Annotated in this window: 53 protein-coding genes; 41 read left to right on the top strand and 12 right to left on the bottom strand. The window is 34.1% G+C overall.

The window, feature by feature from the left end:
- Nucleotides 1–253: 253 nt before the first annotated feature.
- The 9 genes from EKG35_RS11335 (at nucleotide 254) to EKG35_RS11295 (ending at nucleotide 7,130) form a co-directional block, all read left to right on the top strand.
- Nucleotides 254–655: a hypothetical protein gene (locus EKG35_RS11335; RefSeq protein ID WP_126294563.1), complete on the top strand. Its 402-nt coding sequence runs from the start codon at nucleotides 254–256 to the stop codon at nucleotides 653–655.
- Nucleotides 656–842: 187 nt separating this feature from the next.
- Complete coding sequence (locus tag EKG35_RS11330) at nucleotides 843–1,988, top strand: diguanylate cyclase domain-containing protein (RefSeq protein ID WP_126294562.1); 1,146 nt, start codon at nucleotides 843–845, stop codon at nucleotides 1,986–1,988.
- Between the two features lie 98 nt (nucleotides 1,989–2,086).
- Nucleotides 2,087–2,854, top strand: coding sequence for an SDR family oxidoreductase (locus EKG35_RS11325; protein WP_126294561.1), 768 nt, complete (start codon nucleotides 2,087–2,089; stop codon nucleotides 2,852–2,854).
- A gap of 58 nt (nucleotides 2,855–2,912) precedes the next feature.
- Entirely contained in the window at nucleotides 2,913–3,251 is a 339-nt protein-coding gene (locus EKG35_RS20935) for a hypothetical protein (RefSeq protein ID WP_126294560.1), read from the top strand.
- Between the two features lie 255 nt (nucleotides 3,252–3,506).
- A complete protein-coding gene (locus EKG35_RS11315; RefSeq protein WP_126294559.1) occupies nucleotides 3,507–4,469 on the top strand; it encodes a bile acid:sodium symporter family protein in 963 nt (320 codons plus the stop codon).
- A gap of 121 nt (nucleotides 4,470–4,590) precedes the next feature.
- Nucleotides 4,591–5,778, top strand: a complete 1,188-nt coding sequence (locus tag EKG35_RS11310) for an MDR family MFS transporter (protein ID WP_185807727.1) — start codon at nucleotides 4,591–4,593, stop codon at nucleotides 5,776–5,778.
- A gap of 258 nt (nucleotides 5,779–6,036) precedes the next feature.
- A complete protein-coding gene (locus tag EKG35_RS11305) occupies nucleotides 6,037–6,273 on the top strand; it encodes a hypothetical protein (protein WP_126294558.1) in 237 nt (78 codons plus the stop codon).
- 93 nt (nucleotides 6,274–6,366) lie between these two features.
- Nucleotides 6,367–6,795, top strand: coding sequence for an SRPBCC family protein (locus tag EKG35_RS11300; RefSeq protein ID WP_126294557.1), 429 nt, complete (start codon nucleotides 6,367–6,369; stop codon nucleotides 6,793–6,795).
- Nucleotides 6,795–7,130 (top strand): ArsR/SmtB family transcription factor, encoded by a 336-nt coding sequence (locus EKG35_RS11295; RefSeq protein ID WP_126294556.1) that lies wholly within the window; start codon nucleotides 6,795–6,797, stop codon nucleotides 7,128–7,130. Before EKG35_RS11300 ends, EKG35_RS11295 begins: the two co-directional genes overlap by 1 nt.
- Before the next feature lie 172 nt (nucleotides 7,131–7,302).
- Here EKG35_RS11295 and EKG35_RS11290 read toward each other — a convergent pair whose 3' ends face one another.
- Nucleotides 7,303–7,554 (bottom strand): LSm family protein, encoded by a 252-nt coding sequence (locus EKG35_RS11290; RefSeq protein WP_126294555.1) that lies wholly within the window; start codon nucleotides 7,552–7,554, stop codon nucleotides 7,303–7,305.
- Between the two features lie 105 nt (nucleotides 7,555–7,659).
- On the opposite strand from EKG35_RS11290, the gene EKG35_RS11285 reads away from it, so the two are divergent.
- A complete protein-coding gene (locus tag EKG35_RS11285) occupies nucleotides 7,660–8,502 on the top strand; it encodes a DUF2268 domain-containing putative Zn-dependent protease (RefSeq protein WP_126294554.1) in 843 nt (280 codons plus the stop codon).
- Between the two features lie 227 nt (nucleotides 8,503–8,729).
- On the opposite strand, the gene EKG35_RS11280 is transcribed toward EKG35_RS11285, so the two are convergent.
- Nucleotides 8,730–9,188, bottom strand: coding sequence for a DinB family protein (locus tag EKG35_RS11280; protein WP_126294553.1), 459 nt, complete (start codon nucleotides 9,186–9,188; stop codon nucleotides 8,730–8,732).
- A gap of 234 nt (nucleotides 9,189–9,422) precedes the next feature.
- Here EKG35_RS11280 and EKG35_RS11275 point away from each other — a divergent pair, with 234 nt between their 5' ends.
- From EKG35_RS11275 to EKG35_RS11255, 5 genes are all read left to right on the top strand, one after another.
- The gene (locus EKG35_RS11275) at nucleotides 9,423–10,400 is read left to right on the top strand and encodes an aromatic ring-hydroxylating oxygenase subunit alpha (RefSeq protein ID WP_126294567.1); all 978 of its coding nucleotides are present in this window, start codon (nucleotides 9,423–9,425) and stop codon (nucleotides 10,398–10,400) included.
- 348 nt (nucleotides 10,401–10,748) lie between these two features.
- Nucleotides 10,749–11,906, top strand: a complete 1,158-nt coding sequence (locus tag EKG35_RS11270) for a betaine/proline/choline family ABC transporter ATP-binding protein (RefSeq protein WP_126294552.1) — start codon at nucleotides 10,749–10,751, stop codon at nucleotides 11,904–11,906.
- Entirely contained in the window at nucleotides 11,903–12,550 is a 648-nt protein-coding gene (locus EKG35_RS11265; protein ID WP_126294551.1) for an ABC transporter permease, read from the top strand. The genes EKG35_RS11270 and EKG35_RS11265 overlap by 4 nt, the downstream gene beginning before the upstream one ends.
- A complete protein-coding gene (locus EKG35_RS11260) occupies nucleotides 12,547–13,464 on the top strand; it encodes an osmoprotectant ABC transporter substrate-binding protein (protein ID WP_126294550.1) in 918 nt (305 codons plus the stop codon). Before EKG35_RS11265 ends, EKG35_RS11260 begins: the two co-directional genes overlap by 4 nt.
- Entirely contained in the window at nucleotides 13,464–14,153 is a 690-nt protein-coding gene (locus tag EKG35_RS11255; protein WP_126294549.1) for an ABC transporter permease, read from the top strand. Before EKG35_RS11260 ends, EKG35_RS11255 begins: the two co-directional genes overlap by 1 nt.
- A 52-nt stretch (nucleotides 14,154–14,205) precedes the next feature.
- On the opposite strand, the gene EKG35_RS11250 is transcribed toward EKG35_RS11255, so the two are convergent.
- Nucleotides 14,206–15,060 carry a manganese catalase family protein gene (locus tag EKG35_RS11250; RefSeq protein WP_126294548.1) on the bottom strand — a complete coding sequence of 285 codons (855 nt, stop codon included), beginning with the start codon at nucleotides 15,058–15,060 and terminating at the stop codon, nucleotides 14,206–14,208.
- A 160-nt stretch (nucleotides 15,061–15,220) separates the two neighbouring features.
- On the opposite strand from EKG35_RS11250, the gene EKG35_RS11245 reads away from it, so the two are divergent.
- The 3 genes from EKG35_RS11245 to corA are packed head-to-tail and all read left to right on the top strand — an operon-like array spanning nucleotide 15,221 to nucleotide 18,410.
- On the top strand, nucleotides 15,221–16,591 hold the full coding sequence (locus tag EKG35_RS11245; protein WP_246020323.1) for a hydroxysqualene dehydroxylase: 1,371 nt from the start codon (nucleotides 15,221–15,223) through the stop codon (nucleotides 16,589–16,591).
- A 37-nt stretch (nucleotides 16,592–16,628) separates the two neighbouring features.
- Complete coding sequence (locus EKG35_RS11240; protein ID WP_126294547.1) at nucleotides 16,629–17,420, top strand: alpha/beta fold hydrolase; 792 nt, start codon at nucleotides 16,629–16,631, stop codon at nucleotides 17,418–17,420.
- A gap of 30 nt (nucleotides 17,421–17,450) precedes the next feature.
- Nucleotides 17,451–18,410, top strand: coding sequence for a magnesium/cobalt transporter CorA (gene corA, locus EKG35_RS11235; protein WP_126294546.1), 960 nt, complete (start codon nucleotides 17,451–17,453; stop codon nucleotides 18,408–18,410).
- An 18-nt stretch (nucleotides 18,411–18,428) separates the two neighbouring features.
- On the opposite strand, the gene EKG35_RS11230 is transcribed toward corA, so the two are convergent.
- On the bottom strand, nucleotides 18,429–18,695 hold the full coding sequence (locus EKG35_RS11230; RefSeq protein WP_126294545.1) for a YqhV family protein: 267 nt from the start codon (nucleotides 18,693–18,695) through the stop codon (nucleotides 18,429–18,431).
- Nucleotides 18,696–18,804: 109 nt separating this feature from the next.
- On the bottom strand, nucleotides 18,805–19,032 hold the full coding sequence (locus EKG35_RS11225) for a phosphate-starvation-inducible protein PsiE (RefSeq protein ID WP_126294544.1): 228 nt from the start codon (nucleotides 19,030–19,032) through the stop codon (nucleotides 18,805–18,807).
- 183 nt (nucleotides 19,033–19,215) lie between these two features.
- Here EKG35_RS11225 and EKG35_RS11220 point away from each other — a divergent pair, with 183 nt between their 5' ends.
- Nucleotides 19,216–19,716, top strand: coding sequence for a pyridoxamine 5'-phosphate oxidase family protein (locus EKG35_RS11220; RefSeq protein WP_126294543.1), 501 nt, complete (start codon nucleotides 19,216–19,218; stop codon nucleotides 19,714–19,716).
- Between the two features lie 53 nt (nucleotides 19,717–19,769).
- Here the strand turns inward: EKG35_RS11220 and EKG35_RS11215 are convergent, their stop codons facing one another.
- Entirely contained in the window at nucleotides 19,770–20,072 is a 303-nt protein-coding gene (locus EKG35_RS11215; protein ID WP_126294542.1) for a YunC family protein, read from the bottom strand.
- Nucleotides 20,073–20,218: 146 nt separating this feature from the next.
- Between EKG35_RS11215 and EKG35_RS11210 the strand changes: the two genes are divergently transcribed.
- From EKG35_RS11210 to EKG35_RS11195, 4 genes are all read left to right on the top strand, one after another.
- Nucleotides 20,219–20,953: an urease accessory protein UreH domain-containing protein gene (locus EKG35_RS11210; RefSeq protein ID WP_126294541.1), complete on the top strand. Its 735-nt coding sequence runs from the start codon at nucleotides 20,219–20,221 to the stop codon at nucleotides 20,951–20,953.
- Nucleotides 20,954–21,062: 109 nt separating this feature from the next.
- Nucleotides 21,063–21,197 carry a YpzG family protein gene (locus EKG35_RS11205; RefSeq protein WP_185807730.1) on the top strand — a complete coding sequence of 45 codons (135 nt, stop codon included), beginning with the start codon at nucleotides 21,063–21,065 and terminating at the stop codon, nucleotides 21,195–21,197.
- Nucleotides 21,198–21,348: 151 nt separating this feature from the next.
- Nucleotides 21,349–22,557, top strand: a complete 1,209-nt coding sequence (locus tag EKG35_RS11200) for an MFS transporter (protein ID WP_126294539.1) — start codon at nucleotides 21,349–21,351, stop codon at nucleotides 22,555–22,557.
- A gap of 133 nt (nucleotides 22,558–22,690) precedes the next feature.
- Nucleotides 22,691–24,274 (top strand): BCCT family transporter, encoded by a 1,584-nt coding sequence (locus tag EKG35_RS11195; protein ID WP_126294538.1) that lies wholly within the window; start codon nucleotides 22,691–22,693, stop codon nucleotides 24,272–24,274.
- Nucleotides 24,275–24,555: 281 nt separating this feature from the next.
- Here EKG35_RS11195 and EKG35_RS11190 read toward each other — a convergent pair whose 3' ends face one another.
- The gene (locus EKG35_RS11190; protein WP_126294537.1) at nucleotides 24,556–24,918 is read right to left on the bottom strand and encodes a hypothetical protein; all 363 of its coding nucleotides are present in this window, start codon (nucleotides 24,916–24,918) and stop codon (nucleotides 24,556–24,558) included.
- A 284-nt stretch (nucleotides 24,919–25,202) separates the two neighbouring features.
- Between EKG35_RS11190 and EKG35_RS11185 the strand changes: the two genes are divergently transcribed.
- From EKG35_RS11185 to EKG35_RS11145, 9 genes are all read left to right on the top strand, one after another.
- The gene (locus tag EKG35_RS11185) at nucleotides 25,203–25,760 is read left to right on the top strand and encodes a hypothetical protein (RefSeq protein WP_126294536.1); all 558 of its coding nucleotides are present in this window, start codon (nucleotides 25,203–25,205) and stop codon (nucleotides 25,758–25,760) included.
- Nucleotides 25,761–25,896: 136 nt separating this feature from the next.
- Nucleotides 25,897–27,159: a CYP152 family fatty-acid peroxygenase CypC gene (gene cypC, locus EKG35_RS11180; protein ID WP_126294535.1), complete on the top strand. Its 1,263-nt coding sequence runs from the start codon at nucleotides 25,897–25,899 to the stop codon at nucleotides 27,157–27,159.
- A 246-nt stretch (nucleotides 27,160–27,405) separates the two neighbouring features.
- Nucleotides 27,406–27,927, top strand: a complete 522-nt coding sequence (locus tag EKG35_RS11175) for a YfiT family bacillithiol transferase (protein ID WP_126294534.1) — start codon at nucleotides 27,406–27,408, stop codon at nucleotides 27,925–27,927.
- Nucleotides 27,928–28,302: 375 nt separating this feature from the next.
- Nucleotides 28,303–29,940 (top strand): ribosomal protection-like ABC-F family protein, encoded by a 1,638-nt coding sequence (abc-f, locus tag EKG35_RS11170; protein ID WP_126294533.1) that lies wholly within the window; start codon nucleotides 28,303–28,305, stop codon nucleotides 29,938–29,940.
- Nucleotides 29,941–30,158: 218 nt separating this feature from the next.
- Complete coding sequence (locus EKG35_RS11165) at nucleotides 30,159–31,769, top strand: spore germination protein (protein WP_342774113.1); 1,611 nt, start codon at nucleotides 30,159–30,161, stop codon at nucleotides 31,767–31,769.
- The gene (locus EKG35_RS11160) at nucleotides 31,759–32,859 is read left to right on the top strand and encodes a GerAB/ArcD/ProY family transporter (protein ID WP_126294532.1); all 1,101 of its coding nucleotides are present in this window, start codon (nucleotides 31,759–31,761) and stop codon (nucleotides 32,857–32,859) included. The genes EKG35_RS11165 and EKG35_RS11160 overlap by 11 nt, the downstream gene beginning before the upstream one ends.
- Nucleotides 32,856–34,058: a Ger(x)C family spore germination protein gene (locus EKG35_RS11155; protein WP_126294531.1), complete on the top strand. Its 1,203-nt coding sequence runs from the start codon at nucleotides 32,856–32,858 to the stop codon at nucleotides 34,056–34,058. Before EKG35_RS11160 ends, EKG35_RS11155 begins: the two co-directional genes overlap by 4 nt.
- 302 nt (nucleotides 34,059–34,360) lie before the next feature.
- Nucleotides 34,361–34,624, top strand: a complete 264-nt coding sequence (locus EKG35_RS11150) for a CD3324 family protein (protein ID WP_126294530.1) — start codon at nucleotides 34,361–34,363, stop codon at nucleotides 34,622–34,624.
- Between the two features lie 152 nt (nucleotides 34,625–34,776).
- Entirely contained in the window at nucleotides 34,777–35,409 is a 633-nt protein-coding gene (locus EKG35_RS11145) for a FusB/FusC family EF-G-binding protein (protein WP_126294529.1), read from the top strand.
- 107 nt (nucleotides 35,410–35,516) lie between these two features.
- On the opposite strand, the gene EKG35_RS11140 is transcribed toward EKG35_RS11145, so the two are convergent.
- Together EKG35_RS11140 and EKG35_RS11135 are read right to left on the bottom strand one after the other, a co-directional pair.
- Complete coding sequence (locus EKG35_RS11140; protein WP_126294528.1) at nucleotides 35,517–36,287, bottom strand: TSUP family transporter; 771 nt, start codon at nucleotides 36,285–36,287, stop codon at nucleotides 35,517–35,519.
- A gap of 98 nt (nucleotides 36,288–36,385) precedes the next feature.
- Nucleotides 36,386–37,576, bottom strand: a complete 1,191-nt coding sequence (locus tag EKG35_RS11135) for an MFS transporter (RefSeq protein WP_126294527.1) — start codon at nucleotides 37,574–37,576, stop codon at nucleotides 36,386–36,388.
- Between the two features lie 447 nt (nucleotides 37,577–38,023).
- Here EKG35_RS11135 and EKG35_RS11130 point away from each other — a divergent pair, with 447 nt between their 5' ends.
- From EKG35_RS11130 to EKG35_RS11095, 8 genes are all read left to right on the top strand, one after another.
- Nucleotides 38,024–39,676, top strand: coding sequence for a peptide ABC transporter substrate-binding protein (locus EKG35_RS11130; protein ID WP_126294526.1), 1,653 nt, complete (start codon nucleotides 38,024–38,026; stop codon nucleotides 39,674–39,676).
- Between the two features lie 123 nt (nucleotides 39,677–39,799).
- The gene (locus EKG35_RS11125) at nucleotides 39,800–40,729 is read left to right on the top strand and encodes an ABC transporter permease (RefSeq protein WP_126294525.1); all 930 of its coding nucleotides are present in this window, start codon (nucleotides 39,800–39,802) and stop codon (nucleotides 40,727–40,729) included.
- Nucleotides 40,729–41,664 carry an ABC transporter permease gene (locus EKG35_RS11120; protein ID WP_126294524.1) on the top strand — a complete coding sequence of 312 codons (936 nt, stop codon included), beginning with the start codon at nucleotides 40,729–40,731 and terminating at the stop codon, nucleotides 41,662–41,664. Before EKG35_RS11125 ends, EKG35_RS11120 begins: the two co-directional genes overlap by 1 nt.
- 15 nt (nucleotides 41,665–41,679) lie before the next feature.
- Nucleotides 41,680–42,732 carry an ABC transporter ATP-binding protein gene (locus tag EKG35_RS11115; protein WP_126294523.1) on the top strand — a complete coding sequence of 351 codons (1,053 nt, stop codon included), beginning with the start codon at nucleotides 41,680–41,682 and terminating at the stop codon, nucleotides 42,730–42,732.
- On the top strand, nucleotides 42,725–43,633 hold the full coding sequence (locus EKG35_RS11110; protein WP_126294522.1) for an ABC transporter ATP-binding protein: 909 nt from the start codon (nucleotides 42,725–42,727) through the stop codon (nucleotides 43,631–43,633). Before EKG35_RS11115 ends, EKG35_RS11110 begins: the two co-directional genes overlap by 8 nt.
- Nucleotides 43,634–43,949: 316 nt before the next feature.
- The gene (locus EKG35_RS11105) at nucleotides 43,950–45,560 is read left to right on the top strand and encodes a peptide ABC transporter substrate-binding protein (protein WP_126294521.1); all 1,611 of its coding nucleotides are present in this window, start codon (nucleotides 43,950–43,952) and stop codon (nucleotides 45,558–45,560) included.
- 313 nt (nucleotides 45,561–45,873) lie between these two features.
- Nucleotides 45,874–46,944 (top strand): ribosome small subunit-dependent GTPase A, encoded by a 1,071-nt coding sequence (rsgA, locus tag EKG35_RS11100; protein ID WP_126294520.1) that lies wholly within the window; start codon nucleotides 45,874–45,876, stop codon nucleotides 46,942–46,944.
- Nucleotides 46,945–47,313: 369 nt separating this feature from the next.
- Nucleotides 47,314–47,928 carry a DedA family protein gene (locus tag EKG35_RS11095; RefSeq protein ID WP_126294519.1) on the top strand — a complete coding sequence of 205 codons (615 nt, stop codon included), beginning with the start codon at nucleotides 47,314–47,316 and terminating at the stop codon, nucleotides 47,926–47,928.
- A gap of 49 nt (nucleotides 47,929–47,977) precedes the next feature.
- On the opposite strand, the gene EKG35_RS11090 is transcribed toward EKG35_RS11095, so the two are convergent.
- Complete coding sequence (locus EKG35_RS11090; protein ID WP_126294518.1) at nucleotides 47,978–48,760, bottom strand: CPBP family intramembrane glutamic endopeptidase; 783 nt, start codon at nucleotides 48,758–48,760, stop codon at nucleotides 47,978–47,980.
- Between the two features lie 67 nt (nucleotides 48,761–48,827).
- Complete coding sequence (locus EKG35_RS11085) at nucleotides 48,828–50,036, bottom strand: MFS transporter (RefSeq protein ID WP_126294517.1); 1,209 nt, start codon at nucleotides 50,034–50,036, stop codon at nucleotides 48,828–48,830.
- 541 nt (nucleotides 50,037–50,577) lie between these two features.
- Here EKG35_RS11085 and EKG35_RS11080 point away from each other — a divergent pair.
- Nucleotides 50,578–51,825: an MFS transporter gene (locus tag EKG35_RS11080; RefSeq protein ID WP_246020322.1), complete on the top strand. Its 1,248-nt coding sequence runs from the start codon at nucleotides 50,578–50,580 to the stop codon at nucleotides 51,823–51,825.
- 73 nt (nucleotides 51,826–51,898) lie between these two features.
- On the opposite strand, the gene EKG35_RS21145 is transcribed toward EKG35_RS11080, so the two are convergent.
- Nucleotides 51,899–52,103, bottom strand: a 205-nt coding sequence (locus tag EKG35_RS21145) for a hypothetical protein (RefSeq protein WP_246020320.1), incomplete at its 5' end; no start/stop codon positions are given.

Here is a 52,103-nt window from a genome sequence, read left to right as displayed (position 1 = left end):
TTGAGGTTATTCATATGAACAACGAAAGTCACCGATTAAAACATCAACAAAAGATTTTCAACTAATCAAAAGTGTTCATCGTAAATGAGCAAAAAATGTTCATTTGGGGTTGACGTTTACAGCAATTGTGTAATTGTGAAAATAATAGGAAAATAACTTGAAAAATTATAAATAGGATTCTTAATTTTTTCGTTAATGTACACAATAATAAGAATTAGAAAATAAGCTTTAGAATATTAAAAGGATGTTGTTCATGACTATTTTTCGTGGAGACGCACATAAAATATATCGTCGTTTAAAAAAAGAGCCTAAAAAAATTAGAGACATCAAGTTCTTAAATGAAATTCAAGAAATTCGTGATTTCTATCAATCAGTTGACAGCGATTTATTAAAGTTAATTTACTACCGAATGATTAAAGAGAAAAGCGGTACTGGTATGATTCCTGTTTATGTCGCTGCCGTTCCATGGCTGCTCTTTTTATTTTCCAGCCAATTAGAACATTTTCTATTTGCAAACGGAAGTTTGAAGTGGATCTTTTTTTGTTGTATATATTTAGTTTTTTTAACTATAGGCTTAATTCTTCATTTTAGAGAAAAGGCTTGGGCTGATTTTCATATTGAAATTATTCAAGATATATTAAAGGAAAGAAAATAGCTGTATGAGAAAGTCTGTCTCAGGTTGAGACGGACTTTCTGTTTTTAATGTAGTAAATATTTATTTTCGAAAAACAACAAAGAATTTTGTTTTTACTATTGCTGAAAATGGGAAGCATGGGTAATAGCAAAATAAATCTATTGGTAAATTTCAGATTAGCAGCCTTTACATAAGTAAGGAGAAATCGATGAAACAGATAAAGTCTAAAATAAATGTAACATTTTCGATTTTATTTTTCCTTATATTACTTATTTCGTCTTTTGAGGTATACAACATTTTTCAAACATATGAAAATAACCGAAACTTACAATCTAAATCTGTAAAAATTGTTAATACAGTATACCAATTAGAGACTTTAACCTTTAAATTAAATTTCTTAGGGCACAAGCATATTTTGACAAATAATTATAACGAAATGGATTATTTCAATAAAGAAATAGAGTCCACACATTTAGCCCTTGATAATTTAATTAATGACATCTCTTTAAATTTGGAAAAGGGAGAACGGGATGCGTTCATTGAAAAATGGAAAAGTTATTGGATTATTTTTAATAGGGCCATGCAGCTAAGCAGGGAAAACAATGATATTGAATCACAGAATTGGTTAATGAGAGCAAATAGCGAATTTGAGGATTTAAATTTACATTACTTACAACCCCTGGAAGATGATTATTACAATTCATTTTCAAAGATACTAAATAATCAAAATAGAAATTTTGAAAGACTGATACTTGATGGAATTATAATGCTTATTCTATCTGTTTTAAGTTTTATTTTTGCTTTCTTTTATTTGCAAAAAGTAATCAAAGAATCTCTAGCTTTAAAGAAGCGGTTAGAATTTTTAGCTTATCATGATGAACTGACTGGAATAGCGAATAGAAGAATGTTTCAGCAACAAGTGATAAATGAAATAGAAGGATCGGATGGAAAATTTGCTTTGATGTATATGGATATGGATAAGTTTAAATATATAAATGATAACTTTGGACATGATATTGGAGATATGGTATTAATAGCATTTTCAAAAAGGATTGAAAGATGTATTCGTAATACAGATGTTATTGGGAGGCAAGGAGGAGATGAATTTACAGTTCTTCTTAAAGATATAAGTGAAGAAAAGGTTGTTGATATAGCGAACCGTATTCTTCATGCCTTTAAGAAGCCTATTAGTATAGGAGGGCAGTATTTCCATATTACGACCAGTATTGGGATTGCTATTTATCCGACAAATGGTAAAGATTATTTAACACTTTTAAAGCATTCTGATGATGCTTTGTATGAAGCAAAAAAGAAACGCAATACTTTTGTGATTAGTAATTTGACAATACGATAAATTATAAATCCATTCTTTTGTTTAAAATTACTTGGATTTGCTATGATGGTAAAAACTATTTAAGTATATGCTTACTAATTTAACTTGGAGTGAAAATAATGAAATTATCAGGAAACACAATATTAATAACAGGCGGAGCGTCTGGAATAGGTCTAGCCTTTGCTGAGAACTTCTTAAAGTCAGGAAATAAGGTCATTGTTGTAGGACGTCAGGAAAACAAGTTAGCTGCGGCAAAAGAAAAATTTCCTGAATTACATACAAGAGTTTGTGATGTATCCAAGGAAGAAGAACGTATTCAGCTTTATGAGTGGGTGACAAAAAGCTTCCCGGATTTAAACGTCTTAGTAAATAATGCGGGCATTCAACAAAGAGTTAATTTACTCGATGCAAAAAATGAGTGGCACTATTATCAAAATGAAATTGCTATTAATGTAGAGGGCCCAATCCATTTATCCATGTTATTTATTCCTCACCTAAGAAAACAAAAACAAGCAACTATTCTTAATGTAACATCCGGCTTGGCAATCCAGCCTGGGGTTTGGGTGCCTATCTATAGTGCAACAAAAGCTGCTATGCACTCATTCACAGTAACTTTACGCCAACAACTAGAAAACACAAATGTTGAAGTGATAGAGGTTTTACCTCCAGCTGTTAACACGGATTTGGGAGGTGTTGGAGTCCATACATTTGGTGCACCATTAAATGACTTTATCCATGCGATATTTGAAGGGTTAAAGAATGGGCAAATTGAAATTGGTTATGGGGGAACGGAAAAACGGCTTACTGCTTCAAGGGATGAGCTGGATCAAGGAATGAAAAAAGCTTGGCATAACTTTTTGAATAATAATCCTGATTTTTTTAAATAATTACATTCTATGCTGGTAAAGGAAAGCGGAGGACGAAGAGGTTCTGGGCCCGCTCTGGATGAGCTTCCTTGGAACGGAAATCAATTTTGTTCTTGTCAATAAAGAGGCTGGGACAAAACTAAAAGACGCCATTTTTCTTGAAGAGAAAAATGACGTTTTTTTGCTAAGTGGAAAACTGATTTCCGTTCCGGGGACGCTTTCCGCGGGCCCGGCTCGAGCCTCCTCGTCGCTACGCTCCTGCGGGGTCTCGAGTCACGGGCTGTTCCCGCAGGAGTCGCCCCTTCACTCCAATCAATTTTCAAAAAATATCAAATTATTATTAATGATAAAAGCGAATTCTTACAAAAAATCCACTTATGTCCTAGCCCCTTTTTCGCTTTTCTCTCGAAAAGAGTAATATATAGCCTGCGATTTCACCAACAGTTGGTAATTTTTTTGCGCTACGGCTGTATCGCCCTATATTCATAGTTCGGGATTGATTAACTTTAATTGTAAGTGTCACTCTTCTTTCGCAGGGGTGGCGCCTTTTTATGTAACTAAAAAGTATATAAGGTTTCAATGAATGTTGAATGTTCAGACGAAAGGTTCATTAACAACCTAAAAAATAAGGTGTATAGTGAGTTTAGGATTTTATTAAGGAAGGGGGGCTTCTATGTTAGCCACTCTAAACAAGAATCTCCAAAAATTAATGCCAATCTTAACACCTCTTAGCTTAATAATCGGTGTGTTGCTGGATGATATTGGGGGATATTTGTTATTTTTAGTTCCTTGGTTATTTGCCCTAATGACATTTATAGGTAGCTTAAGCATGAATTTTCAAGGACTGCGCAGCTTTACAAAATATCCAGTTGTCATTCTAATAACCATTGCGTTTTTACATATCTTGATGCCGATTTGGGCGTATTTCGTAGCAACAGTAATATTTAATGATCATCTACTTACAATTGGCTTCGTATTGTCTGTTGCAGTACCAACTGGGGTTACAAGCTTTATCTGGGTTAGCATTTGTAGAGGCCATCTTGCCCTTTGCTTATCAATTATTTTAATAGATACAATGTTATCGCCTATTATCTTGCCATTATTAGTGCATGTTGTTGTTGGGCAAAATATTGAAATTGATACAATGTCTATTATGCTTGATTTATTATGGATGATCTTGCTGCCATCTGTTGCAGGGGTATTACTGAATGAATGGACAAAAGGAAATGTTGTAGAGACTGTTGGGAAGACACTTGCACCATTTCAGAAAATTAGTTTATTTTTGATTGTGATGATTAATAGTAGTGTTATTGGACCTTATATAAGAAACATTACGTGGGAGACGATTGGTATTATTATTGTCGTCTTGCTTTTATCAATTTCGGGCTATGTAATTTGTTTAATACTTGGTCATTACCTATTTAAAGATCCGAGTGTTATCACGGCAGTTGTTTTTACTGGAGGTATGCGCAATATCGCAGTGGGCGTTGTAATCGCAAGCACCTACTTCCCAGCAAAAGTAGTTATGCCTGTAGTTTTCGGTATGTTATTCCAACAAGTACTGGCATCACAATTTAATAGAATTATGGAAAAATATAAGGTGAAGTATGCTTTCAATTTAAAGGAATCGTCATAATGATCAGTAAGGTCAAGTAAGTAGTAGGGCTGAAGATCCTTTGACGCCCCTTATGCATATTTTTATGTAATTTTTTCATTTAAGTATTATAAAGTAGTGGGATAAATATAGAGGTGTTGTTTTGGGTATAATTAATTATTTTCATCCACTCGTTTGGAATATATTGTTTGGTACAATTTTTACTCGAGTCGCTAGTTTTATGACGATCCCGTTCCTTGCACTGTATTTGCAAAGGGAATTAGGTGCATCTCCATTAATCATTGGAATAACGCTTGGTGCTGCACAGCTTTTTGCTACTATTGGAGGAATATTCGGAGGTTTTCTTACAGATAAACTAGGAAGAAAACTTATTATACTATTTACTATTTTCATATGGAGTGCTGTCTTTGTTGGGTTTGCAACGGTTCATAGTGTAATGCTTTTCGTATTTTTAAGCGCTTTGAATGGACTATGTCGTTCATTTTTTGAGCCTTCGACACAAGCATTAATGATTGATTTTACCGAACAGGAAAAACGAAGAAGACTTTTTTCTGTACGGTATACAGCAATCAACATCGCCGCAGTTATTGGACCTATTTGTGGGGTTTGGCTTTTAAGTCTATCAAGCCCAACATTGCCATTTCTCATTACAGGAGGGATGTATGCATTATATGGCGTAGTCTTAGTAATCGCTTTAAACAATGTTGAAATGCGCCAGCAGATTAATAAAGAGAGACAAACTCTTCTTCAAATGTTCAAGGTTGTTGGTTCAGATACTAAGCTGCTTCTGTTATTAGCAGGGGGTATGCTAATTAATCTTGGTTATTCCCAATATGATTCAACATTGCCACAGTTTATTAATTTAACTGTAGAGAATGGCGTGAAATTGTATTCAATATTACTTGTAACAAATGCTGTTGTAGTACTGCTTTTACAACTGCCGATTAGCATTTATAGTGAGCGTATTTCTACCTTGAAGAGCTTAGTGATTGGAATTTGTTTTTTTGCAGCAGGATTTGTTCTTTTCAACCTAGCAACAAGCTGGATTGTTTTTATTGGGGCAATGGTTGTATTTACCATTGGTGAGATTTTTGCATTCCCAATGATGAATGCAATGATTGAAGAGATTGCTCCAGAAACAAAAAAAGCTACATATTTAGGAGCCTCTCAATTGAAAAATGCTGGAGGATTCATTGGACCGATCTTAGGAGGCTGGTTACTAATTCATTTTCAGGGAGAAGTTTATTTTGTTATAGCAATATTCATGTTATTAAGTATTGTGTTTTACAAAAATGCATTAACGAAACGCAATAATCTGGATAACGCATAAAAATGTAACTGCCATATATAAAGCGATGTACGAAAAAGCAGCGATAAATGGTTGGAAAAGTATGAGTGTCTGCTCCTAAAAAAGGAGTCGACACTTTTTTATTTTTCTTATAAGTTGGAATTTCATATCGATTATAAAGCAAGTTCACTTTTTATGGTTTGGATATAAAGATATATTTTCGTTGAAACTAAGGGGAAAGAATCTTTTGGGAAATGAGTGCGTCTTGAATTAAATACGTCATAATAAAGGGAGGTACACATGATATTAAAAATTTATAGGATTATTCATCTTGTATGGACAGGGATATTTGCCTTTTACATTTCTATACCAATACTAGAACAAGGCAGCATGGAAAGAAAGTTTATAGATGAGGCTTTATTTATTGTACTTTGGATTATAGGGGTATTTTTATTATTTAATAAAAAACTTGCAAAATATGGCTTTTTATTAACTATATTGCCCTTTATTTTTGCAATATTTATTTATATTTTCTAATTCTATTTTGACATAACACCTTTAAGTTATATATACTTTGAAAGTAACACCGAATGGTTATGTATAGATGTTGCAGTAAAGGAGCAATTGAAAATGACAAATGATCAAAAGAAATTACCTGACATTATTCAAACAGTAACTGTACAAGCACCAATACAAAAAGTATGGGATTATATATCCACTGCTGAAGGGATTGCAGAATGGTTTATGCCAAGCGATTTTCAACCGGAGGAAGGGTTTGCATTTACAATCCAATCTCCATTCGGACCATCTCCTTGTAAGGTAATAGAAGTTGATAAACCATATAAAATATCTTTCGAATGGGATACAGATGGCTGGATTGTGACGTTTTTATTAAAAGAAATTGACAATGAAACAGAATTCACAGTTATTCACGGTGGGTGGAAAGACGAAGGTGCAATCGTACCGAAAGCTCAAAGACCAAATACTGAAATTCGAAATACGATGAATCAAGGTTGGGCAGGAATTGTTCTTAAGTTTAAAAAAGTGGTGGAAGTTTAATGTGCGCTGCCACACAAAAGTATGATGTTTTTCAAGCAATTGCTGATCCAACAAGAAGAAGAGTTCTTCATTTACTTTCCGAAAATAATCAATCTATAGCTGAAATTTCTTCGCATTTTGATATAAGTAGAACTGCAGTGGTCAAGCATTTAAATATATTATCTGAAGCAGGTCTGGTTCGAGGAGAAAAAAGCGGCCGTGAAAAAATATATTTTTTACAGCCAGAGCCTTTTGAAGAATTAAGCGGTTGGCTTAAATATTACGAACAGTTTTGGAATAATAAATTAACAAAATTTAAGTTTGTAGTGGAAAATGATACATTAAAAAATCGGTGAAATAGACTTCCGAAAAGGACATAGATGGTTAACTCAACGCCGCTTGCAGAGGACTGCATAAACACAAACTGAAGGGCAGTTCAGAAAATTGCTTCTGGACTGCCCCCTTTTAAGAACTATTTTGGACTATACTACCTTAAGCGGATTTTTATAGAATAAAAGTGTTCGCAATCTACCACCAGAAAGCGTTGGCAAGAGCAATACCAGCGATTGCCCCAATTGCAATACCAATTCCGAATCCGCTTCCGCCAAAGCCCCAGTAGCCAATTCCATATCCACCAAAGCCGCCATCAGGCATAATCCATACCATATGTCGATCTACTCTAGTAATTCTTCCAACATGTTTTCTGCCATTTTTTTCAGTAATACAAACTCTTTTACCTAAATAGCGGCAGCATAGATTGTATACTTTATGAGGATGCATAGTTTTCCCCCCTTTTAATATTACTGTTAATTAATATATGTTCCTATTTTTAGTCGACACGAGTTAGGAGTCTAAAACATATCTTAAATAAAAAGGAGGAAATAGATGCCAGTAGTATATAATCTGCCACAACTTTATAAATTGTGTGAAAAGTCTAGTCAAAGCGCAAAAGATAATTTAATAAAAGTTCACCGAGAATTGCTATGCAACCCTCTTAAAACTATTTTTCCAAAAAGGACAATTGAAGAAATTCATTTCGAGCTTTTAAGGAATGGGCTGTTTGATCCGTATGAAGGATTAGATATAGCTGCCACTATAAAAGAATTGGAACAGCAAAATGTATGGGGTATAGTTCAAAAAGAATTTGAGAAACTGCGAAGCTTATGGAGGGGGCCTGATATACCTATTTACATTTTTCCCCTAACAAAACATAGACCGATGATTGATGGGATGGAAGTAAAAAAGAATGGCGTAGCATATAATGATGCAATATTTTTATTTATTTCAAAAGAACTAGTAGAAATTGAATTAAAAGCTTTGCTTGCCCATGAGTATCATCATATTTGTAGACTTTCTCATATAAAAAAAGCACCCCAGGAAATAGAATTAATAGAGTCATTAATTATAGAGGGAATGGCAGAGTGGGAAGTTGAGAAATTGTATGGGGAGGCAGGGCTATCTCCATGGACGAAACAATCTTCTTTTGAAGAACTAAAAGAACAATGGCAAAAGTACTATGCTCCGAATATGTATTTACTTGGTGTAGAAAATCATTACTCGTTTTTATATGGAGATGAAAGTTTAGGTTTACCGAGTTGGATAGGCTATTGTATAGGATACCGAATTATCGAATCCTACGTAAAAAATGTTGGTTCTGTAGAATCTAGCGTGTTTTATCGAATTTCTTCAGAAAAAATTATCCAGGGGTCTGATTTTAAACCATCATAATTAGAGGAAAAGGGAGAGTTTATACAAATCTTTCACATGTACAAAAGCCAATGAGAATAATCATCTGTTAAGTGGATAAATAGTGTCCTAAAATAGCAAAGGCTGTTTGAACTTTTGGATTTAAATATTGCCTTCTCCCTTTTATATAGGTCGTATGTGCACCATCAAAATTCATTAAGATTCCCATTGTAGTATTAAAAAAGGAATCCATCGATTAAATAAAATATTTATATAAACTTTTTTATATCCAAAATTGCTTGTAAATGCATCCCCTCATGGAAAATGGTTCGAATTAAAACTTGTTCTATCGTGTACATTCCCATTTCAACTGTTGGAAATTCTTCTTCTAATCGATTACTATAGGCCTCTCTTATTTTTGCAGGCTGTATTTTTAATAATTCCTTTAGTTCATGGAAAGATGGAGTATCAGCATTGAAATTAGCTGGTGAAGTGCCAAATCCAAACCAATAATTAAACTGCTCAGGTACCTCGCTTTTTTCCTTTGTTAGTGCTTCAATCCATAAGTATTGATCTAGCAAAATATGCCCCATATTCCATCGAATATTATTATTAAATCCCTTAGGCACTATTTCCGACTGTTCTTCAGTTATATTTTCGAGAACATTGATTATATTTCCGCGATAGCTCTCTAATTGCTGAAATAACACTTTATGACGTTGCTTCATTTATTTCCTCCTTTCTTTTATTAATTTATTTTGACAACATACTTATTTTTCCTCTAAATCAACTCTAAGTTTATCTATTTTAATTTTGATGTCAGGCCAGATTCATAAGAATGTTCTAAAATATCTGTAATTATGGTTTGAATATTCAGAATATATTGACTTTAGATTGGTTAGTACATAAACTAAGAATTATATGAAAACTATATTGAAAAAATAGGGAAGGAAGTGACTGAGTTGTTAATTGAAGATAGAATTTTACGAAATCAATGGATTGTTGCATGCAGGGAAGTCGATTTGGGAGAAGAGCCAATTCAAGTCACAATACTAGGAGAAAGAGTTGTTATTTTCAAAAATGACGAAGGTACCTATGCATTTAAAGATTTATGTATTCATCGAGGTGCAGCATTGTCGCTTGGACAAGTAAAGGACGGCTGTTTAGTTTGTCCATATCATGGCTGGATATATAATTCAAATGGGCAATGTGTAAAAATCCCCCAATTGCCAGAAGGAGCCCCTATTACCTCAAAGGCAAAAGCAATTCCTTACGGTTGTAAAGTTGCATATGGTTTTATTTGGGTGAACTTAAACAATAATGAACCTGAATTATTCAATTACCCTGAATACATAGACTTACATCACCGAAATGTTATTTGGGGTCCACAAAATGTAAAAGCAAACCCGCCTCGCATCATAGAAAACTTTTTAGATGTTAGCCACTTAGCATTTGTCCACGAAGGATTTCTAGGTATTCAAGATAAACCTCTTATTAATGATTACAAAGTGCATACAGTAGATAATCGGATATTTACAGATGAAATAATCGTATATCAACCAGATTCCGATGGGACAGGCATTGCAAAGGATGTGCTTTATACATATGAAGTATTAAATCCTTTAACTGCTCGATTTACGAAATGTGATCCAATAACAAACAATCGATTTTCGATGTTTATGACAGTTCTTCCAGTTGGAGAACGTGATTGCATTGTATTCGGTGTTGAGTCATTTAACTATGACATTGCACAAACCGATGAAGAAGTAATTGAATTTCAAAATATAATTTTTGCTCAAGATAAACCTATAGTAGAAAATCAAAAACCTGAAGAATTGCCCTTGGATTTACAGGTAGAATTATCATTAAAATTCGATCGTTTAAGTATTGCGTATCGTAAATATTTAAAACAACAGGGTGTTAAATTAGGTGTTGAATAACAGACTTTCAGTAGCACAGACTTAAGTTGTAGTTTGTGCTGCTTTCTCGTTTCGTTAAGATTTTTTAGCGAAAATGGCAGTTTTATCTGTCAACCCATTATAAGTTCAAATATTCTGAAAATAAAACAATAACTTTCTAATATTAACTTTTTCCAAAACTCTCCTAAAGTTTATTATACCAGTATTCTATACAGTCTTTTTTTGCTTTAATTAAAAGTAGAAATAGTCACATAAAATATATAAAAAGTTCACAAATTTGTAACATTTATATATTGCAAAATGGTTTTTTCTTTATATCAAGGGGGAAACCCATGTAACATAATAGTAGTGAAAGGAGGAATTTTATTGATGTTACAGATTGAAAATTTAACAAAAGTATATCGTGGAGGTAAGGTTGCTGTAGATAAACTAAACCTTACGATAGAACAAGGAGAATTTATTGCATTTATAGGAACTAGTGGGAGTGGGAAAACAACAGCACTTCGGATGATTAATAGAATGGTAGAGCCTACAAGTGGCAAGCTTACACTTAATGGAAAAGATATTACTAAAATGAACGCCGTAACATTACGAAGGAGTATAGGCTACGTTATTCAACAAATTGGTTTAATGCCGCATATGACAATAAGGGATAATATTACACTCGTCCCACACTTATTAAAATGGCCACAGGAAAAGAAAGATGCAACAGCTCGCCGTTTAATTGAACTTGTAAATTTACCCCCATCCTATTTAGACTACTACCCAACACAACTTTCAGGTGGTCAACAGCAGCGTATTGGTGTTTTACGCGCACTTGCTGCAAATCAAGATATTATCTTAATGGATGAACCATTCGGTGCACTTGACCCCATTACACGCGATACACTTCAAGATCTCATCAAAGATATTCAGCAACGTTTAAATAAAACGATTATTTTCGTTACGCATGATATGGATGAAGCGATTAAACTTGCTGACCGCATTGCAATAATGCATGATGGAAAACTAATTCAATTTGATACACCAGATAATATTTTAGCAAATCCGGCTAATGATTTTGTTAAAGAATTTATCGGTTCACACCGACTTATTCAACAAAAACCCAATATTAAAACAGTTGATGAAGTTATGATTAAACCTATATCAATTACAATTGAAAAAAGTCTCGATGAGGCCATTCGTTTAATGGTGGAAAAGCGAGTAGACACGTTATTTGTAACAGATGGCGACAATCGACTACAAGGCTATTTAGATGTAGAAAGCTTTACGGGTGCACGTAAGACAAAGAAAAGTGTTTCAGAAGTTTATGAAAAAGAAGTCTTTTACGTAAAAACCGGTTCTAAATTACAGGATTCTGTCCGCAGAATTTTAAAGCGTAACTTAAAAAATATCCCTGTCGTCGATGAGGAGCACCGATTAGTCGGTTTAGTTACTCGTGCGAACATTGTTGATATCGTTTATGACACTATTTGGGGAGATGCAGAAACAGAAGTGGAAGAAAAGAAGGAGTTGATTCGTGAATGATTTCCTTTTTCACTGAAAACAGCTCTGAAATTTTATTAAAGACATGGGAACATTTTTATATTTCGATGATAGCTCTATTTCTTGGAGTTGTTGTTGCAGTTCCTGTTGGCATTCTTTTATCGAAATCAAAATATACAGCAAAAATTGTTTTAAGTATAACAAGCGTATTGCAAACCGTTCCTTCACTAGCATTACTCGCAGTCATGATTCCTTTTTTGGGTGTTGGAAAAGTACCTGCCATAATAGCGCTGTGTATTTATTCTTTACTGCCGATATTGAACAATACTTTTATAGGAATGCAATCGGTTAATGAAAATACAAAAGGTGCGGGCATAGCGATGGGGATGACAAGTTTCCAGTCTATTTTACTTGTAGAACTGCCACTAGCAATACCGGTAATTATGTCAGGTATACGACTTTCAGCGGTATATGTGATCTCATGGGCAACTCTTGCATCCTATATTGGAGCGGGTGGTTTAGGAGACTTCATTTTTAACGGATTAAACTTATACCAAACTGAGTTGATTGTAGGTGGGGCAATTATTGTAACATTGCTTGCGCTACTGGCAGATTTTCTATTATCGAAGCTCGAAAAATGGGTAACACCAAAAGGACTGAAAATTGAAGGAGGGCGTACATCATGAAAAACAAACTCCTGCTTCTAATTGTGTCAGTTGCAGCAATCTTAATAATAAGCTTCTTTTCGTTAACAATGAATCGACAAAATGACTCTATCAAGATTGCATCGGTCGTTACAACAGAAGGGCAAATTTTAGCCTATATGATGAAAGATATGATTGAACATTATACGGATGAAAAAGTGGAGCTTATTAATAATCTAGGTTCAAGTACTGTTCTACATCAAGCGATGCTGAATGGCGATGCAAATATATCAGCAGTTCGGTATACGGGGACGGATTTAACAGGGGCTCTGCAATCAGAGCCGATAAAAGATCCCGAAGAGGCTTTGGCCTATGTTCAAAAAACATTTGATGAACGTTTTAACCAAACATTCTTTGATTCCTATGGATTTGAAAATACGTATGCCTTTATGGTGACTAAAGAAACAGCAGAAAAATATAATTTACAAAAAGTGAGTGATTTAGCTAATGTTGCCGGTGAACTGGAGGCAGGAGTTGATACATCATGGATGAATCGTGAGGGGGATGGCTATAAAGCGTTTGTTGAAGCATATGGCTTTGATTTTGCAAGAACATACCCAATGCAAATAGGGTTAGTCTATGATGCAGTTGATTCTGGTGAGCTCGATGTTGTTCTTGGTTATACAACTGATGGGCGCATTGCTTCTTACGATTTAGTAGTTTTAGAGGATGATTTGAATTTCTTCCCCCCATATGATGCAAGTCCATTCGCTGATACGGCTTTATTAGAGGAAAAACCTGAAGTGAAAAAAGCAATTGAACGATTAATTGGTAAAATTTCTACGGAAACGATGCAAGAATTAAACTACTTAGCAGATAATAATTTAATAGAACCAGCAGTTGTAGCAGAACAATTTTTAATTGAACATAACTACTTTTCAGGGGGTGATGAGTAATGCAAGATATGACCCAGATGTCTAAAGTAGAGCAATTTTTCTTTTATATGCAGGAAAATGGCTTTTACGTGTTTAGTCAATTTATTGATCATTTTTTAATTTCAATATATGGAGTATTACTTGCAGCAGTCATCGGCATCCCGCTTGGAATTCTTATTGCAAAGTATGCGAAAGTATCAAGTGTCGTTATTACACTGGCAAATATTATTCAAACAATCCCGGCACTTGCCTTAATGGCAATTCTCATGCTTGTTCTCGGATTGGGAAAAACAACGGTTATTGTTACGGTGTTTTTCTATTCATTATTACCAATTATTAAAAATACTTATGTTGGTATTACTACGATTAATAAAAGTGTCACCGATGCAGGTCGAGGCATGGGCATGACAAAGGCTCAAGTATTATATATGGTTGAACTGCCGTTATCACTTTCGGTAATTATTACAGGAATTCGGATTGCGCTAGTCGTAGCCATCGGTGTTACTGCTATCGGTGCATTTATCGGTGCCGGTGGTCTAGGAGATATTATTATACGTGGTACTAACGCAACAGATGGAACTGCAATTATTTTAGCAGGTGCATTGCCAACGGCGTTAATGGCAATCCTATCTGATATTATATTGGGAATGATTGAAAGAAGATTAGATCCAGTAAAACGACAGCAAAAGAAAACCATTCAAACGATTTAATCGAGGATAAAGAAATAAGTGCTAGTCTCATCGATAGAGGCTAGCACTTATTTTAGTTCATTAAATCTTTAAGGCCAGGGCTATGTTCATTTGGCATTTCGGGTAAATCTGGAACAGGGTGCGGTGTGGGCGGATCGACAATTTGCAGTTCACTGTTATTTCGACTCGGTGTTTCCCCTTTAAATATTTCACCAACTCTGTGATCATCTAACCTGAAATTAAAGAATGCATTATGAAAGCCCATATCAATATATTTTCGACATTCAGGATATTTCGTAATGTCGTAGTTCGGAATTGGCAATAATTTTCCCCATTCTACTCCAAGGGTTTCGAGCGCTTTAGCAAATGCGTTTTGATGGGCATTATCTCGAACAATTAAAAAAGCCAATGTTTCCCGTAAAGTTTTGTTGGAACTCATTTCATAAATTCTTGTTTTTTGAAGCACACCAGTGGATTCAAGTACGAGGTTGTCAAGTAAATCTGCTATTAAATTCCCATGGGAGTAAACATAATTACCCATCCAAGGATTTCCTGCTGCATCTACAGGCAAGGAGCTTTGCGCACCCATGATAAAGTGGTGAGGATTAGCGTGTTTAATCGCTTCATCTAACGGTGCTTGATCGACTCCTGCATTACCAACTCCGGATTCTCCAGCACCGTTTAATAATTGGTTAATAGTTGTTTGGACTAGCTCAACATGACTAAGTTCTTCTAAAAAAATACCGCGGATTAGATCTCGATATTGCTTTGCATTACCACGAAAATTGGCACTTTGAAACGAAAACTGCATCATTGTTCGCATTTCCCCGAAGCGCCCACCAAGAGTTTCTTGCAGTACCTTTGCTGCTGCTGGATCTGGTTTATCCGGAACAATCATGTTAATTAAATCTTCTTTATAAAAATACATAGATTTTCCTCCCTTTTAAGTATGTTTTCGATGAAAGTATGGGTTTGTACAATTTTTTTATTCACATACAGGAGTATTAAAACTTTTTAATCGACTAGAAACATGACTTTATCGATTGTCGCTTAAAAAAGAAGAGAAATGATAAAACTTTATGTAGTGTATGAAAACATTTGAAGGTTGGGAATGGTACAGGATGGAACATTACGATGTAATCATAGTAGGCTCAGGATTAGCGGGTTTAACTGCGGCTTTAGAGTTAACCACTAATGGAAAGAAGGTGCTTATACTTGAAAAGGAAAAAGTAATTGGAGGAAGAACATCTTCGTGGGATGAAGATGGAATGGTAGTTGAATCGGGATTTCATCGTCACATCGGGTATTATAAAGCGTTGCCACAAGTCTTAAAAAAGGTAGGGGTAAATATAGATGCTATTGTTCAATGGGAGGAGAATATTGATGTTCGTATTAAAGGGAAAAAGGATGCTATAACGTTTGGGGTATCTCCTATCTTTGGACCGTTGGACATGATTAAAGGAATTCTAGGGAATAATGATATTCTTTCATGGAAAGACAAATTGTCATTATTGAGGTTTTTTACAAGTGGTTTTTTGCAATATCTAAAGAATCCAGATGCATTAGATCAATTTAATATAAGAGACTATGCAACTAAACATAATGTTAGTGAAAATGCATTACATTATGCTGTTATTCCATTAAGCGCGGGTATTTTCTTTTTACCACCTGAAAGATACTCTGCAAAAGTATTTTTCGGTTTATTCTTTCCAGCTATACCACGTTTTTATCGAATGAGAGTTGGCGCTTACTTAGGGGGAATGACTGAGCTTTTAGCAAGACCGATTGCTCAATTTGTTGAATTCCAGAATGGTGTTATTAAAACAGGTACGAAGGTACTAAGCCTAGTATTTGAAAACGAGGCTGTAATAGGAGTGATTTTAGAAGAAGGCTCCAAAATTTATGCGAAGGATATAATATTAGCCACTCATTTAGGGGGAACGAAGGAAATATTAAAAAAACATTTTATTGATCATCCTTCATTGGAAAATCTGTTTAAGTTGCCTACTATGCCAGCTGTAACAATACAAATGGAATTTACAAAACCTGTACTTCCTTATGATCGTACGACATTTGGACCATTAACTTCACTTGCAAGTTTTGCGGAACAATCCCGCTCAACGTTTACACATGTTCAAGGAAGGCTCTCTATCATTTTAACTCCCCCAGAAGCATTTTTAAATATGGAGAGCAAGGATATTTTAAAGCATGTACAAAAGGAAGCAAGAGAGTTAGGGCTGGATTTAGAGACAAATTTGATAGACTACCGGATCGTCAGCCGCTCGGATGACTTTTATAGTTTGGAACCAAACCTTGATCATTTAAGGCCAAATCAGAAAACGGAAATTAAAGGTTTAACCTTAGCTGGAGATTATACGCGGCAGCCTTATTATGCAACGATGGAAGGTGCTGTTGTGTCAGGATTGAAGGCTGCGAACCTAATATTAAAAAAGAACTAATTATCCTAAAAGTATAGAATATGAGAGGTGTAGTACATTGCCGCATATAAAAATCAACGGGGGTAATTTGTATTATGAAACAAGGGGAGAGGGAATTCCTATTGTTTTTATTCACCCTCCGTTACTAACTGGTATAAATTTTATGTATCAATTTGAGCATTTATCGAATAAGTATAAAATCATTACATTTGATATACGCGGTCATGGGCAAAGTGGATACTCAAGCCGGGTAATCGACTATTCTCTTATTGTTGAAGATATAATTTTACTTTTAAATGAGTTAAAAATAAAGAAGGCATTTCTTTGTGGTTATTCAACAGGAGGATCAATTGTTCTAGAATTTTTGCAAATGCATTCTGAACGGGCTTTTGGAGGAATAGTGATTAGTGGAATGTCTGAAGTAAACGATTATTATTTAAAGTTAAGAATTCTAACAGCAGCCGGCCTTTCAACTAAAAAAACATTTCCCCTTTTAACATATGCTATTACGAGGGGGAACGCCAACACACAACAATGTTTTAAAAGGATGCAGCAAGCATCATCAAAAGGAGACATACGTAATATTAAACAATATTATCAATTTAGTTTAAAATATAACTGTACGAATCAGCTCCATAAAATATCGGTGCCTATATTGCTCGTATATGGAGCAAAAGATAAGGTATTTCATAAATATGCCTACATTCTTCAAGAAAAACTTCCGGAAAATGAGCTAGTGTTATTAGAAAATGAACATCATCAAATTCCAACGAAAGCACCTCAAAAATTACATGATGTAATGCAAAGGTTTATTCAATCGTACATAAGGGAAAACCCATTTATGGTTTAACGTATTGAGTAAAAAGAAGGGTTTTAAAAAATGATTAATTTTATAGGAATAACACATGATAACAACTTTGAAAATGTAACGATTGATAACGCCATATTATCTAACTATAAATGGTTTTGGGTAGATTTTAGTGAGCCAACAGATGAAGAACTAAAACACTTATCTAATACGTTTCATTTTCATCCCCTTGCAATAGAAGATTGCGTTCAAGAATTTCAGCGGCCAAAGTTAGATTACTACAATAATTATACTTTTTATGTAACGCATATTGTTCGAGAAGAGCGTAACGAAATTATTAAAGAAGAATTAGATTTTTTTGTAGGAGAAAGCTGTATTGTAACATTTCATAAGGTTCCTTCAATAGAAGTAACAAAAGTTTGGACTCGTTTTTTATCACAAGAATCTATAGAAAATTGGGATCCATACTATATCTTTTATGAAATACTGGATAAAATCGTCGATAATTATTTTCCGCTTGTCTATCGAATTGAGGACGAATTAGAAAAGATGGTTGAAAATAACCAAAGTCATTCAATGAATTTTCTAATGAACGAGTTGTTTGAAACGAGAAATATGCTCCTAAACCTTTTGCATACGATAAATCCAATGCGGGATTTACTTTATCGAATGTTAAATTCACATCATTTAAATTTAAATAGGATTAGTGAAAGAAGAGAGTATTTTTCAGATATTTATGATCATCTTCTAAAGCTTTCTGAAATGGTAATGACAAATCGAGAAGTCACTGCGGACATAAGAGATAGTTATTTATCTTTAAGTTCGCAACAAACGAATAACGTCATGAAATTGTTAACTATTATAACTTCTATTTTTGCACCTTTAACTTTTATTGCAGGAATTTATGGCATGAATTTTGAAAATATTCCTGAACTATCATGGAAGTATGGATATTTTCTATCACTCGGATTAATGGCTCTAATTGGCGTCACAATGCTTCTTTGGTTTAAAAAGAAAGGCTGGTTTAAATAGGTTTTGTAAAAACATTATTCATTTCATTTTTAAACTCAATAGAATAAGCAATACCCCGCTAAATAAGCAAACCATTTTTAAATAAGATATTTTTTCGCTTATGCCAGCGATGCCAATCCCTGTCGTAATAATTAAAACAGTAGGCCCTACTAAAGCTAGTAAAGAGTTAATAGCTAAAGCTTTTTCAAGATCATTAAATTTAAACATTAATCCTGCTGCTGTTATTTCAAGACTTCCAGATAAGATTCGCAATAAGACCATATAAATTAGTGCACTTTCCAACATTCACCCTCCATTTAGCATTACTTATATGAAAGTGTATGTTTGTCCAAGAAAGTTTAGTATAAAAAAGGAGGTGCTCCAAGACTAGGAGCACCTCCTTTTGATAATAAAATTAAAGTTTATTAATTACACCGTGTAAAGTTTCTTTCAACTCTGCATCGTAGTCAGCTAGTTCAACAAGGTTTGCTAAACGTTCACGTAAAATTGGACGTTCAATAACTAATTGCTCATCTAGTACACCAACTAATAATTCGATAATTAATCGGTCGCGGATTGTTAAAGCTTCATCAACGCGTTCTGGTGTAATTTTTGCATCTAATTTTAATGATTTACTGCCCATTGTTTTACCCCCTAGTATTTACTAAAAACCATTTTAGCATAATATTTAAGTTTAATAAATAACGGCGATAAAATGATATTAATATAGTTTTTCTCATCGTTTTTCTGAAAAAATCTATTAAATTTAAAGGGATTTAAAAGTAGTATTTAGAATATATATTTAATAGAAGGGAGAGAGAAAATAATGAGAGGAACAATTAATAACAAAAAACGAGAAATATCTGAAGAAAACGCATATCATTTTTTAAAACATGCACAAGTTGCTCATGTTGCTACAGTGGGAGAGGACGGCTATCCATACGTAATTCCTTTTGTATTTGTATATGAGGGGGGAACAAAACTTTATCTTCATATAGGAAATTTACGTGAAAGTCATTTTTGGTCAAATATTAAAAATAATCCAAGGGTGAGTATTGAAGTGTGTGAAATGGGCGATATCGTTCCTGGGAGAAAATACGCTTGTCAGTCCGCATTGGGGTACACAAGTGTAGTATTATTCGGAACGGTTAAACATAATGAGGAAATCCCGCGAAAAGAATGGTTTTATGATTGTTTATGGAGAAAGTATGGAGACCCAAATTGGACTTTCGAAAAAGATGGCTATCCAGCTTTACCTAAAACAGAATTATTTGAAGTAGAAATTGAAAAGATAACAGGTAAATATAGTGATGCTATTGGTCACTAAAATTATCGATTAACATAAAAAACCAGAGAGCAGTGCATCTCTGGTTTTTCACATTAAATCATTTTTAATAATGCCTCTTCGCCGATTGTACCTTTTATAATGCCGAGTTTTTCTGCTTCGTACGTAACAGATTCAAGCGGAGCTTTTAATAATTCATCAATTGTTCTTACCCCAACCGCTCTGCCTGCAATAATTTTACGATCTGCCAATTTACTGTTTAACAGACCAACGTCTAATGCGCCACACATAATATAGCCATTCTCATTTGATACTGTTAACAATGTTGTTTTAGGTAAACGTACAGTGACAGCGGTAAACATATGACCATGTAATTCGATTGGTTCTATTGAAACCATATTGATCGCCCCCTCCCTCTATAAAATATGGGGATGGGAAAAAAGTGTTCGTAGTATTTCTATCTAAATACGATTTAACTAAAAATAAAACCATTTTTACAATATGATTGGACCATAGTATTCTTTTATAAAGAGGGTGTAAGCATATGTATAGTGTTTTATCTGAATTAAGCCAAATTATTAGTTATCCCATCACTGTTTTTTTAAACTCTTATAATCATTCTCCAATAATAATCGCAATCTTGTTAGGTTGTATTAGTGCATTTGCTCCTTGCCAAATAACAGGAAATATTAGTGCGATATCTTTTTATGGCAACCGGACAATACAAAAGGAAACAATATGGATTGAGATAACTTCTTTCATTTTTGGGAAGGTTGTTATTTTTAGTTTAATCGGTTGGTTCGCTTGGATCTTTGGTCAATCCTTTGAATCAGAAATGACAAAATACTTTCCTATTTTCCGTAAATTAATCGGACCATTATTAATAATTACTGGATTAGTGCTTATTGGGATGTTAAAACTTAAATTTATAAACCGTCTAACAATACATATACCAGTAATTATGAAAGAAGGGAAAATTGGCTCTTTTTTATTAGGAGCTACTTTTTCGCTGGCTTTTTGCCCAACAATGTTTGTGTTGTTCTTTGTATGGCTAATGCCGACAGTTATTTCGAGTTCATATGGTTTTTTCTTGCCTGCTGTTTTTGGAGTTGCAACATCAATGCCACTGCTTATTATTTTTGCTTTAATTGAAGTATTTAATGCAAAACGTTTGATAATGAAGAAGAGCAAAATTATCGGAAACCTAATTCAAAAATTGACCGGGGCGATTCTTCTTATAATTGGCTTTTTTGATGCTATCACCTATTGGGGAATATGATTTTAAATAAAGCGCATAAAATGACCAATTTCATTCATACTAATAAAGATTTCACATAAGAAATCTAACATGATGAATAGGGGTGTGACGAGTGGACAGAAAGGGTTTTATGAATCCTGGTTCAAAGAAGACATACCAAAACTGGGAAAAGCCGAAGATTCAGAAGTCTCAAATGAATGGTCAAACGGAGATTTCACTCCACAACCAAATATTGAGATCAGAAGCGAAAGCTAGACAGTTTTAGAACATCATGTAAGATTTAAGTGAATCATGGCCCGGAATTTATTCCGGGTTTTTTTATTTTATATTCTTCCATGTTCTGCTAATCTATATGAAATATAATATAAAACTTTTTGAAACATATAATATTACAAAGTAAAGAGGGGGACTTTGCTTTGAGTAATAAAAGAATATTATGGATAATGTCCATCGCTCAATTTTTAGCAATGCAAGTATGGTTTAACTTTTCGGCTGTAATGCCAGTTATAGAGAAAGAATGGGATTTAACCTCTACACAATCCGGAGTTATTATAACTTTTTTTCATATTGGTTATGTGGCGGCGATAATTTTATATAGTATTTTGATTGATAAATATAATCCCAAATATTTTTTTGTATATGGTGCATTAGCTGCTGGAATTTCTGGTCTAATTTTTGCTATGTTTGCGCAAAGTTTTTGGTCAATTTTACTATTACGCATGATCTCTGGAATAGGAATCGCAGGAGTCTATGTACCGGGGATGAGAATGCTAACAAATCTATTTGAACCTAATGAGAGAGGCTCAGCATTAGGCGTCTATGTAGGGTCTTTAGTAGTTGGTTCGGGTTTTTCGCTGTTTATTTCAGGTCTACTCATTGATATTATCGGCTGGGAGGGCGTGATATTTGTTACTTCGAGCTTCAGTTTAGCTGCAGCTGTATTAATGTATCTTTTAAAGATTCCGTCTATAAAAAATAATACGTCGATAACATTAAAAAAAGATATTTTCAAACGAGTATTTCGCAAAGAAAACCTCCTTATAAATGGAGGCTATGCAGGGCATACTTGGGAGCTTTACTCTATGTGGGCATGGATTGGTCCATTTTTAGTTTATTACTTTTCTATACATGGTTATTCTCAATCGCAGTCTATACAATTTGGTAATTTATTAGGTGCGATTGTTATTATGATTGGTGGAGTAGCTACATATATCGGAGGTAAATTATCTGATTCATTTGGAAGAATAAAAATGGTAAATGTTTTTTTAATAATTAGTATTACATGTTCATTATGTATAGGTTGGCTCTTAGAAATTCCGTTATTAGTCATGCTTTTCCTTGTAGTTATTTATGGATTTACAATTGTAGCAGACTCACCTATTTATAATGTAGCAATTTCTGAAGTATCTGATCCTGAAGTGATTGGTCTAGCATTAGGTGTACAATCAGTATTAGGTTTTTCAACAACGATTTTTTCACCGCTTATTTTTGGGATAGTTTTGGAGTGGTTTAATTGGGGAATGGCGTTTTCAGTAATAGGAATAGTAACAATAACCGCACCAATCTGTATGTTTTGCTTGGGTCGTATTCAAAAAAACCGCAATACAAAAAGTGAAGCAACTTAGAAAAGGAAATTAATAATTAAATGAAAAATCTCAAGCCCAGAAAATTTTTCTGGGCTTTTTTATTTTATCCCCTAGATAAAAAATTATAATGATTAGTTCAGATTGAAATGGAGAATTATAAAGTTAAGTCCTTATGAGGAGTTGTATTTTTGTGAAAGATATTTTAAAGAATCCAGTATTTACTATAGCCGCAATAATTATTACGATTTTAGTTGTAATAGGAGCTTTATTTCCGAAACAGTTTGGTGATGTAGCAAATAAAATTTTTAATATGACTACTCAAAACTTTTCTTGGTTTTATTTGCTTTCAGTCTTCGCTATTGTTATATTTCTAATATTTTTAGCAGTAAGTAAATATGGCTCTATTCGCCTTGGTGGAAACGAGGCAAAACCTGAATTTTCATTTTTGACATGGATCTCAATGCTGTTCTCCGCCGGGTTGGGTGTAGGATTAGTATTTTGGGGTGTTGCTGAGCCAATGAGCCATTTTTATACTACCCCGTCTGCTGATACAGAACCTCTTACAACAGAAGCGGCAAGGTTGGCAATGGGGTATTCGTTCTTCCACTGGGGAATTAGTCAATGGTCTGTATATGCATTAATGGGACTTGTGATGTGCTATATTCAATTTAATAAAAAGAAAGACTTATTAATTTCAACATCATTGGAACCTCTTATAGGGACAAAAAAGAGTTTGAAAAATTTAATTGATATTTTAGCTGTTATTGCAACGGTAATGGGTGTTGCTACATCTGTTGGTTTAGGAGTATTGCAAACAAACGGTGGATTAAATGCGGTCTTCGATTGGCCGGTAAATTTTGCATTACAGCTTGTGATAATTGGTGTTATGTTTATTGGCTACATGTTGTCTTCTACTACAGGTATACAAAAAGGAATTAAGTATTTAAGTAACCTAAACATGGGATTAGCAATTTTGTTGCTTGGCTTTGTTTTTATAATGGGACCGACTGTATTTATTTTAGAAACATTTACGTTGGCTATTGGTGATTATATTACTCATTTTGTGGAATATAGTTTACGTTTGCAGCCGTATCAAGAAGGAGAATGGGTGAAGCATTGGACGATCTTTTACTGGGCTTGGGCAATCTCCTGGTCACCATTTGTTGGTACATTTATTGCCAGAGTTTCAAGGGGAAGAACAATCCGTGAATTTATTGTAGGTGTGCTTATTATCCCTCCGGTGATATCTTGCTTTTGGATTGCAACCTTTGGTGGAACTGCACTATGGTTTGATTTACACAAAGGAACAAATATTGCAACTTTAGTTAATGAAGATATTACAGTAGCGTTATTTGAAACGTTAAACAACTTACCCTTATCATTAATTGCTTCTATAATCGGTATAATATTAATCTTTACTTTTTTAATTACATCTGCGGACTCAGCTACATTTATAATGGCAAGCATGACATCTAAAGGCTCTATGAATCCCGCAGTTATTACAAAATTAAATTGGGGAGTATTAATGGCAGCTATTTCAGCAGTTTTATTATATGCTGGTGGATTAGATGCTCTACAGACTGCCTCATTAATTGCAGCACTGCCATTTACGGTAATATTATTGATGCTGGGAGTAACATTATGGAGAATGTTAATCAAAGAAGTGATTCCAATAAAGAAAAATGAAATTAAGCGCCTAAAAAAAATGCGCGAACATATAGAACGTGAAAATCAGCAAAAAAACACCAAAAAATAAAATGGATTCTATGCCGAGTATAAATGCTATTATTGAAGCAATACTATAAATGATTTCACTTAACAATTCGAAATGATCCATTAGGAGGGATTTGCGATGATTAACGCAGAAGACAATTCAGAGTCTGAAAATCCGCCTCAAAACTTGTTTGGAAAAGCATCTATCTCTAAATTTTCGTTATAATCGAATATTGAGATTAAGCCTAAGCCTGACAGTTTTAATCATGAGAATTAGTGAAATCAGCCCGGAAATTTTTCCGGGTTTTTTTATGACTCTGCAAGTTAATTTTTAGGAGGTGCAATTAGAGCCTTAGCATCAGCATTTAATGCATTATATATTTTAGGATTTGAAAGCAATTCCTTTTGTAGAAATGAAAATCGCTTAATTTCCGCGAATCTGAAATCACGTGCTAAAGAATTAATATGTTGAATAATTAACTGTGTTTCTCTAGAATAAAGCTCATTATTGTCATCATTAAAATCGACAACACAATTTACTAAAGTTAAAGCTTCGATACTTAATTTTGTACGGATATATGTATTTTTAAATTTATCAAAGTTTAATTCGATAATTTTACGTGCTTGAGGATAGTCGCTTTTACTTATGGCCCTTTCTAACAATAAAACATCGCGGTCTATTTTCATATATATCACCTCCCTGAAATAGAATAAAAGTAACATTTTCTAAAGGATTATACCATGAAAAAAGTTCTGTTTGTATAATCGTTATTACATAAATTTGATAAAAAACTACGAATTTACTTTAGTATATCTCTTGGTTTATTATTTTGTTTTCCATTTTTATACTTTTAAGTATGATTTTTGTGCAAATACGTCTCTAGTCTTATACCAATTTATTTCTAAAGTCGGTTACCTAACTAAAAGAAAACCCCTATTATAAAAGCAAGAATAAATAAAGGGGAAAGTTTATGGGCAGGAAAAAAGTCTACTTATTGTTAACTGACACAGGAACAATATTTACACGGATGATAAAGCTATATACAAAAAAACCATATAATCATGCTTCTATAGCTTTTGATAATAAGTTTACGGAAGTTTATAGCTTCGGCCGCAAAAAGCCTCGTAACCCGTTTATTGGTGGATTTGTTAATGAAGATGTTAGAAAGGGATTATTTAAAAATGCCAGATGTGCTATTTATAGTTTTGAAGTAACAGATGAGCAAATTTCCAGTATGAAATATTTTATTAATAAGATTGACAATGAAAAACATCTTTACAGGTATAATCTTTTAGGATTAATTACTTTTATTTTAAACAAACCTTATCAAAGAAAGCGTGCATATTTTTGTTCCGAATTTGTTGCAAGAGTTTTAAATGAAGGAAAAATCATTGAATTTCAAAAGCCTTTGTCTCTTGTTTCTCCACATGACTTACAGAGTATTAAAACGATTGAATTAGAGTTTGAAGGTCAATTAGCGGATTTACTTGAAAGTGATGCTCCGACAATGTATCCAATTGTTTCCTAAAATTTTATAGAGGCATATACACCCTTAAATTTATTATTTTAAGGGTGTTTTATTATGCATGTATTTAATGAAAAATAGCATAAAGTAAAAATCATTTAGAAAGAATAAAAAAAGAATAATAAAAGAGGTGACAGATTTGGAAAATCAGATGCCGCGTGAAGAAGGAATTGATCATAGTTTAGGACTATTAAAGGAAGGATACAATTTTATATTAAATAGGCGACAAAGCTTACAATCCGATATTTTTGAAACAAGAATTTTAGGTAAAAAAGCAATCTGTATGATTGGAGAAGAGGCAGCTCAAATCTTCTATGATCCAAAAAAATTTCAAAGGAATGGTGCTGCACCCAACCGTATTGTGCAAACGTTATTCGGAAAAAATAGTGTTCAAACATTAGATGATGAAGAACATAGACAACGAAAAGATATGCTTATGTCAATAATGACAAAGGATGAGATAAATAGACTATTGGATATTACAAAGCTTCAATGGGAGCAATCACTTGATAAGTGGAGTCAAATGGATCAGGTTGTTCTTTATGAAGAAATGAAGGAATTATTATGTAAAGCGGCTTTTAAATGGGTTGGCTCGCCATTGCATGAAGATGATGTGAAAAGAATGACAAGAGATTTAGGAGCGATGTTTGAAACTCCGGCAGCAATTGGACCTGCTCATTGGTTAGGTAGAGGTTTTCGAAATCAAGCGGAGAAGACAATACAGGAACTAATTCAAGCTGCCCGGGAGAAAAAAGTACAATTTCCTCAAAATACACCCTTGCATCAGTTTTCATTTTATCAAGATAAAGATGGACATTTATTAGATATCGAAACAACATCGGTGGAAATACTAAATTTGTTAAGGCCAATTGTTGCAATTGCAATTTATATAAACTTTACAGTGCTGGCATTGTATCAGTATCCGGAACAAAAGGAAAAATTAAAAACGTATAACGATTATCAAAAAATGTTTGTACAAGAAGTAAGAAGGTTTTATCCATTCTTCCCGTTTGTTGCGGCACGGGTGAAGCAGGACTTCACATGGAATGGATATCAATTTACCGAAGGAACATTAACTCTTTTAGACCTTTACGGGACTAATCATGACCCGAAACTGTGGGAACATCCGAATATGTTTTATCCAGAACGTTTTGCACAATGGCAAGGAAGTCCTTTTAGTTTCATACCACAGGGTGGTGGAGACTACTATTTAGGACATCGCTGTGCTGGTGAACAGATTACAATTGATATAATGAAAATAAGCATTGATTACCTAGTAAATAAAATGGATTATGATGTACCAGAGCAAGATTTAAGCTTCAGCATGGAAGATATACCAAGCATCCCCCAGAGTAAAATCATATTAAAAAATGTGAAGCGAAAGAAAGAAAATATCCAATAATAGAAAAAACAAGGGGCCGTCCAGTTTACTGAGCGGCCCTCTGCTTTTTTAGTTACGTATATGATAAAAGGTCAATCAGAACAGTTTACGGGATATTTTGTATTTACTGGTTTATCGCGCTTGCATATAAAATTATTACTACACTACGTTATGTTTAAAATTCCCTTCAAGAAGGAATTTCAGCTTTCCTCTCGAACATAGAGTAGTAGAGGCTATAAAACTTAAGGAAAGTGAGAGAAGTCAAAAATGATTAATGAACGATACCCAATAGGACAATATGAGGCTCCTGAAAGCATTACACAAGAAATTCGAGATAATTGGATTGAAGATATCTCCACATTTCCAACGAGATTAAAAGAAATAGTAGAGTCGATAAATGAGGAAGATCAACATCTGACATATCGTGAAGGTGCATGGTCTATCCGACAGCTCGTTCATCACATTGCTGATGCCCAAATAAATGTTTATACTCGAATTAAATTAGCTTTAACAGAAGAGAATCCAACAATTAAACCGTTTGAAGAAAATGGCTGGGCAGCGTTAGCAGATTTAAATATAGAACTTGCTTCATCTTTAAGTATTATTCAAGGTTTACACGCTCGTTTAAGCTATTTATTAGCAAACTTAAGTGAAGAACAATTAAAAAAGACATTTATTCACCCTGATACTGGCATTCAAACAGTTGAGAAGACAATGGGATTTTGTGTGTGGCATGTAAATCATCATTTAGCACATATAAAAAATGCATTAGAAAAAAGAAATCATTAACTTTAGGATTTTGATTTAAGTTAAATTAAATCTTGTGATATAATGAAAAAACTATGAACAGAAGGGAAGATGGGTGGCCAATGCGCAAATAATCTTATTTTTGATGTAATCTAAAAAGATTTCAGAAACAAAAATAGGATTAGTCTGCCCATTTTCTATAAGTATAAGAAAGCTATTTTTAACGGTAATAGCTTATTTGTATTGCTTAAAAGCGACTAATCCTTCCAATGTAATTTGGGAGGATTTTTTTAGTGGATTAGAAAGTATAAGTTTTTATTTTACAGTAATCCACATAAGGAAAGACACACCTGCACTATTTTAGTGCAAGATGTGTTTTTGAATCCTCCCTACTAACTAAAAGAAGGGAAGATATATATGCGGGAAATATTAAAATTGCAAAATATACATTATGAAATAATGGAGTCCGTTATTTTTGAACAGATACATGCAACAGTTCATCAAGAAGATGTTATAGGCATTATCGGTAAAAATGGTGCTGGGAAATCCACGCTGCTTCAAATTATTTCTGGAACTATACAAGCAACTAGCGGAAGCTTACGTTGGCTTCAACAAAATATTTCGGTTGAGAGCGTTGAACAAGAAATCGAAGCTTATAAATCAGCAGGAGTTACAGCTGAGGAGGCTTTATTATTATCACAGTGGCATGTTCCTGCCAATGAATTTAAGGAATTAAGTGGTGGAGAAAAGCTGAAAGCAAGACTTGCTAAAGGGTTTTCAGAGAATGCGCAAATTTTATTGTTAGATGAGCCAACGAATCATTTAGATGAACAAAGTGTACAATTACTCGTAGAACAAATCAAACATTATAAAGGGACAATTATACTTGTTTCTCATGATCGTTATTTTTTAGATGAAGTTACAACGAAAATATGGTCAATTGAAAATAAAAGACTAATCGAGCACAAAGGAAATTATTCAAGCTACATGAAGATGCGGGAGCACAAAAGACTCTCCCAACAACGGCAGTATGAAAAGCAGCAGCAGATGGTGCAACGAATTGAAGGCCAATTAAAGGAATTAACTTCTTGGTCTCAAAAAGCCCATGCACAATCAACAAAGCAGGAAGGTTTTAAAGAATTTTACCGTGTTAAAGCAAAACGTATGGATACACAAGTTAAATCCAAAAGGAAAAGGCTTGAAAAAGAACTAGAAAAAGCAAAAGTAGTGCAGGTTGAACCTGAATATGAAGTGAACTTTACATTGAAAGCAAAAGAAAAACATGGCAAACGATTTTTAGAAGTAAAAAATTTAAAGAAGACTTTTGGAAATAAAACTTTATTTAAAAATGTAAATTTCACAATTCAGCATGGGGAAAAGATTGCATTAGTAGGTCCAAATGGCAGCGGCAAGACTACACTATTAAAAGTTATTATGGGTCAAACGAAGGCAGAAGGGGATGTTTGGATTTCACCTTCTGCAAGTATCGGATATTTAACGCAAGATGTATTTGATTTACCCCTTACGAAAACACCTGAAGAGTTATTCCACCGTGACACTTTTGAAGAAAGAGGCAAGGTTCAAAATTTCATGAAGCACTTAGGATTTTGTAAAGCTGCATGGAAAGAGCAAATTCAATATATGAGTATGGGGGAACGTATTAAATTTAAATTAATGATCTATATATTGGAAGAAAAGGATGTGCTCATTTTAGATGAGCCAACGAATCATTTAGATTTACCTACACGCGAGCAATTGGAAGAAACCTTGTTCAATTATAATGGTACATTGATAATTGTCTCTCACGACAGATATTTTATTAACAAAACTACTACTGGTAAACTTGAAATTAAGAATGGCCATATTTACAAAAAATTAAATGAAGTCACAGAAAAAAAGGACACAAAAGAAGAAGTCCTATTGAGGCTGGAAACTGAAAGACAAGAAATTTTAGGAAAACTTAGTTTCATGACTTCAAAAGATAAACAATATCAGGAACTCGATCAAAGATTCAATGAATTAACAAAACAAATAAATATGTATAAAGAAAAGTAGCTAAATTTTAATATCTAGTAATTAATTTCTGATTATCTTACATCACTTAATTTAGTTACAGTTGCATCATCCCCGCAATAAAGCCGTCCAATTAAATTTTATGGACGGTTTTTTAGTTGAGTTTTTAAATTAAGTTACTAGTGGAAATTGTGTATGATTATGGTTATTTATCACATACTACTCATGCTATTTCTAAAACGATAGCATGGAAGGAAGGTATGAATATGTCCCCGTTCTTTAAAAAAAGAACGAAAAAAAATAAAGTACCAACTATACCTGAAAGCAAAATCCTAGAAAATTCCACAAAAATAATCTCCCCAAAGCTAGAAGATAACATATATGAAATTAATAAAATTTTTCAGAAGAACATGGATTTCTTAATTCGAAAGTTTAATTTATTCGGTAAGACTCCTGCAGTACTTATATGTTTGAAGTCATTAGTGAGCACTGAAAAAATTGACCGTGATATCATTAAACTTCTTCAAGAGGGCGAGCCTTTAAGTGATCCATCACAGCAAGTAACTCAATATATTATAAATAACATACTTTATTTTTCAGACGTAAAGGAAGTATCAGAACTATCATCTTTTATTAAAGCTATTTCATCTGGAAAAGCTCTTATTTTAATTGAAGGCGAAGAATATGGAATTGAACTGGATGTAGTAGAAAAGGAAAAAAGATCGATTGAAGAACCCGCTACTGAAAGAGTTGTCCGCGGTCCAAGAGATGGTTTCATTGAGCAAATTATGACAAATATTTCACTATTACGCTATCGCCTCCCAGTTCCTGAGTTTCAAATTGAGGAAACAGAGGTGGGAAAAAGAACGAGAACAAAGGTTGCAATTTGTTATATGGACGATATTGTAAGTGAAGATTTATTAAAAGAAGTGAAGATGAGAATTGATGCAATAAATATAGACAGTATTTTAGATGCTGGTTATATCGAACAATTTATACAAGACCGTCCTAACTCACCTTTTCCTCAAGTCCAAAATACCGAAAGACCGGATAAAGTCATAGGGAACATTTTAGAAGGAAGAGTTGCGATATTAATAGATGGAAGCCCTTTTGCATTGATTGTGCCTGCAACATTTAACCAATTTTATCAAACCAGTGAAGATTATTATGAAAGATGGATAATTTCTTCTTTTGTTCGAATTGTTCGTATGGCAGCTTTAATTTTTTCATTAACCTTTTCATCCTTTTATATAACGGTTCTATCCTTCCATCCTGAGCTTATTCCTGCAAATTTTGTTGTTGCCGCTGCGAGTGGGAGGCAAGGTGTCCCATTCCCTGTTATTTTTGAGGTACTAGTTATGGAATTTGCAATGGAAATATTACGAGAAGCAACGGTAAGGATGCCCCAGCAAGTAGGGGGCGCGTTATCGATAGTAGGAGTTCTTGTAGTCGGTCAAGCAGCGGTACAAGCAGGGTTTGTAAGTCCGATCACAGTAGTTATTATTGCTCTGTCAACAATCGGTTCTTTTGCAACTCCTTCATACAATGCAGCAACTGCATTTCGTATGCTAAGATTTTTACTTATTATTTTGGCAGGTACATTTGGCCTCTTAGGGTTGGCAGTAGGAATTATGTTAGTTTTGAACCATATGCTTTCCCTTCGTTCCTTTGGAATACCTTATATGACACCATTCTCTCCAGGGAACATTAAATCATTAAAAGATTCAATATTTCGTGCTCCTTTTTATTGGCTAAAAGAACGGCCAGCTGAAAATCATGTAAGAGATGCTCAGCGTATAGGCAAAAAGGTAAAAGACACAACGAAAAATAATTTTCTTGATAATAACGGAGGAGATTTTGATGAAACATAGTGATTCAATTTCCTCCATACAATTCGCTTCTATTGTTACTGGTACAATGGTAGGAATATCATTATTAGGCCTACCAAGATTTGTAGTGCAGGAAGTGGGAAATGCAGCTCCTATTGCAAGTTTATTTGGGATTTTGTGTTCACTTGTTGGAGTAGTGGTGGTTACAATGTTGGGTAAGAAATTTCCAAAACAAACAATTATCAGCTATAACAAGATAGTTTTAGGGAAGTTTCTAGGCAATTTTTTTAATATTATATTGATTGTTTTTTTTCTTTTGTTAATGGGTCTTGAAACTAGGCAGTTTGCAGAAGTTATGGTAGGTGCACTCTTACCTAGCACCCCTATACAAGTATCAATTTTTTTAATTATTTTTCTCTGTTCAGTAATTAGTTTCCAAAATGTTTCGTCTTTTGCTTTTATCCATTTTTTCTATTTACCACTAAGTATCATACCATTATTTTTAGTATTGATTCCTTCCTTTAGAGATATAGAGATATATCATCTATTGCCGATTTTTGGCCATAATGTGTCAATTAATGATTTCTTAAATGGATCATTAAGAATAGGACAGGCCATCTCCAATTTCCTAGTAATTGCTATGATAATCCCATATATGAAAAATCCAAATAAATCTGTTAAAAGTGGAGTTTGGGGGTTTCTATTAGGCGGTCTTATAGTTTTTTCATTAATTACAATAACACTTGGCGTTTTTGGTGAAGTAACAATTTTGGAGATGTTTTGGCCGGCCCTGGTGCTTGGTCGAATGGTTCAAGTTCCCGGGGAAGTTTTGGCACGTATAGATGCTATTCTTATCATTTCATGGATATTTGCAGTTTTTACTTCATTACTTTCCTATTTCTTCTTTTCAGTTAGAGGGATAGCAGAGATGTTAAATACGGAGAAGCATAGAGTAATTAAGATAATTGGATTTTTAGCAGTGTTTTGTATAGCATTGATTCCGCAAAATATTTATGAAATGTATGATTATATACTTAAGATAACTACGGTAGGTGTTCTCCTTATTATTCCTTATCCACTGCTAATACTAATGATTGCAAAGCTAAGAAAGAAAAAGGGAGATACTATATGAAAAAACTATTTATCATTATCTTTTTTTGTATATCGTCACTTTTTCTAACCGGATGCTGGGATCGATATGAATTAGAAGAGAGAGCAAATATTTTAGGATTAGCTGTAGATATAGCAGAAGAGGAGGAAGGAAATTCTGTTCCCAATGTCACACACGAAGAAGGTGGATACCCAGGCAATGATAAAGATACTCTTTATAAAGTAACTGCACAATTAGCTATCCCTGGGAAAATTAAATTAGGTCCTGAAAAGGGAGGAGAAGAATCTCAGAAAACAGCTTGGGTATTGGAATCATATGGATATACAATGAAGGATGCTATGGCAAATTTACAACAACAACTTGCAGAGAAAATCTATTATGGGCACTTGCAAATTATTGTTGTAAATAAAAAAATTGTTGAAGAAGACATTACAGATATAAATGATTTCTTAAAACGCGAGTATGAAGTAAGACGAACCGCTTGGATGGTTGTAAGTGAAGAAGCAGCATCAAATATAATACAAGCTGCACCACCGCTTGAAACTGTACCTTCATTGTACTTATCAAATACATTGGATAATTCAGTGCGATTGGGGAAATTACCAAGAGAATTCTTCGGAAAATTTTGGGTAGACCTTTCTGATATAGGTGTTGATGCAGTTTTGCCTATAGTAAAAAATATCGATAATGACCGAATTATGGTTAGTGGCCTAGCATATTTTAAAGGTGATAAAATGGTTGGTAGAACCAATCCATTGCAAATCGGCCAATATTTGGCGGTAAAAGGTCAAAATCCAGGTGGTTATTCCGTTGCAATAGCGACAGAAGACGGTGCCAACTATATGGTTGAATCGTATGAGAGGAACTCTAAATTCAAGGTCAAAGTAACCAATGGAAAACCATCTGCTTTTATAAATGTGGAAATAAACGGCATGATTGAAGAAGAAACACAGTCGAATAATTTATCAGAAGAAAAACTTTATGAAATAGAACAAAAACTTTGTGAATTGTCTGATAAGGTTTTTAATGAATTTAAAGAAAAGTTGCAGCAGAATCAGTCTGATATTTATGCTATAGGTGCAAGAATAAGAGCCCAATACCCAAAATATTGGAATGACGAAGTGAAAACAGATGAAAAATGGTCAGAAATCTACAAAGATATGGATATCCAAATAAAAGTAGATTTTAAAATTAAGGGTTCAGGAATGGAATGGAAGTAAGTATTATAAAAATTGCTAAATTAAAATGCTGTTAATATGATAATCGAGTGGAAAAAAACTTGGGTTTTCCATTCGATTTTTTTCTTGTTCCTTGTATAATAATTACAAAAAACGTCTTTAAAGAGGATGTGATGAAATTGGCAATTCGGATAAATTCGCCACTTAATGCATCTACTCATGCAAAGCCTATGAATGTTATGGCGATACTTTGCGTGAGGAGATATTTATAATAATCGCCTAAGTTGCTATGCATTCAAACGCTTTGCCCTTACTTTGAACGATAAAGTAAAGGAGAGTTGCAAATGCGTTATGTAAATGCACATGATATATTACCAAAAGAATTACTTGATGAAATACAGAAGTATGTTCAAGGTGACTTAATCTATATTCCAAAGCCTGAAAATAAACGTGTACAATGGGGCGTCCTTTCTGGGGAGAGATTAAGGCTGCAAAAACGAAATGAACATATTAAAATGTTATTTCAAGAAGGGACGCCTATTCAAAGCTTGGCAGAGCAATATCATTTATCGATTGAAACGATCAAAAAGATTGTTTATCGAAAATAAAGAACTTAAGGTTATTAGGTTATTTATGATATTGATTAAAGGGTTGCAAAATTTTAACCCTCTTTATGTTATGTATAGTTTAATTTAAAAAAATGTCTCCAATTGCTGAGTTTGTACATTTTCTGTACGCTATAGCAAAAGGAGTGTTCTAAATGAATTTCATGAATGTTGAGCAATATCAATTTGTTAAAAAACAAGCAAAGAAAATCTTAAGTGCATATACATCATCAAAGGACCAAAACGTCATACAAGCGATTCAAGCTCTCGTCCAAGAAGAAATAAATAATAAGTTATATTTTAGCGATGTTGAACAACAGCTGTTATTGCAGCCAATTTTTGGTTTGCGTACAAAAGAACAGCTGGAAATTTTTATTGTTGATATTAAACAATATGTAGAACCTTTTAAGCGTCCAACAGAAAATGAGTTCAAGAAGCTTTTCCCAAAGGATAAAAAATTAAGAATTCCAAATCTTGAACAAATCGATTGGAAAGAGATTACTTATTTAAGCTGGGTTGACTCTGGTACTAATCGTAAGTATATCGTCTATAGAGAAGATGGAAAATTGAAAGGGTTGCGCGGCGTATTTAGTAATACTGAAAAAGTAGGGATATGCACAGTTTGCAACCGTCAGGCGAAAGTAGGAATGTTAATGACTTCAAAAAGTGGCCCTACTCTTGGAACATATACAAAACGAGGAAATTACATTTGTGAAGATAGTGTAGCTTGTAATGAAACATTAACAGACATAAGTAAATTAAATGACTTTGTAGAAACTCTACTATAATAGTTGGGGGGATGTTCAGTAATCATCATGTGAACATCCCCCTTTCTTTATATTATAGGCTTTAAAATGATGCTCTTTAGGTGGTGACCACTATTTTTTGAACCTTATCAACTAAAGAAATAATCATAAGTATTTTTTGCTAATAGGAGTACTGTGACAACAATAAATAACACTCGAACATAGCCACTGCCGCGCTTAATAGCAAATTTTGAGCCGCAAACTGCACCTATAATTTGTGCAGTCCCCATGATTAGACCATATGCAAAATTAATTTGACCTAAAAATAGAAACATAACAAGTGCTCCAATATTACTAGCAAAATTTAAAAACTTTGCATTTCCTGCTGCTTTTAAGAAATCAAAGCCTATCATTAAGAAAGCAAAGATTAAAAACGAACCTGTTCCGGGTCCTAAAAAGCCATCGTAAAATCCAATTGCAGAAACTAGTATAATAAAACCAATTAATTTCTTAGTAGTAAGTTTTTTGAAGGTTGAAATGCTGCCCCAATCTTTTTTCAAAACAGTATATACACCAACTACCGCGAGCATGAAAAGCATTAATGGCTTTAATACATTTGGATCCATTAGGTGAACGATCCAAGCTCCAACCATGGCAGAAATAAAAACAATCGGGAAAAGCTTTGCAATTGTTTTTAAATCAAGTTGACCAGAACGATAAAATGTAATGGCGCTTGTCAGTGATCCCATTGTTCCAGCAAGTTTATTCGTTGCAACTGCTGCAGAAGGACTTAAGCCTGTAAAAAATAATGCCGGTAAAGAAATCAATCCGCCCCCACCGACGACAGAATCAATAAACGCAGCTAAAAATCCAAATAGAAATAATATTAAAATAAGCGACGGATCTAATTCTAAAAACATGAGCATCAACCTTCCAATTAAAGCCTCAACCTTGACCATAAAATAGGTAAGAATATATCAGTCAAAAAAGTGCAAACTTAGTTAATTATTCTTCGACATTATATATCTAATTGTGGCTTGCTAGATTTTCTTCCATGAATTAGATAATATACGACAATCATACAAAGAATAACAGCAGCACATAAAATATACATTCCTCTAAAATCAGTGAGTGGTATAATGAGACCGATTAAAAACGGCCCTAATCCCATTCCTCCATCCATACAAATAAAATAGGTAGAAGTTGCAAGACCTACACTCTTTCGTGGAGATACTTTGATGGCGATTGCTTGCATACATGACATAAGAGTACCAAATCCAAGGGCTAAAAAAATCGCAGCGGCTAGTAAAGTAAAGCTGTTTTTTGCTATTCCCATTAAAATTAAGCTAAATGAAAAACAAATAATGGCTGGATAGATAACTATATTATCTCCCTTTGAATCAAGCATTTTCCCCGTAATTGGCCTTGAAATGAATAACACAACCGCATATACAATAAAGAATATTGAAGCTGCTTTCGTTAAATTAATCTCAATTGCGTACGTGTTAATAAAAGAAACTATTCCAGAGTACCCCATGCCAATAATGACCATCATAAGCGAAATTGGCAAGGCAGCCTTTTCAATAAAGTCTCCTAATTTTAAGCCACCTCTCATAGCTTGTCGCTCTTCAGTAGTTAAGTCGGCTTCGCGGACTTTTGTGAAAAGAATCACTACTATTGAGAAAATAGTTAATGCGGTACAAATCATAAAAATGACATTAAAGTCGAAATGTTGGGTGATATAAAGACCTAAAAATGGACCAACAGCAGTAGCGGCAGCGGAGCTTAAAGAAAAATAACTAGTACCCTCTCCACGTCGATTGCTCGGAACTGAATCCATTACTGTAGTTGCAATGGCTGTACTTGAAATGCCAAATGAAATTCCGTGAATGAAACGAACAATAAAAAGTACTAGGAGACTATTGATAGGAAAATAGGCAACCACTGTGATGAAAGCTAAAAATAAGCTAAAGTATAATGTTTTTTTTCGGCCAAACACCTCAACATATTTGCCAGCAAATAATCTTGCGACGAGTGCACCGATAACATAAATACTTGCAGCTAATCCTGCTTCACTCTGAGAAGCGTCAAACTCATCAATTGCATATACGGCTAAAGTTGTCATTAATAAATAAAACGTTAATGCAATGAAGAAATTTGCACATAAAAAAAGGACGAAATCTTTTGTCCAAAGTTTTGTTTGTTGCAATTGTAAAACATCTCTTTTCTAAATAAAGTATAAACCTATATTAGCTCTTCAAATTTATGTATTCAAGCCTAATAAAAAATATATAAATCGGAGGAACACGTCTTTCTTTTATAACTTATTAGATTTGTGAAGAAATAATTAAAAGCACATCATTTAAATCATATTATGGCATATCATTAAGTTCTATTTTAGATATACCCATCATAAATATAAACTGAATATTATGAAAAAAGAAAGATTGCAACTGTGTGTGTGTATAAAAATAAACTATATTACCTTCAATTTCAATCTATCACTTTAACGTATTAAATTTTTAAAAAGTCATTATTACTAGAAATATAAATTAATAAAAAACTTTCCTAATAAAATATTTAAAAAAATCTTTAACTTTTAATGATTATGTTGATTCTATTTTCAGAAAACAAAGAAAAAAGAAGGGGGATTTTTATGATGAAAAGAAGTTTCTTTTTGCTACTGATGTTACTTGGCTTAACTCTCTTATTAGCAGCGTGTAATTTTGGAGGGGAGGAAGAACCAGCTACTTCAGAAGAGCCATCAACAGATGATGCTCCAGAAGAAGCTTCGGAAGGTCCAAAGGAAATAAATTTAGTCATTCCATCTGAACCACCATCTTTACATCCGCAATTAGCTACAGATACTACATCGGATGTAATTATAAGAAGTTTATTTGAAGGGTTAACAACTTTAAAGGATGGAGAGGTCATTAATGCTGCCGCTGAAAATGTCGAGGTGAGCGAGGATTTATTAACTTATACCTTCACATTAAGGGACGCACAATGGTCGAACGGTGACCCTGTAACAGCAGAGGATTTTGCTTATGCTTGGGAATTTGCATTAAACCCCGAAAATGCCTCTGAATATGCATCAATTTTATATCCTATCAAAGGAGCGCAAAGTTATAACCTTGGGGAAGGTACTGTAGAAGATTTAGGGATTGAAGTAGTTGATGAAAAAACGCTTAAGGTTACATTAGAAAACCCAACGCCATACTTCTTAGAATTAACAGCATTTAAAACATATTTCCCAATTCATAAAGCTACAGCTGAAGCAAACAAAAATTGGTATTCTGAAGCAGGCTTTATCTCAAACGGACCATTCGTTCTTTCTGATTGGCAACATGGAGGTTCGATTACATTAGATAAGAGTGAAAGTTATTGGGATAAAGATAATGTTGCTCTAGACAAGGTAAACATTTCGATGGTTGAATCCGAAACAACTGCAGCAACAATGTTCGATGCTGGGGAAATTGATTTTATAGGTAATCCATTCCAAACTGTAGGGTTAGATGTAATTAATAAATATAAACAAGAAGGCATTTTAAAGATTCAAGACCATACAGCTTTATATATGTACAAATTCAATACAACTGGTGAATTTACATCAAATGTAAATATCCGTAAAGCCTTGACGCTTGCTATTGACCGACAAACGTTAATTGACAACATTACAAAAGGTGAGCAAACTCCTGCCCTTGGTATGGTTCCACCATCAGTTGAAGGCTTTGAAGAAGACCGTGGTTACTTTAAAGATAATGATATTGAAGAAGCAAAAAAAGCTTTAGAATTAGGGATGAAAGAACTTGGTATTTCTGACCCTAGTGAAATCAAAATTAATATATCATTTAATACAAGCGAAGCACATGCAGCTATTGCTCAATTTATTCAAGAGGGATGGCGTACAAATCTTGGTATCGATGTTTCACTTGATAATTCAGAATGGCAAGTATACCTAGATAAATTAACTAATTTAGATTACGATGTTGGACGTCTTGGTTGGATAGCAGATTATAACGATGCTTATACATTCTTAGAGCAATATGACTCAGCTGAAAATGGCAACAACGACACTGGTTGGGAAAATCCGCAATATGCAGAGTTGTTAACACAATCCAATAGTGAAACAGATCCAGCTAAACGACTTGAATTACTAAAACAGGCAGAAGCTATCATAATGGCAGAATATCCTGTTGCACCAATTTACTACTATACAAATCTATCTGTTAAGAAAGATTATGTAGAAAATATTGAACCAGATGTACTTGGTAACATATATTTAAAATATACAGATATTAATAAATAAACAAATTAAGAAGAGGTTACTATTCTTAAGGCTGCTAATATCGAGTAATCGATTCTAGCAGCCTTCTATGCTTTGGAAACTAATGTCTTACTATGTGCTTTCTTAAAAAGGGAGGGATTCAACATGCTTAAATATATTTTGAAGAGAGTTATTTATATACTTATTGCATTATTTATAATCGTTACTGCTACATTCTTCTTAATGAGATTAGCACCTGGCAGCCCTTTTGCTAGCGAACGTGACTTTCCGCAGCAAATAGAAGAGCAATTGAATGCTAAATATGGATTGGATAATCCTTGGTATATTCAGTATAAGGATTATTTAATAGATACAGCGACTTTTGATTTTGGTGAATCTATGAAATATAAAGGCCGTTCAACAAACGATATTATTTCTGAAAGCTTTCCAATTTCCTTTACGTTGGGAATGGAGGCAATGCTTTTATCGATAGGTTTAGGAATATTACTTGGAGTAATATCTGCACTTTACCATAATCGATTTCCTGATTATCTTTCGTCAACTATTGCAGTTCTTGGAATATCAGTTCCTTCCTTTGTACTTGCAGGGCTAATGCAATATTTTCTTGCTTTTAAATTTAATCTATTCCCCGTAAGTGGTTGGAAGGGGTTTATCTATAGTATTCTACCAGCTTTCGCAATCGCTCTTTCACATATGGGCTTTATAGCGAAGCTTACTCGTGCAAGTATGCTTGAACAGAAAAATAGTGATTATGTAAAAATGGCACGTGCAAAAGGGCTCGGTAAGTGGACAATAGTATACAAGCATACATTACGAAATGCATTAATGCCTGTAATAACATATTTAGCTCCACTTACAGCAGGAGTTGTAACAGGCAGCTTTATTGTTGAACAAATTTTTGCAGTACCTGGCTTGGGAAAACATTTCGTAACAAGCATTACAAATCGCGATTATACCGTCATCATGGGTACAACTGTATTCTATTCAATTATTCTTCTGTTTGCAGTGTTAATTGTAGACATTTTATATGGATTGATTGATCCGCGAATTAAATTGAAAGGAGCGAGAAAATGATGATAAAAACTGAAGATAAATTAGAAAAACTACCGCCTGAAATGTTTGAGATCGTCGGTGGTCGTCATGATGAAACTGAAAAGTTAGCTGACAAATCAGTATCATTTTGGAAGGAAGTATTACTTCGTTTTTGTCAAAATAAATTGGCGGTTTTTGGAGTGGTTGCTTTAATCATCATTACATTAATGGCGATTCTCGTTCCTTTTTTATCTCCATACAGCTACCGCGAGCAGCTTGGAATTTATAATGCACCACCATCTGCAGCACATTGGTTTGGTACAGATGATTTAGGTCGTGATGTGTTTGTCCGTGTATGGCAAGGAGCTCGTATCTCTCTTTTTATAGGGATTACGGCTGCTGTTATCGATTTAATAATTGGTGTTTTATGGGGAAGTATCTCGGGTTTATTTGGCGGTCGAGTTGATAATATTATGATGCGCATCGCAGACATACTATCAGCAGTGCCGTATTTACTAGTAGTGATTATCTTGCTAGTTGTATTAGAGCCAGGCTTACTTCCGATGATTATTGCATTATCTATTACTGGTTGGATTAATATGGCGCGCATCGTGAGAGGAGAAGTGTTATCTATTAAAAACCAAGAGTATGTTTTAGCTGCTAGAACTCTTGGGGCGAGTACGTGGCATTTAATTAAAAAACATATAATACCTAATGCTTTAGGGGCTATTTTAGTAACGATGACATTAACAATACCAACTGCTATATTTACTGAGTCATTTTTAAGTTACTTAGGTTTAGGTGTCCCTGCACCAACAGCAAGTTGGGGAACAATGGCCTCAGAAGGGAATAGTGCATTAACTTCTGCACCATGGCGTTTATTCTTCCCAGCATTGTTTATATCATTAACTATCTTCTCATTTAATGCAGTTGGTGATGGCTTAAGAGATGCTCTTGATCCAAAATTACGTAAATAGAGGAAGGTGAAAATGATGAGAAAAAAATTGCTGGAAGTAAAAAATCTGAAAATCAACTTTAAAACATATGCAGGGCTAGTACAAGCAGTTCGAGGTGTTAACTTTGAATTGTTTGAAGGAGAAACATTGGCGATTGTAGGAGAATCAGGATCAGGGAAAAGTGTTACAAGCAATGCGATAATGAAGTTGATTCCTCAACCCCCGGGGATATATGAAGATGGCGAAATCTTTTTTGAAGGGCGAGATTTAATCCCTTTATCGGAGAAAGAAATGTCGTTAATTCGGGGAAATGATATCGCAATGATATTTCAGGATCCAATGACAGCTCTTAACCCAACAATGCGAGTAGGAAGGCAAATTACAGAAGTAATTTTGAAGCATAATAAAATACCTCATTCCGAGGCTAAAGCGCGTGCCATACAGTTGCTGCAACTAGTAGGTATTCCAATGCCTGAAAAACGGTTCAGACAATATCCACACGAATTTAGCGGAGGGATGCGCCAGCGTGTAGTAATTGCAATTGCGTTAGCGGCTGACCCTAAGCTGTTAATTGCCGACGAGCCTACTACAGCACTGGACGTCACAATTCAAGCCCAAATTTTAGAGTTGATGAAAGATATTCAAAAGAAACGAAATACGGCGATTATCTTTATTACACATGACTTAGGAGTAGTTGCCAATGTTGCTGACCGAGTAGCGGTTATGTATGCAGGGCAAATAATTGAGTATGGGACGGTTAATGATATTTTTTATGATCCAAGACATCCATACACGTGGGGTCTTTTAGGTTCAATGCCTGACCTAAAAAACGATGTAAAAGAAGAATTGCGTACAATACCTGGTTCACCGCCGGACCTAATTCATCCACCGATTGGAGATGCATTTGCAGCAAGAAATGAATTTGCTATGGCAATTGACTATGTAAAGGAACCGCCAATGTTTCAGGTATCGGATACACATTATGCCAAAACGTGGTTGTTGCATCCAAATGCCCCTAAAATACCTGTACCGGAATCAATTTCTCGTAGAATTGAAGGCTATTTGAAGGAGGCAAAAGGCAATGGTTAAAAAACTGCTCGAAGTAAAAAACTTAAAACTATATTTCGGTTCTCCAAGTAATCCGATTAAAGCGGTTGACGGCATTAGCTTTGATATATTTGAAGGGGAAACACTTGGTTTAGTGGGAGAGTCTGGCTGCGGTAAATCGACAACAGGGCGCTCAATTATCCGCCTTTATGATATTACTGACGGAGAGATATTATTTAAGGGGAAAAATATTCACGCTGGAAAATCTCGTAAGGAATTAATAGAGTTAAATCGTGAAATGCAAATGATTTTTCAAGACCCATACGCATCATTAAACCCTCGTATGACAGCTGGAGAGATTATAAGCGAAGGATTTAATATACATGGACTTTATAAAGATAAACTACAGAGACGTGAGAAAGTTGCGGAGTTATTAGAAGCTGTTGGTTTAAATCGCGAGCATGCATATCGTTATCCACATGAATTTTCTGGTGGCCAACGCCAACGTATAGGTATTGCACGAGCTTTAAGCTTAGACCCAAGCTTTATAATTGCAGATGAACCCATATCCGCTTTAGACGTTTCGATTCAAGCGCAAGTAGTGAATTTATTAAAGAGGCTTCAAAAAGAACGCAAATTAACATATTTATTTATCGCTCATGATTTATCAATGGTAAAATATATTAGTGACCGCATTGCTGTTATGTATCAAGGAAAGATTGTAGAAATTGGAATGGCAGAAGATATCTATCATAATCCGATTCATCCATATACAAAGTCATTATTATCAGCGGTTCCACTGCCGGATCCTATGACAGAAAGAAAGCGTCAAAGAATTCCTTATGAGTATGAAGAAACGGACGAGCATGCAAAATTACAAGAGGTATTACCTAATCATTTTGTTTATGGCTCTAATAGTCAATTGAAAAAATGGATAATATAAATGATTAAGATGATAATTCCTTCAGATGAATTATCATCTTTTCTAGTGGGTATAAAAATAGAATTAGAAAGTGATTAATTTTGGAAGTATAACAGTAATTATTCTTATTAGCTATATTTATATAACTATAATTAGAGTAATAATAGGAGGTAAATAATAAAGGAGATAAAAAAGAATATAAAAATAGTGTATACGTGTAAAAGAGACAGATAATCAAAGTTTTTATTTATTTAATAAAAGCTTTTTGTTACCATAATAACTGTTAGTAAATGTATTTTCAGAAAAGTGAAAATATATAAAATTGGGGAGACATAATATGAAGAAAAATAATATTCTACTTCTATCCCTGTTACTAGCTCTAGCTGTAATTTTGGCAGCTTGTAACTTCGGAGTATCAAAAAATGAAGCAAGTGAGAAAGAAATTAACCTAGTAATTCCAACAGAGCCACCATTATTACATCCACAATTAGCAATTGATAGTGCATCAAGTGCTATTCTTCAAAATGTTTTTGAAGGATTGACAACTATAAAAGACGGTGAAGTGATAAATGCGGTCGCTAAAGATATACAAGTTAGTGAAGATTTACTTACTTATACATTTACATTACGCGATGCACAATGGTCAAATGGTGATACAGTGACGGCAGGTGACTTTGCGTATGCTTGGAAGTTTGCTTTAAATCCGGAAAATGGATCTAGGTATGCTTCAATTTTCTATCCAATTAAAGGTGCAGAAAATTACAATCTTGGAATAGGTAACGAAGACGATTTGGGAATTAAAGTGGTTAATGAAAAAACTCTTGAAGTTACTTTAGAACACCCAACACCTTACTTCCTAGAATTAACAGCATTTAAAACATATTATCCTATTCACAAAGCTTCAGTAGAGCAAAATGACAAATGGTACACTGATGCTGGTGAAACATACATAACAAACGGGCCATTCACATTAGCTGACTGGCGTCATAGTAGTTCAATTACTTTAGAAAAGAATCGGAATTACTGGGATGCAGAAAATGTTGCTTTAAATAAAGTAAACATATCAATAGTTGAAAATGAAGCAACTGCTTCAATGATGTTTGATGCAGGAGAAGTGGATTTTTTAGGGGCTCCGTTCCAAACTATCGGTTTAGACAAAATTAATGAATATAAGGATGAAGGGATTTTAAATATTTCTAATTACGCTGCAATTTATGCTTATACATTCAATACAACTGGTGAATTCACTTCAAATGCTAACATTCGAAAAGCATTAACACTTGCAATTGATCGCCAGGGGTTAATTGATAATATTATAAAAGGTGAACAAACTCCCGCATTAGGGATGGTCCCATCTACGGTTCCTGGTTTTGAAGAAGACAGAGGCTACTTTACTGATAATAATATTAAAGAAGCAAAAACAGCTCTAGAAACTGGTATGGAGGAACTGGGTATTAATAATCCAAGTGAAATTAAAATAGCCATTTCTATTAATACAAGTGAAGGACACGGAGTGATCGCTCAATATATACAAGAAGGTTGGCATAAGAACCTAGGCATCGACGTATCAATAGATAACTCCGAAGTGCAAGTATTCTTAGATAAACTAACCAATTTAGACTATGATATAGGACGAGTTGGGTGGGTAGCTGACTATAATGATGCTTACACATTTTTAGAGCCCTATGACTCAGCAAACAATGGCAACAATGTTACTGGGTGGGAAAACGCAAGTTATGCAGCCTTATTAAAAAAGTCTATTACAGAGAAGGAAGAAAAAACTCGCATCGGTTTACTAAAACAAGCAGAAGCTATTGCAATGGCTGAATTCCCAATTGCTCCAATTTATAATTACACAAACCTTTATGTAAAAAAGGATTATGTTAAAAATATGGAACCAAATGCTCTAGGCAGTATTTATCTTAAATATGTAGATGTTGATAAATAATGATCCCTTTTATTTTTCGTGAACTAATTGACACTTATAAAATGCTTGAATATACTAGAAATACTAATATGAGGAGAGGTGAAGTAGTATGGCAAACGTATCTGTAATTGTAAACAAGCGATTTGGTTTGTCTTATTTCACTCACCTCAAAGTATATTGTTAAGTACTTACCTTTATTTAAGAAGAATAAGGTGTATTCAATTTATACTCTTTGAACGTGTTGAAACCTATGACTGCCAAATCGCAGCCCATAGGTTTTTTATTTTGCAGCAGAAGAACTGTAGAAGACATATATTTCAGGAGGAAATTTAAATTGAATATAAAATCGTTAGGATTTTCATCATTTTTTGAAGATCAATTATTAGACTTGTTAAAAGATAAAAAATTTGAAAAATGCATTCCTGCTCGTGTAACTAAAGAACATAAGCATTCATACCGAGTTATTTCAGAAAATGGAGAATGGCTGGCAACGGTCGCAGGGCATTATGCGTACGAATCATTTGTCCAAGAGGATTATCCTGCAGTAGGCGACTGGGTGCTTGTCGAAAAAATGGATGGTGAGAAAAGAGCAATCATTCATAAATTATTTAAAAGGAAATCTCAATTTTCCAGGAAAATGGCTGGGCAGGAACTAGATGTACAAATCGTTGCTGCAAATGTAGACTTTGTACTACTAGTTATGAGTTTAAATGAGGATTTTAATATTCGACGATTAGAGCGTTATTTAGTAGCGGCATGGGATTCAGGTGCAACACCAGTAATCGTTTTAACGAAGGCTGATTTATGTGAGGATGTTGAGCGATATTACAATGAAGCACAAGCAATTGCATTTGGTGTAGATATTTTTGTTACGAGCTCTTATACAGGGGAAGGAATTGAAGAAATCAGTTCTTTATTAAAAGAGGGAACAACAGGAGCTTTGCTCGGTTCATCTGGAGCAGGGAAATCAACCTTAACAAATGCTTTATACAGAAATGATAAAATGAAAGTATCCGGCATTAGAGAAGATGATGCAAAAGGAAGACATACTACAACTCACCGAGAACTTGTATTATTGCCAAAAGGTGGTTGTTTAATTGATACACCAGGAATGCGAGAGCTTCAGTTATGGGATCAAAGTGAAAGCCTGAATTCTGGTTTTAAAGATATAGAAGAATTAGCACAAAACTGCCGATATCGGGATTGCAGCCATAGAAGCGAGCCAGGCTGTGCAGTCATTAATGCCGTTGATAACGGTGACCTTGAATATTCAAGATTACAAAGCTACTTTAAATTGCTAAAAGAACTTGCTTTTATTGAAAGAAAAGTGAATACACAAGCAAGGCAAGCAGAACAACGGAAATGGAAGCAGATTTCGAAAGGATTAAAGAAGAAGTATAAATAACAGAGTTTGAACATAACACTAAGTCCTTAGAAAGATAATTTATAATTAGGGGCAGTTCAGAAAGTAAGAATTTCTGGACTGTCCCTCTTTTTAATGTACTTCCCGAGCAGTAGTCGACGTTAAAACTGCATCGACAATTAATCTATTTATATTAAATATAAATCAATCTACTTTTTAATAATTTTATAAAGTTAAAGTAAAGTGGAAACCAAATTATACAAAAAATAGTCAATATTAATGTGTCAATAAGATTTTTCATTGGCATTATTTTTGATAAAGTGTATGAAGAGAAGAAAGTTTGAATACGGTTAAATATAGTAGCATAAAAATTGAAGATGATAAACTTATAAATACATAAGGAGAGAATTAATGGAAACTTGGATTACGACGATTATGGAGGATTACGGGTACCTAGGGGTATTTTTGCTTATAATGTTAGAAAACTTATTTCCCCCTATTCCTTCAGAGGTTATATTAACTTTTGGCGGATTTATGACAACCACTACAGAGTTAACGGTTTTTGGTGTGATCGTTGCATCTACGATTGGGTCGGTTGCAGGTGCTATAATACTTTATGGTATAGGAGCAATAGTAGGTATTAAACGGATTGAGAGATTTGTTGATAAGTGGGGAAGAGTATTGCGACTAACAAGCAGCGATATTTATAAAGCGAATGCTTGGTTTGAAAAGTATGATGTGTGGACTGTTTTCTTCTGTCGCTTTATTCCATTAATCCGTAGTTTAATTTCATTGCCGGCAGGGATGGCAAAAATGAACTTCTGGATTTTCCTACTGCTCACGACTTTAGGAACATTAATTTGGAATATGGTGTTAGTAAACATAGGTAAAGCAGTAGGGGATTCTTGGGAAACAATTGTTCATTATATGGATATCTATTCAAATATCGCATATGCAGCTCTAGCAATTATATTCATTGTTGTCGTTATTCGTTTTTACCGAAAAAAGATGCGAGGCTATAAATAAAAGGAAAAGGAACAGTCCAAAAATTTGGGCGGTTCCTTTTTATTCATATTTACAGTATCATACCACTTAAAACCATTCCAATATTCACAACAAAGTGAAATATTATTGCAGGATAAATGCTATTCGTTTTTATTACAATAAACCCATAAAACAATCCGCCGATAGAAAATAGTAAACTAATAAAAAAAGGTATACCGACTACTAGGTGCAGCATTCCAAAGCCAATGCTCGTAATGATAATTGCATTAGTTACAGAAATATACTCTATTAAACTAGTTAGCATTATACCTCTCCATATAAGCTCTTCGAGTATGGCATTGATGATCGAAAATAATAACCCAAAAATAAAGATTGATTTTATAAATCCAGGCTCCTTATTAAGGATTATAGGGATAAAAACCAATCCAGTTATAATGATACCTATTAGCATGAAGTATGATAATTTAATTGAATGGAAGGGCAATGAAATAGAATTGCCCCAGTTTGCCTTGTTGTTAAAAAAAGATATTTTCTTTTTGTGTACTATGTTTACTATCGTTAGAGCAGTAAAAATAATGATAAGTAATCCTCTATTAATAAGGACTCTTAATTCTCTAGGCATGTCAAAATTATCGATGAAAAGATTTATTAACTGATAAATAAATAAACCAATTAGAAATGAAATAAAGATTAAAGTTACAAAACGATAATTTACATTTATGATGTACATAATTAGTAAAAAGAAAATGACAATCATTAAACTAAAGAAAAGCCGATAAGAAGTAAAAATAATGCCGAGCAAAAAGGGTATAGCAATTATGGATATAGGCAAACTTTTACTGGATATAAACATCACAACCCCCTATTGATAGGTTATTTTTTATTTTCTCCGCTAAGGGAGTTTGGTAACTCCTTTTTTATTATGCTGTTTTTTCGACTTTATCTCTCGGCAAAAAGAATGCAACGACTAGCATGATTGGTAATACAGAGACGATTTTTATCGTATTTTCAATCCCGATATAGTCAAGTAAGAAGCCGATTACAACAGCTCCAATTGCTCCCATTCCAAAAGCAAACCCTGTTGTTAAGCCAGCCATTGTTCCAATTTTAGTTGGAACTAACTCCTGGGCATAAACAACGGTAACAGAAAAGCTGATCATAATAAGTGTTCCAATAATGATTAAAAAAATTAGTGCAACCCATATAGGCATATAAGGTAAAAGTAAGCAGAATGGCAATGGTCCTACAACAGATAGAATGATCACATTTTTACGACCGATTCGATCTGATAGAGAACCTCCAAAAAATGTTCCAAGGACGCCAAATGCCATAAAAATAAAAATGAAGACCTGTCCCGTTCTTATATTTACATCATAATGATCCATTAAGTAGAAGACATAGAAGTTTGTAATGTTTGTCGTATAGAATGAGCGGGCAAAAATAATAACCAATAAAAGTGTAAGTGCAATTCCAACCTGCTTTTTAGTTAAAGGTGGCAGAGAAGAAATAAGAATCTTTTTCTTTTGTTTCGATAATTTCTCTGCCTCTAGTTGCTGCATATACCATCTGGAAATTTTAAGTAAGATTGCAATTCCAATTGCAGTAAGCAATAGTATAATAGCAGCTCCGTGCTGACCGTAAACGTCTAAAATAAACGCACTAATGAGTGGAGCAAGGGCTTGGCCTGAATTCCCCCCCACTTGATAAATAGATTGAGCGAGCCCGCGTTTATTTCCTGCTGACATAAATGAAACACGGGATCCTTCTGGGTGGAAGATAGCTGATCCAAAGCCTAAAAATAAAACTGCTACAAGGATTAGCCAATATTGTTCAGTTAGCACAAGCATTAATAAACCGATGAAGGAGCTCATCATTCCAAGTGGCAACGCATAAGGCATTGGCTTTTTATCACTAACAAAACCAACTACTGGCTGAAGTGTAGAAGAAAACATGTTTAATACAAATGAGATAATTCCAAGTTCCGTAAATGACAGTCCTAAGTCTCGTTCAAGTAAAGGAAACATGGCAGGAACAACGGATTGCATTGTGTCATTAATTAAGTGTGCTACCCCAATCGCAATCATAATAGGGTATATTGGGTTATTTAGCGTATTTTTCGTTTCACTCATTTCATTTCCCGCCTTTATAATTAAACTAATATTTACCATTATAGACCTTTTATTAGTAAATAAAAATCCTAGTTTAACGGTGAATATATTTGTAAATAAATGGTCCATTATCAAATGCCTAACAATTGATAGGGTGATCATAATTATGTTATACTAACGCTAACTTATAAGGAATGGAGGTTTCCTAAATGGCATCTGTTAGACTACGTTTCCAAGCTTCGAACTGTTAATTAAATACGTTCAAGGCTCTGCTTATTGTCAGAGTAAATGGGATTGGTCTAGCTATATTTGGGAAACCTTAACTTTACGTATGTGTAAAAGAGGGGGCAGGTCTCCTCTCTTTTTTTGTTGTCTTAACGTTAAGTATGAATATTTCACAATGAAAAAATGTGAAGCTACACGTATTTCTTTTTTTTCTTTTTTGATCAGTCTATCCATTTACTTTAAAGGTAATAGCCTATGTATTTCGCAAAAGAATGTATTGTAATAACGGTTCTAAATTACTTAAGAAAATCCAATTTAAAGAAAAGGATGTTTTTTTATGAACCAAACAGAACTTGCAATGCATAATTGGAAAAGGAATATTATCCTCTTCTTAGGAAGTCAGACAATCTCCCTTTTTGGCTCCTCTTTAGTTCAATATGCCATTATGTGGTATATCACATTGACAACTCAATCTGGAATTATGATGACGATTTCTATAATTTGTGGATTTGTCCCAGCTTTTTTCTTATCACCATTCGCGGGGGTATGGGCAGATCGATACAATCGTAAATTACTGATCATTTTTTCAGATTCTATGATTGCATTTTCAACACTTATCTTAGCAATACTATTTTTAAATGGATATAATGCAATGTGGCTTTTATTTGTAATTTCTGCCATTCGCGCGGTAGGTACAGGAATACAAACACCTGCAGTCGGGGCAATATTACCTCAAATTGTACCAGAACAAAATTTAACGAAAGTAAATGGTATAAATGGGAGTATTCAAGCACTTATTATGCTACTTTCTCCTATAGCAAGTGCAGGATTACTTTCTATGACCACTATTGAAGTGATTTTCTTCATAGATGTATTTACCGCAATAATCGGGGTAATAACATTATTAGTATTTTTAAAAATCCCTTTACATGCTAAAGCGAGAGAAAAACAATCAACAAGTTACTTTAATGATTTTAAAGAAGGTCTAATATATATAAAAAATCATAAGTTTCTTAAACAGTTTTTTACGTTTTTTGCGATGTTTTTTATATTAGCTGCTCCAGCATCATTTTTAACACCATTACAAGTAACGAGAACGTTTGGTGCTAATGAATGGTATTTATCAGCGATAGAAATCGCCTTCTCAATTGGCATGATGATTGGCGGCATTATTATGGCTTCATGGGGTGGATTTAGCAATAAAACACATACTATGACACTATCGGCATTTGGTTTTGGTATATGTACGTTTTTACTAGGAGTAGTTCCATTGTTTTGGATGTACTTAGTCTTCATGGGGATAATAGGCGTAGTTATGCCGATGTTTAATACACCTGCTACAGTCCTGCTGCAAGAAAAAGTAGAAGAAGATTATCTAGGTAGAGTATTTGGTGTTTTAACAATGATTTCTACATCAATGATGCCATTAGGAATGCTGGTTTTTGGACCAATCGCAGACATTATTGCAATTGAATGGCTATTAATTGGAACAGGCATCTTAATCTTCGTCCTTGGATTTTTCCTTCTAGGAAGCAAGGTGCTGATTGAGGCGGGAAAATCGAGTAATGAACAAGTAAAAGAATAGATAAAAAAGAAGATTTCGGATATTACCGAAATCTTCTTTCAGACTGTAGACAAACTCGAAAATTCGAGTTTGCCTACAGTCTTTTTTCTTTTAAAATAAAATTAATAACCCTTTTTGAATAAGTTAGTTGATTTCCGTTTCGGCGGACGCTTTCCGTGGGCGTGGGCCAATCCTCCTCGTCGCTACGCTCCTGCGGGGTATCGGCCGTCACGCTTTTCCCGCAGGAGTCGCCGCCTACACTACAATCAACTACTTCTAAATATACGTTGAGGTGAATG

Source organism: Lysinibacillus telephonicus, assembly GCF_003966145.1.
Classification (GTDB): domain Bacteria; phylum Bacillota; class Bacilli; order Bacillales_A; family Planococcaceae; genus Ureibacillus; species Ureibacillus telephonicus.
The sequence above is the reverse complement of the archived record's forward strand: the minus strand, read 5'-3'. Positions and strand labels throughout refer to the sequence as shown.

Excerpts from the sequence above, each read along its gene's own strand:
- EKG35_RS11335 (WP_126294563.1), top strand. The coding sequence starts at position 254 with ATGACTATTTTTCGTGGAGACGCACATAAAATATATCGTCGTTTAAAA.
- EKG35_RS11330 (WP_126294562.1), top strand. The coding sequence starts at position 843 with ATGAAACAGATAAAGTCTAAAATAAATGTAACATTTTCGATTTTATTT.
- EKG35_RS11325 (WP_126294561.1), top strand. The coding sequence starts at position 2,087 with ATGAAATTATCAGGAAACACAATATTAATAACAGGCGGAGCGTCTGGA.
- EKG35_RS20935 (WP_126294560.1), top strand. The coding sequence starts at position 2,913 with ATGAGCTTCCTTGGAACGGAAATCAATTTTGTTCTTGTCAATAAAGAG.
- EKG35_RS11315 (WP_126294559.1), top strand. The coding sequence starts at position 3,507 with ATGTTAGCCACTCTAAACAAGAATCTCCAAAAATTAATGCCAATCTTA.
- EKG35_RS11305 (WP_126294558.1), top strand. The coding sequence starts at position 6,037 with ATGATATTAAAAATTTATAGGATTATTCATCTTGTATGGACAGGGATA.
- EKG35_RS11300 (WP_126294557.1), top strand. The coding sequence starts at position 6,367 with ATGACAAATGATCAAAAGAAATTACCTGACATTATTCAAACAGTAACT.
- EKG35_RS11295 (WP_126294556.1), top strand. The coding sequence starts at position 6,795 with ATGTGCGCTGCCACACAAAAGTATGATGTTTTTCAAGCAATTGCTGAT.
- EKG35_RS11290 (WP_126294555.1), bottom strand. The coding sequence starts at position 7,554 with ATGCATCCTCATAAAGTATACAATCTATGCTGCCGCTATTTAGGTAAA.
- EKG35_RS11285 (WP_126294554.1), top strand. The coding sequence starts at position 7,660 with ATGCCAGTAGTATATAATCTGCCACAACTTTATAAATTGTGTGAAAAG.
- EKG35_RS11280 (WP_126294553.1), bottom strand. The coding sequence starts at position 9,188 with ATGAAGCAACGTCATAAAGTGTTATTTCAGCAATTAGAGAGCTATCGC.
- EKG35_RS11270 (WP_126294552.1), top strand. The coding sequence starts at position 10,749 with ATGTTACAGATTGAAAATTTAACAAAAGTATATCGTGGAGGTAAGGTT.
- EKG35_RS11265 (WP_126294551.1), top strand. The coding sequence starts at position 11,903 with ATGATTTCCTTTTTCACTGAAAACAGCTCTGAAATTTTATTAAAGACA.
- EKG35_RS11260 (WP_126294550.1), top strand. The coding sequence starts at position 12,547 with ATGAAAAACAAACTCCTGCTTCTAATTGTGTCAGTTGCAGCAATCTTA.
- EKG35_RS11255 (WP_126294549.1), top strand. The coding sequence starts at position 13,464 with ATGCAAGATATGACCCAGATGTCTAAAGTAGAGCAATTTTTCTTTTAT.
- EKG35_RS11250 (WP_126294548.1), bottom strand. The coding sequence starts at position 15,060 with ATGTATTTTTATAAAGAAGATTTAATTAACATGATTGTTCCGGATAAA.
- EKG35_RS11245 (WP_246020323.1), top strand. The coding sequence starts at position 15,221 with ATGAAAACATTTGAAGGTTGGGAATGGTACAGGATGGAACATTACGAT.
- corA (WP_126294546.1), top strand. The coding sequence starts at position 17,451 with ATGATTAATTTTATAGGAATAACACATGATAACAACTTTGAAAATGTA.
- EKG35_RS11230 (WP_126294545.1), bottom strand. The coding sequence starts at position 18,695 with ATGTTGGAAAGTGCACTAATTTATATGGTCTTATTGCGAATCTTATCT.
- EKG35_RS11225 (WP_126294544.1), bottom strand. The coding sequence starts at position 19,032 with ATGGGCAGTAAATCATTAAAATTAGATGCAAAAATTACACCAGAACGC.
- EKG35_RS11220 (WP_126294543.1), top strand. The coding sequence starts at position 19,216 with ATGAGAGGAACAATTAATAACAAAAAACGAGAAATATCTGAAGAAAAC.
- EKG35_RS11215 (WP_126294542.1), bottom strand. The coding sequence starts at position 20,072 with ATGGTTTCAATAGAACCAATCGAATTACATGGTCATATGTTTACCGCT.
- EKG35_RS11210 (WP_126294541.1), top strand. The coding sequence starts at position 20,219 with ATGTATAGTGTTTTATCTGAATTAAGCCAAATTATTAGTTATCCCATC.
- EKG35_RS11205 (WP_185807730.1), top strand. The coding sequence starts at position 21,063 with ATGAATCCTGGTTCAAAGAAGACATACCAAAACTGGGAAAAGCCGAAG.
- EKG35_RS11195 (WP_126294538.1), top strand. The coding sequence starts at position 22,691 with ATGAGGAGTTGTATTTTTGTGAAAGATATTTTAAAGAATCCAGTATTT.
- EKG35_RS11190 (WP_126294537.1), bottom strand. The coding sequence starts at position 24,918 with ATGAAAATAGACCGCGATGTTTTATTGTTAGAAAGGGCCATAAGTAAA.
- EKG35_RS11185 (WP_126294536.1), top strand. The coding sequence starts at position 25,203 with ATGGGCAGGAAAAAAGTCTACTTATTGTTAACTGACACAGGAACAATA.
- EKG35_RS11175 (WP_126294534.1), top strand. The coding sequence starts at position 27,406 with ATGATTAATGAACGATACCCAATAGGACAATATGAGGCTCCTGAAAGC.
- abc-f (WP_126294533.1), top strand. The coding sequence starts at position 28,303 with ATGCGGGAAATATTAAAATTGCAAAATATACATTATGAAATAATGGAG.
- EKG35_RS11165 (WP_342774113.1), top strand. The coding sequence starts at position 30,159 with ATGAATATGTCCCCGTTCTTTAAAAAAAGAACGAAAAAAAATAAAGTA.
- EKG35_RS11160 (WP_126294532.1), top strand. The coding sequence starts at position 31,759 with ATGAAACATAGTGATTCAATTTCCTCCATACAATTCGCTTCTATTGTT.
- EKG35_RS11155 (WP_126294531.1), top strand. The coding sequence starts at position 32,856 with ATGAAAAAACTATTTATCATTATCTTTTTTTGTATATCGTCACTTTTT.
- EKG35_RS11150 (WP_126294530.1), top strand. The coding sequence starts at position 34,361 with ATGCGTTATGTAAATGCACATGATATATTACCAAAAGAATTACTTGAT.
- EKG35_RS11145 (WP_126294529.1), top strand. The coding sequence starts at position 34,777 with ATGAATTTCATGAATGTTGAGCAATATCAATTTGTTAAAAAACAAGCA.
- EKG35_RS11140 (WP_126294528.1), bottom strand. The coding sequence starts at position 36,287 with ATGTTTTTAGAATTAGATCCGTCGCTTATTTTAATATTATTTCTATTT.
- EKG35_RS11130 (WP_126294526.1), top strand. The coding sequence starts at position 38,024 with ATGATGAAAAGAAGTTTCTTTTTGCTACTGATGTTACTTGGCTTAACT.
- EKG35_RS11125 (WP_126294525.1), top strand. The coding sequence starts at position 39,800 with ATGCTTAAATATATTTTGAAGAGAGTTATTTATATACTTATTGCATTA.
- EKG35_RS11120 (WP_126294524.1), top strand. The coding sequence starts at position 40,729 with ATGATAAAAACTGAAGATAAATTAGAAAAACTACCGCCTGAAATGTTT.
- EKG35_RS11115 (WP_126294523.1), top strand. The coding sequence starts at position 41,680 with ATGAGAAAAAAATTGCTGGAAGTAAAAAATCTGAAAATCAACTTTAAA.
- EKG35_RS11110 (WP_126294522.1), top strand. The coding sequence starts at position 42,725 with ATGGTTAAAAAACTGCTCGAAGTAAAAAACTTAAAACTATATTTCGGT.
- EKG35_RS11105 (WP_126294521.1), top strand. The coding sequence starts at position 43,950 with ATGAAGAAAAATAATATTCTACTTCTATCCCTGTTACTAGCTCTAGCT.
- EKG35_RS11095 (WP_126294519.1), top strand. The coding sequence starts at position 47,314 with ATGGAAACTTGGATTACGACGATTATGGAGGATTACGGGTACCTAGGG.
- EKG35_RS11090 (WP_126294518.1), bottom strand. The coding sequence starts at position 48,760 with ATGTTTATATCCAGTAAAAGTTTGCCTATATCCATAATTGCTATACCC.
- EKG35_RS11085 (WP_126294517.1), bottom strand. The coding sequence starts at position 50,036 with ATGAGTGAAACGAAAAATACGCTAAATAACCCAATATACCCTATTATG.
- EKG35_RS11080 (WP_246020322.1), top strand. The coding sequence starts at position 50,578 with ATGAACCAAACAGAACTTGCAATGCATAATTGGAAAAGGAATATTATC.